52 protein-coding genes, 1 other RNA gene and 1 pseudogene (2 of these 54 only partly in view) are annotated in these 56,255 nt (G+C 69.5%); 23 read left to right on the top strand and 31 right to left on the bottom strand.

The genetic code is table 11. The annotated features are described in order from the left end of the window. The 3 genes from FZ025_RS16925 to efp form a co-directional block, all read right to left on the bottom strand. On the bottom strand, positions 1-875 hold the 5' portion of the coding sequence (locus FZ025_RS16925) for a TRZ/ATZ family hydrolase (protein WP_046981318.1). Its footprint begins 463 nt before the window's first position; only the first 875 of its 1,338 coding nucleotides appear in the window; its start codon is at positions 873-875; the stop codon falls past the left edge of the window. Beyond that, positions 856-1,152 carry a hypothetical protein gene (locus tag FZ025_RS16920; RefSeq protein WP_053057373.1) on the bottom strand — a complete coding sequence of 99 codons (297 nt, stop codon included), beginning with the start codon at positions 1,150-1,152 and terminating at the stop codon, positions 856-858. Before FZ025_RS16920 ends, FZ025_RS16925 begins: the two co-directional genes overlap by 20 nt. A 219-nt stretch (positions 1,153-1,371) precedes the next feature. After that, entirely contained in the window at positions 1,372-1,938 is a 567-nt protein-coding gene (gene efp / locus FZ025_RS16915) for an elongation factor P (protein ID WP_046981319.1), read from the bottom strand. 98 nt (positions 1,939-2,036) lie between these two features. Here efp and epmB point away from each other — a divergent pair, with 98 nt between their 5' ends. Further along, a complete protein-coding gene (gene epmB / locus FZ025_RS16910) occupies positions 2,037-3,068 on the top strand; it encodes an EF-P beta-lysylation protein EpmB (RefSeq protein ID WP_046981320.1) in 1,032 nt (343 codons plus the stop codon). A 160-nt stretch (positions 3,069-3,228) separates the two neighbouring features. Here epmB and FZ025_RS16905 read toward each other — a convergent pair whose 3' ends face one another. The 3 genes from FZ025_RS16905 to FZ025_RS16895 form a co-directional block, all read right to left on the bottom strand. Next, on the bottom strand, positions 3,229-5,373 hold the full coding sequence (locus FZ025_RS16905; protein ID WP_046981321.1) for a putative bifunctional diguanylate cyclase/phosphodiesterase: 2,145 nt from the start codon (positions 5,371-5,373) through the stop codon (positions 3,229-3,231). Further along, positions 5,370-6,260, bottom strand: coding sequence for a phosphate/phosphite/phosphonate ABC transporter substrate-binding protein (locus tag FZ025_RS16900; RefSeq protein ID WP_046981322.1), 891 nt, complete (start codon positions 6,258-6,260; stop codon positions 5,370-5,372). The genes FZ025_RS16905 and FZ025_RS16900 overlap by 4 nt, the downstream gene beginning before the upstream one ends. Positions 6,261-6,493: 233 nt before the next feature. Continuing rightward, a complete protein-coding gene (locus tag FZ025_RS16895; protein ID WP_046981323.1) occupies positions 6,494-7,255 on the bottom strand; it encodes an RNA methyltransferase in 762 nt (253 codons plus the stop codon). A 116-nt stretch (positions 7,256-7,371) separates the two neighbouring features. On the opposite strand from FZ025_RS16895, the gene FZ025_RS16890 reads away from it, so the two are divergent. From FZ025_RS16890 to secF, 6 genes are all read left to right on the top strand, one after another. Next, the gene (locus FZ025_RS16890; RefSeq protein WP_046981324.1) at positions 7,372-8,199 is read left to right on the top strand and encodes an inositol monophosphatase family protein; all 828 of its coding nucleotides are present in this window, start codon (positions 7,372-7,374) and stop codon (positions 8,197-8,199) included. Between the two features lie 158 nt (positions 8,200-8,357). Continuing rightward, entirely contained in the window at positions 8,358-9,410 is a 1,053-nt protein-coding gene (gene queA, locus FZ025_RS16885) for a tRNA preQ1(34) S-adenosylmethionine ribosyltransferase-isomerase QueA (protein WP_046981325.1), read from the top strand. Between the two features lie 72 nt (positions 9,411-9,482). Continuing rightward, the gene (tgt, locus tag FZ025_RS16880) at positions 9,483-10,628 is read left to right on the top strand and encodes a tRNA guanosine(34) transglycosylase Tgt (RefSeq protein WP_104557926.1); all 1,146 of its coding nucleotides are present in this window, start codon (positions 9,483-9,485) and stop codon (positions 10,626-10,628) included. A gap of 260 nt (positions 10,629-10,888) precedes the next feature. After that, the gene (gene yajC, locus FZ025_RS16875) at positions 10,889-11,233 is read left to right on the top strand and encodes a preprotein translocase subunit YajC (protein WP_046978628.1); all 345 of its coding nucleotides are present in this window, start codon (positions 10,889-10,891) and stop codon (positions 11,231-11,233) included. A 55-nt stretch (positions 11,234-11,288) separates the two neighbouring features. Then, positions 11,289-13,133 carry a protein translocase subunit SecD gene (gene secD / locus FZ025_RS16870; protein WP_046978627.1) on the top strand — a complete coding sequence of 615 codons (1,845 nt, stop codon included), beginning with the start codon at positions 11,289-11,291 and terminating at the stop codon, positions 13,131-13,133. 114 nt (positions 13,134-13,247) lie between these two features. Then, complete coding sequence (secF, locus tag FZ025_RS16865) at positions 13,248-14,213, top strand: protein translocase subunit SecF (protein ID WP_046978626.1); 966 nt, start codon at positions 13,248-13,250, stop codon at positions 14,211-14,213. A gap of 123 nt (positions 14,214-14,336) precedes the next feature. Here the strand turns inward: secF and FZ025_RS16860 are convergent, their stop codons facing one another. Then, positions 14,337-16,577, bottom strand: coding sequence for a S8 family serine peptidase (locus FZ025_RS16860; RefSeq protein ID WP_046978629.1), 2,241 nt, complete (start codon positions 16,575-16,577; stop codon positions 14,337-14,339). 82 nt (positions 16,578-16,659) lie between these two features. On the opposite strand from FZ025_RS16860, the gene FZ025_RS16855 reads away from it, so the two are divergent. The 5 genes from FZ025_RS16855 (at position 16,660) to FZ025_RS16840 (ending at position 19,917) form a co-directional block, all read left to right on the top strand. Continuing rightward, on the top strand, positions 16,660-17,154 hold the full coding sequence (locus FZ025_RS16855) for a hypothetical protein (protein ID WP_208803680.1): 495 nt from the start codon (positions 16,660-16,662) through the stop codon (positions 17,152-17,154). Positions 17,155-17,241: 87 nt separating this feature from the next. After that, positions 17,242-17,593: a transfer-messenger RNA gene (ssrA, locus tag FZ025_RS16850) on the top strand. A 500-nt stretch (positions 17,594-18,093) separates the two neighbouring features. After that, positions 18,094-18,267 carry a hypothetical protein gene (locus FZ025_RS21895; protein WP_167523888.1) on the top strand — a complete coding sequence of 58 codons (174 nt, stop codon included), beginning with the start codon at positions 18,094-18,096 and terminating at the stop codon, positions 18,265-18,267. 480 nt (positions 18,268-18,747) lie between these two features. Beyond that, the gene (locus FZ025_RS16845; RefSeq protein ID WP_046978624.1) at positions 18,748-19,734 is read left to right on the top strand and encodes a GGDEF domain-containing protein; all 987 of its coding nucleotides are present in this window, start codon (positions 18,748-18,750) and stop codon (positions 19,732-19,734) included. 6 nt (positions 19,735-19,740) lie between these two features. After that, complete coding sequence (locus tag FZ025_RS16840; protein WP_158185586.1) at positions 19,741-19,917, top strand: hypothetical protein; 177 nt, start codon at positions 19,741-19,743, stop codon at positions 19,915-19,917. A gap of 107 nt (positions 19,918-20,024) precedes the next feature. Here the strand turns inward: FZ025_RS16840 and FZ025_RS16835 are convergent, their stop codons facing one another. From FZ025_RS16835 to FZ025_RS16810, 6 genes are all read right to left on the bottom strand, one after another. Continuing rightward, on the bottom strand, positions 20,025-21,476 hold the full coding sequence (locus FZ025_RS16835; protein ID WP_046978623.1) for an efflux transporter outer membrane subunit: 1,452 nt from the start codon (positions 21,474-21,476) through the stop codon (positions 20,025-20,027). Then, entirely contained in the window at positions 21,470-22,204 is a 735-nt protein-coding gene (locus FZ025_RS16830; protein WP_046978622.1) for an SDR family oxidoreductase, read from the bottom strand. The genes FZ025_RS16835 and FZ025_RS16830 overlap by 7 nt, the downstream gene beginning before the upstream one ends. 31 nt (positions 22,205-22,235) lie before the next feature. After that, positions 22,236-25,409 (bottom strand): efflux RND transporter permease subunit, encoded by a 3,174-nt coding sequence (locus FZ025_RS16825; RefSeq protein WP_046978621.1) that lies wholly within the window; start codon positions 25,407-25,409, stop codon positions 22,236-22,238. A 171-nt stretch (positions 25,410-25,580) separates the two neighbouring features. Further along, positions 25,581-26,771, bottom strand: a complete 1,191-nt coding sequence (locus FZ025_RS16820) for an efflux RND transporter periplasmic adaptor subunit (protein ID WP_104558102.1) — start codon at positions 26,769-26,771, stop codon at positions 25,581-25,583. A gap of 11 nt (positions 26,772-26,782) precedes the next feature. Continuing rightward, entirely contained in the window at positions 26,783-27,556 is a 774-nt protein-coding gene (locus FZ025_RS16815) for an SDR family NAD(P)-dependent oxidoreductase (RefSeq protein ID WP_046978619.1), read from the bottom strand. Beyond that, entirely contained in the window at positions 27,553-27,777 is a 225-nt protein-coding gene (locus tag FZ025_RS16810) for a hypothetical protein (RefSeq protein WP_046978618.1), read from the bottom strand. Before FZ025_RS16810 ends, FZ025_RS16815 begins: the two co-directional genes overlap by 4 nt. Positions 27,778-27,906: 129 nt before the next feature. On the opposite strand from FZ025_RS16810, the gene FZ025_RS16805 reads away from it, so the two are divergent. Continuing rightward, a complete protein-coding gene (locus FZ025_RS16805; RefSeq protein WP_046978617.1) occupies positions 27,907-28,992 on the top strand; it encodes a LysR family transcriptional regulator in 1,086 nt (361 codons plus the stop codon). A 156-nt stretch (positions 28,993-29,148) separates the two neighbouring features. On the opposite strand, the gene FZ025_RS16800 is transcribed toward FZ025_RS16805, so the two are convergent. The 12 genes from FZ025_RS16800 to FZ025_RS16745 all read right to left on the bottom strand — a co-directional run bounded on the left by FZ025_RS16800 (position 29,149) and on the right by FZ025_RS16745 (position 42,704). Further along, complete coding sequence (locus FZ025_RS16800; protein WP_046978616.1) at positions 29,149-29,844, bottom strand: YiaD family glycine zipper/OmpA-like lipoprotein; 696 nt, start codon at positions 29,842-29,844, stop codon at positions 29,149-29,151. Between the two features lie 106 nt (positions 29,845-29,950). Further along, positions 29,951-31,405, bottom strand: a complete 1,455-nt coding sequence (locus FZ025_RS16795) for a WS/DGAT/MGAT family O-acyltransferase (RefSeq protein ID WP_104557920.1) — start codon at positions 31,403-31,405, stop codon at positions 29,951-29,953. A 116-nt stretch (positions 31,406-31,521) separates the two neighbouring features. Beyond that, on the bottom strand, positions 31,522-32,946 hold the full coding sequence (locus tag FZ025_RS16790; protein ID WP_104557911.1) for a cryptochrome/photolyase family protein: 1,425 nt from the start codon (positions 32,944-32,946) through the stop codon (positions 31,522-31,524). 76 nt (positions 32,947-33,022) lie between these two features. Beyond that, entirely contained in the window at positions 33,023-34,180 is a 1,158-nt protein-coding gene (locus FZ025_RS16785; RefSeq protein ID WP_046979448.1) for an HD domain-containing phosphohydrolase, read from the bottom strand. After that, positions 34,177-35,283 carry an HDOD domain-containing protein gene (locus FZ025_RS16780; RefSeq protein ID WP_046979449.1) on the bottom strand — a complete coding sequence of 369 codons (1,107 nt, stop codon included), beginning with the start codon at positions 35,281-35,283 and terminating at the stop codon, positions 34,177-34,179. The genes FZ025_RS16785 and FZ025_RS16780 overlap by 4 nt, the downstream gene beginning before the upstream one ends. Before the next feature lie 3 nt (positions 35,284-35,286). Then, positions 35,287-36,420 (bottom strand): sensor histidine kinase, encoded by a 1,134-nt coding sequence (locus FZ025_RS16775; protein ID WP_208803678.1) that lies wholly within the window; start codon positions 36,418-36,420, stop codon positions 35,287-35,289. A gap of 2 nt (positions 36,421-36,422) precedes the next feature. Next, positions 36,423-37,532 carry an FIST N-terminal domain-containing protein gene (locus FZ025_RS16770; protein ID WP_046979451.1) on the bottom strand — a complete coding sequence of 370 codons (1,110 nt, stop codon included), beginning with the start codon at positions 37,530-37,532 and terminating at the stop codon, positions 36,423-36,425. 173 nt (positions 37,533-37,705) lie between these two features. After that, positions 37,706-39,124, bottom strand: a complete 1,419-nt coding sequence (locus FZ025_RS16765; RefSeq protein WP_046979452.1) for a replicative DNA helicase — start codon at positions 39,122-39,124, stop codon at positions 37,706-37,708. Positions 39,125-39,371: 247 nt separating this feature from the next. After that, positions 39,372-39,926, bottom strand: coding sequence for an NADPH-dependent FMN reductase (locus FZ025_RS16760; RefSeq protein WP_046979453.1), 555 nt, complete (start codon positions 39,924-39,926; stop codon positions 39,372-39,374). A gap of 91 nt (positions 39,927-40,017) precedes the next feature. Next, positions 40,018-40,557, bottom strand: coding sequence for a GNAT family N-acetyltransferase (locus tag FZ025_RS16755; protein WP_104557909.1), 540 nt, complete (start codon positions 40,555-40,557; stop codon positions 40,018-40,020). A 60-nt stretch (positions 40,558-40,617) separates the two neighbouring features. After that, positions 40,618-41,781 (bottom strand): acyl-CoA dehydrogenase family protein, encoded by a 1,164-nt coding sequence (locus FZ025_RS16750; RefSeq protein WP_046979455.1) that lies wholly within the window; start codon positions 41,779-41,781, stop codon positions 40,618-40,620. A 107-nt stretch (positions 41,782-41,888) separates the two neighbouring features. Beyond that, positions 41,889-42,704, bottom strand: coding sequence for a glycine zipper 2TM domain-containing protein (locus FZ025_RS16745; protein WP_104557907.1), 816 nt, complete (start codon positions 42,702-42,704; stop codon positions 41,889-41,891). 174 nt (positions 42,705-42,878) lie between these two features. On the opposite strand from FZ025_RS16745, the gene FZ025_RS16740 reads away from it, so the two are divergent. Continuing rightward, complete coding sequence (locus FZ025_RS16740; protein ID WP_046979457.1) at positions 42,879-43,118, top strand: DUF6116 family protein; 240 nt, start codon at positions 42,879-42,881, stop codon at positions 43,116-43,118. Between the two features lie 6 nt (positions 43,119-43,124). Further along, positions 43,125-43,910 (top strand): TatD family hydrolase, encoded by a 786-nt coding sequence (locus FZ025_RS16735; protein ID WP_046979458.1) that lies wholly within the window; start codon positions 43,125-43,127, stop codon positions 43,908-43,910. Between the two features lie 177 nt (positions 43,911-44,087). Here the strand turns inward: FZ025_RS16735 and FZ025_RS16730 are convergent, their stop codons facing one another. Beyond that, on the bottom strand, positions 44,088-44,948 hold the full coding sequence (locus FZ025_RS16730; protein ID WP_046979459.1) for a tRNA threonylcarbamoyladenosine dehydratase: 861 nt from the start codon (positions 44,946-44,948) through the stop codon (positions 44,088-44,090). A gap of 102 nt (positions 44,949-45,050) precedes the next feature. On the opposite strand from FZ025_RS16730, the gene FZ025_RS16725 reads away from it, so the two are divergent. Beyond that, positions 45,051-45,482, top strand: a complete 432-nt coding sequence (locus FZ025_RS16725) for a hypothetical protein (RefSeq protein ID WP_046979460.1) — start codon at positions 45,051-45,053, stop codon at positions 45,480-45,482. A 153-nt stretch (positions 45,483-45,635) separates the two neighbouring features. Further along, complete coding sequence (locus FZ025_RS16720) at positions 45,636-46,109, top strand: glycine zipper 2TM domain-containing protein (RefSeq protein ID WP_046979461.1); 474 nt, start codon at positions 45,636-45,638, stop codon at positions 46,107-46,109. Positions 46,110-46,210: 101 nt separating this feature from the next. Here FZ025_RS16720 and FZ025_RS16715 read toward each other — a convergent pair whose 3' ends face one another. Next, complete coding sequence (locus FZ025_RS16715) at positions 46,211-46,426, bottom strand: cold-shock protein (RefSeq protein ID WP_046979462.1); 216 nt, start codon at positions 46,424-46,426, stop codon at positions 46,211-46,213. 259 nt (positions 46,427-46,685) lie between these two features. Between FZ025_RS16715 and FZ025_RS16710 the strand changes: the two genes are divergently transcribed. After that, positions 46,686-47,147 (top strand): DUF456 domain-containing protein, encoded by a 462-nt coding sequence (locus FZ025_RS16710; RefSeq protein ID WP_386269871.1) that lies wholly within the window; start codon positions 46,686-46,688, stop codon positions 47,145-47,147. A gap of 129 nt (positions 47,148-47,276) precedes the next feature. Then, positions 47,277-48,428, top strand: a complete 1,152-nt coding sequence (locus tag FZ025_RS16705) for a phospholipase A (protein WP_046979464.1) — start codon at positions 47,277-47,279, stop codon at positions 48,426-48,428. A gap of 72 nt (positions 48,429-48,500) precedes the next feature. Here FZ025_RS16705 and FZ025_RS16700 read toward each other — a convergent pair whose 3' ends face one another. Both FZ025_RS16700 and FZ025_RS16695 read right to left on the bottom strand, forming a co-directional pair. Beyond that, positions 48,501-49,136, bottom strand: coding sequence for a glutathione S-transferase family protein (locus tag FZ025_RS16700; RefSeq protein WP_046979465.1), 636 nt, complete (start codon positions 49,134-49,136; stop codon positions 48,501-48,503). Between the two features lie 81 nt (positions 49,137-49,217). Continuing rightward, positions 49,218-50,741, bottom strand: a complete 1,524-nt coding sequence (locus tag FZ025_RS16695; RefSeq protein ID WP_104557905.1) for a fumarate hydratase — start codon at positions 50,739-50,741, stop codon at positions 49,218-49,220. A 129-nt stretch (positions 50,742-50,870) separates the two neighbouring features. Between FZ025_RS16695 and FZ025_RS22500 the strand changes: the two are divergent. The 4 genes and pseudogenes from FZ025_RS22500 to FZ025_RS16680 form a co-directional block, all read left to right on the top strand. Further along, positions 50,871-51,104: pseudogene (locus tag FZ025_RS22500) on the top strand (carboxymuconolactone decarboxylase family protein); the annotation flags it as partial. Between the two features lie 165 nt (positions 51,105-51,269). After that, entirely contained in the window at positions 51,270-52,175 is a 906-nt protein-coding gene (locus tag FZ025_RS16690; RefSeq protein WP_046979474.1) for a dimethylarginine dimethylaminohydrolase family protein, read from the top strand. A gap of 341 nt (positions 52,176-52,516) precedes the next feature. Then, a complete protein-coding gene (locus tag FZ025_RS16685; RefSeq protein ID WP_046979467.1) occupies positions 52,517-54,400 on the top strand; it encodes an ABC transporter ATP-binding protein in 1,884 nt (627 codons plus the stop codon). 209 nt (positions 54,401-54,609) lie between these two features. Further along, positions 54,610-55,389: a ferredoxin--NADP reductase gene (locus tag FZ025_RS16680; protein WP_046979468.1), complete on the top strand. Its 780-nt coding sequence runs from the start codon at positions 54,610-54,612 to the stop codon at positions 55,387-55,389. Positions 55,390-55,505: 116 nt separating this feature from the next. Here the strand turns inward: FZ025_RS16680 and FZ025_RS16675 are convergent, their stop codons facing one another. Continuing rightward, complete coding sequence (locus FZ025_RS16675) at positions 55,506-55,997, bottom strand: glutathione peroxidase (RefSeq protein ID WP_046979469.1); 492 nt, start codon at positions 55,995-55,997, stop codon at positions 55,506-55,508. A 4-nt stretch (positions 55,998-56,001) separates the two neighbouring features. Then, positions 56,002-56,255: the end of an amidohydrolase family protein gene (locus FZ025_RS16670; RefSeq protein WP_046979470.1), read on the bottom strand. 1,789 nt of this gene lie beyond the right edge of the window; the window shows 254 of its 2,043 coding nt (coding positions 1,790-2,043); the start codon falls outside the window, past its right edge; it ends in the stop codon at positions 56,002-56,004.

Raw genomic sequence — 56,255 nt, 5'->3', positions numbered from 1 at the left:
CCGGAGGCGAGCTTGAGGTTGGATTCGGGGCAATGCACCACGCTGACCCCGCGCTCGGCGCACAGGTGGATCTCCGCGTCGGTGAGCTGGGTCATGTGCACCGCGATCAGGCGGTCGTTGACCAGGCCGAGCCGGTCCAGCCGCGCCAGCGGGCGCTGGCCGTACTGCTTGAGCGAGTCGGCGATCTCCTGCGCGGTCTCGTGGGTGTGCAGGTGCACCGGCACGTCGAGCTGGTCGGACAGCATGCGCACGCGCGCGAAGTTGGCGTCGTTGACCGTGTACGGCGCATGCGGGGCGAAGGCGATGCCGATCAGCGGATCGTCGCGCCACTGGTCGTGCACCTCGCAGGCGCGTTCGAAGTATTCGTCGGAGGTCTTGGCCCAGGCGGTCGGGAAATCGATGATCACCGTGCCCACCCGCGCGCGGAAACCGTGCTGCTTGTACACCGCGGCCTGCACGTCGGCGAAGAAGTAGTTCTCGTTGGCGCAGGTGGTGCCGCCGCGCAGCATCTCGGCGATCGCCAGCGCGGTGCCGTCGGCGACGAACTCCGGGCCGATCACCGCGGTTTCCACCGGCCAGATGTGCTGCTGCAGCCACACCATCAGCGGCAGGTCGTCGGCGATGCCGCGCAACAGCGTCATCGGGTTGTGGGTGTGCGCATTGACCAAACCCGGCAGCAGCGCCGCGTCCGGGCGCGACACGCGGCGCGCGGCGGCGAAACGCGCGTGCGCCTCGACGCGCGGCAGCACCGCGACGATCTCGCTGCCGCGCACCGCCACCGCGTGGTCCTCCAGCACCACGGCATGCGGCTCGATCGGGACCACGTAGCCGGCTTCGATCAGCAGGTCGCAGGATTCAACGGGGGCAGACGTCATGGCAGGCCTTGGGAAGGACGTTAGGGTTGGAACGCCCAGAACGGCGCTTGGGTGCCGGCCGGGGGTCGGTAGCGCTGGCCGTCGTAGCGCCGCGGCTGGCGCGCGCGCGCGGTGCCAGGTCGTAGCGCGCCGTGTCCAGGCGCAGCGCATCCTGGTCCGGCTCCAGCCCGGCGTCCTCGCCGAGCGCGCGCGAATACGTGGCCAGGACGCGCGCATCGGCGCTGGACAGCAGCGCCAGGTGCAGTTCGATCGCGCGCTCGCCAGGGGGCCGCGGCATCGGTAGCGTATGCGACCGCGGCCAGGGTCGCGCCGGGATCGTAGGGCCAGGGCTTGCACGCCTGCGCCACGACCGCCGCCTGCCACGGCGCGGCGACGCCGCGCAGCAAGCGCGCGGCGCAGGCCTGCGCCGCGCACGCGGCCGTGGCCAGGCCGATGCAGCACAGCGCGGCGGCCCAGCCGGATCCCGCGCACCGCCGGCAGCGTGCTGCGGACACGCTTACTTGACGCGCGAGAAGTACTCGCCCGAGCGGGTATCGACCTTGATCACTTCGTCCTGGCCGACGAACAGCGGCACCCGCACCACCGCGCCGGTTTCCAGCGTGGCCGGCTTGCCGCCGCCGCCGGAGGTGTCGCCGCGCACGCCCGGGTCGGTCTCGACGATCTTCAGTTCGACGAAGTTCGGCGGGGTGACCTGGATCGGGGTGCCGTTCCACAGCGTCACCACGCAATCCTCCTCGCCCTTGATCCACTTGGCCGCGTCGCCGACGCCGACCTTGTCGGCCTGCACCTGCTCGAAGGTTTCCTGCTGCATGAAGTGCCAGTATTCGCCGTCGGTATACAGGTACTGCATGTTGGTATCGACCACGTCGGCCGCTTCCAGGCTGTCGGTCGCCTTCATGGTCAGTTCGACCACGCGCCCGGACTTGATGAAGCGGTACTTGATGCGGGTGAAGGCCTGGCCCTTGCCCGGCTTGACGTATTCGGTATCGGTGATGATCGCGGGCTCGCTGTTGACCAGGATCTTCATCCCGTTCTTGACGTCGTTCATGCCGTAGCTGGCCATCTGAAACTCCTCGGGTAAGGCAAACCCGCCGCGTGCGGCGGCCGGCCGGATAGAATGGAAAGCCCCGCCGTCGGCGGGCACTCGTTTTATGACCGCATATGATAACCGCAGCCCCCCGCCCGATGCAGCCGTCCCCGTCTCCCGCCACGCTGGCGCCGCCGCGCTGGCAGCAGCTGTGGCGCGATGCCGTGCGCGACCCGCGCGAGCTGCTGGCGCTGCTCGGGCTGGACCCGCAGGCGCTCGGCGTCTCCGAACAGGCTGCGACGCAATTCGCACTGCGCGTGCCGCGCGGCTTCGTGGCGCGCATGCACCATGGCGACCCGCACGACCCGCTGCTGCGCCAGGTGCTGCCGATCGACGCCGAACTGCGCCGGGTGCCGGGCTTCGCGCTGGACGCGGTCGGCGACGCCGCGGCCAAGAAGGCCGACGGGGTGATCCAGAAATACCGCGGCCGCGCGCTGCTGGTCGCCACCGGCAGCTGCGCGGTGCACTGCCGCTACTGCTTCCGCCGCCACTTCCCGTATGCCGAGGAAACCGCCGCGCGCGATGGCTGGCGCGAGGCGGTGGCGGCGATCGCCGCCGACCCGGACATCGACGAGGTGATCCTGTCCGGCGGCGACCCGCTGTCGCTGGCCACCTCCAAGCTGGTCGAGTTGACCGAGGCGCTGGCGGCCCTGCCGCAGCTCAAGCGCCTGCGCATCCACAGCCGGCTGCCGGTGGTGCTGCCCGAACGCGTCGATGCGCCGCTGCTGGCCTGGCTGCGCGCGCTGCCGTGGCCATTGGCGTTCGTGATCCATGCCAACCACGCCAACGAATTCGATGCGAGCGTGGATGCCGCGCTGGCGCAGTTGCGCGGCACCGGCGCGCAACTGTTGAACCAGGCGGTGCTGCTGCGCGGGGTCAACGACAGCGTCCAGGCGCTGGCCGCCTTGAGCGAGCGCAGCTTCGCCGCCGGGGTGCTGCCCTACTACCTGCATCAATTGGACAAGGTCGAAGGCGTGGCCCATTTCGAAGTGGACGATGCAACCGCGCGCGCGCTGCACCAGGCCCTGGCCGCGCGGCTGTCCGGGTATCTGGTGCCGAAGCTGGTGCGCGAGATTCCCGGCGACACCGGCAAGCACGCGCTGTAGCCGGACTCGGCTGCGGCAGGCACGGCGGCGCATTGTCGCCATCTTGCCGGACCACCTGCCCGGGTGGGCTTGGGGCGGGCTGAAGCCCCTCCTACAGGAAGCGCCCAAGGCCGGCGCGCTCGGGACGGCCTGCGCGCCGCCGGGCACCCTGGCCTGCCAGCTACGCCTCGCTGCGCGGCGCGCCCTCGTTGGCCAGCAGCTGGCGGAATTCGCAGGCGCTGAGCGGGTGGCTGAGCCAGAAGCCCTGCCCCAGTTCGCAGCCGCGCTCGCGCAGCAGTTCGAACTGCACTTCCTGTTCGATGCCCTCGGCGACCACGGTGATGCCCAGCGAATGCGCCATCGCGATGATCGCGGTGGTCAGCGCCAGGTCGTCGGGATCGCGCTGCAGGTCGGCGACGAAGCTCTTGTCGATCTTGACCCCGTCCACCGGCACCTGGCGCAGGTGGCTCAGCCCGGAGAAGCCGGTGCCGAAGTCGTCCAGCCAGACCTTGACCCCGGTGCGGTGCAGCCGCGCCAGCATGCTCGCGGCCTGCAGCTCGTCGCCGATCACCGCAGTCTCGGTCAGTTCCAGGTGCAGCTGCGCCGCCGGCAGCCCGGATTCGCGCAGGCAGTCGGCGACGATTTCCGGCAGGTCGCCGCTGCGCAGCTGCCGCGGCGACACGTTGACCGACACGAACAGGTCGCGGCTGCCGTCGAAGCGCTGCCACTGCGTGGCCTCGTGGCAGGCCGCGCGCAGCACCCTGGGGCCGATGCCCTCGATCAGCCCGCTCTGCTCGGCCACGTCGATGAATACCGTCGGCGAGATCGTGCCCAGCGCCGGGTGCTGCCAGCGCAGCAGCACCTCCACCCCGACCATGCGCCGGTCCAGGGTGCGGAAGATCGGCTGGTACACCAGCTTCAGTTCGCCGCGCTCCCAGGCCCCGCGCAACTCATGCTCCATGTGCACGCGCCGCTCCACCGCGTAGTCCAGCGCGCGGCTGTAGAAACGGTGGCAGTTCTTGCCGGCCAGCTTGGCCTGGTACATCGCGATGTCGCCGTTCTTCAGCAGCGCCGAGGCGTCTTCGGCATCGCCGGGATACACGGTGATGCCGATCGAGGTGCCCATGAACACCTCGCGGTCCTGGATCCGCAGCGGCTCGCGCAGTTCCTGCACCAGGCGCTCGGCCAGGCCAGTGGCGACCTGCAGCGCGTGCTCGTCCTCGACCAGGATCACGAATTCGTCGCCGCCGAAGCGCGCCAGCAGCGCGTCGTGCCCGCCCAGCTGATCCACTGCCAGCTGGATGCGCCGCGCGAACTGCAGCAGCGCCTCGTCGCCGGCCTCGTGGCCGAGGGTGTCGTTGATCCGCTTGAAGTCGTCGATGTCGGCGAACAGCAGCGCCAGGCGCCGCTGCGAGGCGCGTGCGGACAGCATGCGGTGGTCCAGCGCTTCGCGGAACGCGAGCCGGTTGGTCAGCCCGGTCAAGGCATCGGTATAGGCCATGTGGCGCACGTCGCGGTCGTGGCGCGCGATCGCCTCGCTCATGCGCCCGAACGCGCGCAGCAGCTCGCTGACCTCGTCGTGGCGGCCGCTGTCGCGGCGCTCCACCACGTAGTCGCCGGCCTCGATCTGGCGCGCGGCCGCGGCCAGCCAGCGCACCGGCGCCACCAGCGTGCGCTGCACGTAGATCGCCACCATCACCGCGGTCAGCCCCAGCGCGGCCAGCAGCAGCGCCAACCAGCCCAGGTGGCGCTTGCCCAGCGCGTCCAGGCGTTCGTCCAGGTTCTCGCCGGCCTTGCGCTCGTAGACCAGCGCCCGCGTCCAGGACATGCCCACGCGCACCCCGCCCACGCGCTGGTCGCCGATCATGATCGGCATCGACACGTCCAGGATCTCGTCGGACTCCTGCGCCAGCAGGCCGTTGGCCTTGATCGCCGCATCGGCCATCGGGCCGCGCATGCGCTGGCCGTAGCCGGGCAACTCGTCGCTGCCGTCGTGGATCAGGCGCCCGTCGGCGTCGTACACCAGCACGTAGGCCACCGCCACGTAGCCCAGCGCCGCGCGCACCTGGCTGCCGATCGCGTCCAGGTCCGAGTAGTACACCGGATTGGCCAGCGAATCGGACAGCTGCCGTGCCAGGGTTTCGCCGCGGGTGCGCATGCTGCGGTCGAACAGGCCATGGATCACGTTGCCGCTGAGCGTGCGCACCTCGTTCTGCATCGCCGCCTGGCGCTCCAGCAGCAGCGCCAGGATCGCCATGATCAGCAACGCGGCAACGCCCATCGCCAGCAGGAACCTGGCCTGCAATCCGAAGCGCAGCGTCTTCATTCCACTTCCAGCTTGACCCGCGCCACCCCGGCACGCAGCTGGTCCAGCCGCTTCTGCGAGGCCGGGTCCACCGGATAGAAGCCGGAGGTGCCGAAGAACCTGCGCAGCGCTGCGCGGCCCTGCGGGTCGCCGGCGGCCTCCAGCAACACCTCGCGCAGGCGCGCCTGCACCGGCGGCGCCAGGTCGCTGCGCACCATCTCCACCGCGCGCGGGAACGGCTCGGCGCGGTAGATCACCCGGAAATCGCGGCGGAACGCCGGCGGCACGCGGCGGTCGTCGTCCCAGTCCAGATTGCTCAACGCGCCGCAGTCCACCAGGCGCTTGTGCACGAAGGAGGCGATGTTGAGTTCCGAGCGCGCGAACACGTAGCCGACCGTGTTCGCCGACGCCTGGTCCTTCGGCGAGAGCAGGATCTCCGGGTGCAGGTCGTGCTCGAACAAGGCCATCATCGGCACCAGATAGGCGCTGGTGGACAAGGTGCTCTGCAGCGCCAGGGTGCGGCCCTGCAGGTCGCGCAGGGTGTGCAGCGGCCCGTCGCGGCGCACGAAGAACACGCTGTGGTACTCGCGCACCCCGCCACGCTCGGTCAGCAGCAGCGGCCGCACCCCGCCGCGCTGCTGCAGCGCCATCGCGGTGGCCGCGGTCTCGGTGACCCAGTCGACGCGGCCGCGGCGCAGGTAGCTGCTCATCTGCTGGCTGTCGCGGGCCATCAGGATCTGCCCGGAGGTGATGCCGACGCTGCGCATGCGCGGCACCACGTAGTCCAGCAACGGTTTCAGTTGCTCGTAGTGGGCCTTGGGATTGTCGCTGATGCGGCCCAGCACCAGCACCGACGGACGCGCGTGCACAGCCGCAGGCCAGCAGATCGCCAGCGCCAGCCACACCATGACGACACGCCACCACGAACGTTGCAAACCGCATTCCCCACGTAGAAGCCATCAAGCCTAGCCGAAAGCGTCAACCGGCGACAGCCGGTGAAGCCGGGACTGGGGACTGGGGACTCGGAGCGATCCCGGCGCGGCAAGGCAAGGGAACGTCCTGTGCGCCACGACACGCGACCAGTCGCCAATGACCAGAAATCCCCGGCGCTTTGCCGAGTCCCGAGTCCCGAGCCCCGAAACTAACTACGCGCCTGCCCGGCCAGCCGCGCCATGCGCTGCGCATCGGACAGGATGCCGCGCAGCAGCCGCACTTCCTGCTCGGACAGCGCGTTGCGCAGGAACAACCGGCGCAGCTTGCGCATCGCCGAATCCGGCGCGCGGCCCTTGTGGAAGTCGATGTCGTCCAGGGTGTCGGCCAACTGCCCGAACAGCCCTTCCAGCTGCGCATGGCTGGCCACCGCCTCGCGGAAACCGGGTTCCGGCACGGCCGGCGCCGCGCCCTCGCCGCGCAGCTGCGCCAGGCGCAGTTCGTAGGCCAGTACCTGCACCGCCGCGGCCAGGTTGAGCGAACTGAACGCAGGATCGGAGGGAATATGCACCGCCGCGTGGCACAGCTGCAGCTCTTCGTTGGTCAAGCCGGTGCGCTCGCGGCCGAACACCAGCGCCACCTCGGCCTGCTCGGCGGCGGCGGTCGCCAGGCGCTGCGCGCCGTCCGCCGGCAGCAGTTCTTCCAGCGACACCCGCCGGCTGCGCGCGGTGCAGCCGAGCACCAGCTGGCAGTCGGCCACCGCCTCGGCCAGGCTGGCCAGCACCGGCGCCTGCCGCAGCACGTCCTCGGCGCCGGCCGAGCGCCGGTAGGCGTCCTCGTCGAGCGCGCGTTCCGGCGCCACCAGCACCAGCCGCGCCTGGCCCATGGTCTTCATCGCCCGCGCCGCCGCACCGATGTTGCCGGGGTGCTGGGTACCGACCAGGACGAAGCGGATGCGGGCAGAAACGGTCATGGCAGTGAAGATGCGGAGCGAACGGGGCGTAGATGGTAAACTGCGCGGCCGGCCTTCGCGCCGGACTGTTCTTTTCCTCCGCCAGATCCTTCTCCGCCCTCTCGGGAGCCGTTGCCATGCAAAAACCCGCCGTCACCGTCATGGTCAAGGCCGCCCGCCTCGCCGGCAATGTGCTGCTGCGCCATATCAACCGGCTGGAAGCGCTGAACGTGGTGCAGAAGGACCGCATGGACTACGCCAGCGAAGTCGATGCCGACGCGGAGAAGGTGATCGTCAAGGAACTGCGCCGCGCCTATCCCGACTACGGGGTGATGGGCGAGGAAGGCGGCGTGCAGGGCGGCGGCCGCTACATGTGGGTGATCGACCCGCTCGACGGCACCAGCAACTACCTGCGCGGCTTCCCGCACTACTGCGTGTCGATCGCCCTGGTCGAGAACGGCGAGCCGATCGACGCGGTGATCTTCGATCCGCTGCGCAACGAGCTGTTCACCGCCAGCCGCGGCAACGGCGCGGTGCTCAACGACCGCCGCATCCGCGTCAGCGAGCGCAAGGACCTGAACGGCGCGATGGTCAACACCGGCTTCGCCCCGCGCGAGCGCAAGCGCACCAGCGCCCAGCTCAAGTGCGTGGACGCGCTGATGGTGCAGGCCGAGGACATCCGCCGCACCGGCTCGGCCGCGCTGGACCTGGCCTACGTGGCCTGCGCCCGCACCGACGCCTACTTCGAGGCCGGGGTGAAGGCCTGGGACATCGCCGCCGGCGTGCTGCTGGTGCGCGAGGCCGGCGGCCGCATCACCGACTTCAAGGGCGCCACCCCGGGCCGCATCGACGACCGCGGCACCCCGCAGTACCAGATCGTGGCCGGCAACATCAAGGTCAGCGACGTGCTGCAGAAGCTGATCGTCAACACCGGCTATGCGGCGGAGTTCGACGCGAAGTTTTGAGGGTGAAGCCGGGACCGGGGACTCGGGACCCGGAGAACGGCAAAAGCCGGCACCAGGCGCCAGGAATTCGCCATTGCGCGCGGCCCAGCCGCTACCGAGTCCCGAGTCCCAGCCCCCCAGCTACAATGTCCGGCCATCTAGTCTGCGACCCGCCGGCCTTGAAGAAGTCCGATTTCCGCTATGAGCTGCCCGAAGAACTGATCGCGCAGGCGCCGCTGGCCGAACGTTCCGCCAGCCGCCTGCTGCTGGTGCCGCCGGCGCCGGCGCCGTTCGCCGACCGCCAGGTGCGCGATCTGCCGCAGTTGCTGCAGCCGGGCGATCTGCTGGTATTCAACGATACCCGGGTGATTCCGGCGCGCCTGTTCGGGCACAAGAGCAGCGGTGGTCGGGTCGAGATCCTGATCGAACGTCTGCTCGGCGGCCAGCGCGCACGCGCACAGCTGGGCGTGAGCAAGTCGCCCAGGGCCGGTGTGCGCATCGCCCTGGATGCCGGCGGCGAGGCCGAGGTGCTGGGCCGCGATGGCGAGTTCTACCATTTGCAGTTCCACGTCGCCGACACCCTGGAGGCGTGGCTGCAGCAGGCCGGGCGATTGCCGTTGCCGCCGTACATCCGCCGCGAGCCCGGGCTGGACGATCGCGAGCGCTACCAGACCGTGTTCGCGCGGCAGGCCGGTGCGGTGGCGGCGCCGACCGCCGGGCTGCACTTCGATGCGCCGTTGCTGGAGGCACTGCAGGCGCGCGGCGTGAGCGTTGGCCACGTCACCTTGCACGTGGGCGCAGGGACCTTCCAGCCGGTGCGGGTGGAGGCGCTCGCGCAGCACGTGATGCACCGCGAATGGCTCAACGTCGGCGCCAGCCTGGTCGAGCAGGTACGGCGCACGCGCGCCGCCGGCGGCCGCGTGATCGCGGTCGGGACCACCGTGGTGCGCGCGCTGGAGAGCGCGTCGAAGGACGGCGCACTGCATCCGTTCGCCGGCGAGACGCAGATCTTCATCCTGCCCGGCTACCGCATCCGCAGCGTCGATGCGATGGTCACCAATTTCCATCTGCCGGAGAGCACGCTGCTGATGATGGTGTCGGCCTTCGCCGGCCGCGAACGCATGTTCGCCGCGTATCGGCATGCGATCGCGCAGCGCTACCGCTTCTTCAGCTACGGCGATGCGATGTTGCTGTGGGGCGGGGAAACGGGAATGGGGAATGGGGAATCGTAAAAGCCAGAAGCCGTTGCTCCGTCCGTTGCCGTTTCCACTCCCGATTCCCGATTCTCCATTCCCGGCCTCTCAATGTCCCGATTGCAGTTCCAGCTCGACACCAGCGACGGCGCCGCGCGCCGCGGCCGCCTGACCTTTCCGCGCGGGACGGTGGAAACCCCTGCGTTCATGCCGGTCGGCACCTACGGCTCGGTCAAGGGCGTGCTGCCCGAGCAGATCCGCGCGCTGGGCGCGCAGATCATCCTCGGCAACACCTTCCACCTGTACCTGCGGCCGGGCCTGGACGTGATCGGCGACCACGGCGGGCTGCACGGCTTCGCCCGCTGGGATGGACCGATCCTGACCGACTCGGGCGGTTTCCAGGTGTTCTCGCTGGCGCACCGGCGCAAGATCAGCGAGCAGGGCGTGACCTTCGCCTCGCCGACCGACGGCGCCAAGGTGTTCCTGGGTCCGGAGGAGAGCATGCGCATCCAGAAGGTGCTGGACTCGGACATCGTGATGATCTTCGACGAGTGCACGCCGTACCCGGCCACCGAAGACGTCGCGCGCCGCTCGATGGAACTGAGCCTGCGCTGGGCGCAGCGCTCGCGCGATGCGCACGAGGCCTTAAGCAACGACGCGGCGCTGTTCGGCATCGTCCAGGGCGGCGTGCATGCGGACCTGCGCACGCGCTCGATCGAGGGCCTGCAGGCGATCGGCTTCGACGGCTACGCGATCGGCGGGCTGGCGGTGGGCGAGCCGGAGCACGAGCGCAACGCGATGCTCGAGCACCTGCATCCGCGCCTGCCGGCCGACCGCCCGCGCTACCTGATGGGGGTCGGGCGGCCGGAGGACCTGGTCGAGGGCGTGGCCCGCGGCGTGGACATGTTCGACTGCGTGATGCCGACCCGCAACGCGCGCAACGGCCACTATTTCACCGCGTTCGGCACCGTGCGCATCCGCAACGCCCGCTACGAGCGCGACCTGGCCCCGATCGAGCCCGGCTGCGGCTGCCATGCCTGCAGCGGCGGCTATACCCGCTCCTACCTGCGCCATCTGGACCGCTGCAACGAGATGCTGGCGCCGATGCTGGGCACCCTGCACAACCTCTGGTACTACCAGAAACTGATGGCCGACATGCGCGCGGCGATCGCCGCGGGAACCTTTGCCCGGTTCCGGCGGTCCTTCTATGCGGCGCGCGGGGCGGAAGCGACCGCGTTCCCATCGGAGCAGGGATAAAGCCCCTCTCCCGTCGGGAGAGGGGTTGGGGTGAGGGTACGGCCGAAGCCTGGTGTCGTTTCGACCGCAGGAGGCTGCGCCCCGTACCCTCATCCGCCGCTGCGCGGCACCTTCTCCCAGGGGGAGAAGGGGGGCGCCGAGGTCGTTCCGGGGGTAAGGAGAGATCGTGGCATAATCGGCGGCTGCTTGCCGCCCCCGGCGACAAACCAGCGGTCCGCGCCCTCACCGGCGACGGGCTGCCCAAACCATAGGACACACCGATGAACCCGCTCGATTTCCTGATTCCCGTGGCCCAGGCGCAGACCGCCAGCGCCGCTTCTGCCGCCGGTGGCGGCATGCAGATGTTCCTGCTGCCGATCATCCTGATCGCGGTGATGTACTTCGTGATGATCCGCCCGCAGATGAAGCGGCAGAAGGAGCACAAGTCGATGCTGGACAAGCTCGGCCGCGGCGACGAGGTCATCACCTCCGGCGGCGTGGCCGGCGTGGTCACCGACATCGGCGACAACTTCATCACCGTGGAAATCGCCGACAACGTGCGCATCCGCGTGCAGAAGGGCGCCATCGGCAATGTGCTGCCCAAGGGCACGCTGAAGTCCGCCTGATCCATTTTCTTACTGCTAGGCGCGGCGCCGGCGTGGCGTCGCGCGGGGTCCTGCAATGCTCGAGTTTCCGCGCTGGAAGTATTTCCTCATCCTGATCGTGCTGGCGTTCAGTGCGTTGTACGCGCTGCCCAACGTCTACCAGAAGGACCCTTCGGTACAGATCACCGCCAGCCGCAGCGGCCAGCTCGACGCGGCCCTGCGCGAGCGGGTCAGCGCCGAGCTGAAGGCGGCCGGGATCACCCCCAAGTCGGTGGCCAAGGAGGGCGATAGCCTGATGGTGCGCCTGCCGAGCCTGCAGGCGCAGACCCGTGCCAACGACATCCTGCGCCAGCAGGTGGGCGAGAACTACACGGTGGCGCTGAACCTGGCCTCGACCGTGCCGAGCTGGCTGTCGGCGATCGGCGGCAAGCCGATGGTGCTGGGCCTGGATCTGGTCGGCGGCGTGCACTTCGCGCTGCAGGTGGACCAGAAGGCGGCGCTGGACAAGCGCCTGGACGCCTTCGCCGAGGACATCCGCACCACGCTGCGCGACAACCGCATTGCCTATCGCTCGGTCGAGCGCCGTGCCGACAACAGCATCCAGGTCGGCCTGGGCGAGGGCGCCGACGCCGACGCCGCGCGTGCCGCGCTGGCCAAGGCGCAGCCGACGCTGAGCTATGCCGTGTCCGCGCGCACCATCGCGGTCAGCGTGCCCGACGCCGAACTCAAGCAGATCGCCGCCGGCGCGATCGAGCAGAACCTGACCACGCTGCGCAACCGCGTCAACCAGCTCGGCGTGGCCGAGCCGATCATCCAGCGCCAGGGCGAGGACCGCATCGTGGTCGAGCTGCCGGGCGTGCAGGACACCGCCGCGGCCAAGCGCATGATCGGCGCCACCGCCACCCTGGAGTTCCGCGGCGTGGTCGAGGGCAATGCCGAGGACGCGGTGCGCACCGGCAACATCCCGCCGGAGGCCAAGGTGTACCGCCTGCGCGACAGCGGCGCCCCGGTACTGCTGAACAAGCGCGTGCTGGTGTCCGGCGACCAGATGGTCGGTGCCGTGGTCAGCAACGACCAGAACGGCCTGCCGGCGGTGGCGGTCACCCTCAACAACGTCGCCGGCCAGCGCATGTTCGACTACACCAGCGCCAACACCGGCAAGCTGATGTCGGTGGTCTACATCGAGCGCATCCCGACCGTGAGCATGGTCGACGGCAAGGAAGTGCGCAGCGTGCGGGTCAAGGAAGAGGCGCTGGCGCCGACCCGCATCGCCGGCGTGTTCGGCAAGAACTTCCAGACCACCGGCCTGGAGAAGGTCGAGGCCGAGAACCTGGCCAAGCTGCTGCGCGCCGGTTCGCTGGCCGCGCCGATGGACTTCGTCGAGGAATACGTGATCGGCCCGAGCCTGGGTGCGGAGAACGTCGAGCGCGGCGTCACCGCAGTGGTCTACGCGTTCCTGTTCACCCTGGTGTTCTTCGGCGTGTACTACCGCATGTTCGGCGCGATCACCTCGGTGGCGCTGCTGATGAACCTGCTGATCGTGGTCTCGGTGATGTCGCTGTTCGGCGCCACCATGACCTTGCCCGGCTTCGCCGGCCTGGCCCTGTCGGTCGGCCTGTCGGTGGACGCCAACGTGCTGATCAACGAGCGTATCCGCGAGGAACTGCGGCAGGGCATGCCGCCGAAGTCGGCGATCGTCGCCGGCTACGAGAAGGCAGGCGGCACCATCCTCGACGCCAACCTCACCGGCCTGATCGTCGGCGTGGCCCTGTACGCGTTCGGGACCGGCCCGCTGAAGGGCTTCGCGCTGACCATGATCATCGGCATCTTCGCCTCGATGTTCACCGCGATCACCGTGTCGCGCGCGCTGGCCACGCTGATCTACAGCCGCCGCAAGAAGCTCAAGTCCGTCGCGATCTGATGCGAGTCCCTCGCAAGAGCCCGCACATCCGTGTGCGGGGGATCAAAAATGCGAGTCCCTCGCCAAAGCCCGCACCTCCATGTGCGGGGTCCAAATTATGAAGAGCAGGTCTCCATGAAAATCTTCCCGCTCCATCTGATTCCGAACGACACCAAGATCGACTTCATGCGCTGGCGGCGTCCGACCCTGATGCTGATGCTGGTGCTGGCGCTGGCCTCGCTCGGGGTGATCTTCGCCAAGGGCTTCAACTACGCGCTGGAGTTCACCGGCGGCGCGCTGGTGCAGACCAGCTTCCAGAAGCCGGTGGACATCGACCATGTGCGCGAGCAGCTGGCCACGGCCGGCTTCGAGAACGCGCAGGTGCAGAACGTCGGCAGCGGCAACGAGATCGTGATCCGCCTGCAGCCGCAGGGCGAGCACAACAACGAGGATCTGACCAAGAACCTCGCCGAGCAGGTGCGCAAGGCGGTGACCACGGCGGAAAATCCGGCGACGGTGCAGCCGGGCGAGTTCGTCGGCCCGCAGGTCGGCAAGGACCTGGCGCTGAACGGCGTCTACGCGACGCTGTTCATGCTGGTCGGTTTCCTGATCTACATCGCGTTCCGCTTCGAGTGGAAGTTCGCGGTGGTGGCCAGCCTGACCGCGCTGTTCGACCTGCTGGTGACGGTGGCCTACATCTCGCTCACCGGCCGCGAGTTCGACCTGACCGTGCTGGCCGGCATGCTGTCGGTGATGGGCTTTGCGATCAACGACATCATCGTGGTGTTCGACCGCGTGCGCGAGAACTTCCGCAGCCTGCGCGTGGAGCCGCTGGAAGTGCTGAACCGCTCGATCAACCAGACCCTGTCGCGCACCGTGATCACCGCGGTGATGTTCTTCCTGTCGGCGCTGGCACTGTACCTGTACGGCGGCACCTCGATGGAAGGCCTGGCCCTGACCCACATGGTCGGCGCGGTGATCGTGGTGGTGTCCTCGGTGATCGTGGCGGTGCCGCTGCTGTCGATCGGCCCGTTCCAGGTCACCAAGCAGGACCTGCTGCCCAAGTCCAAGGACGTCGAGGCGTTGGCGCGCAGGCCCTGAGGGGCGGGACTCGGGACTCGGATAGAAAACCGCTTTTTCTACAAAAAGGCGCTTTTCCCATCAAATCGCTTGACCGCGATTTACCCCGGGACCGCATCCCGCCGGCTCCAGTCCCGGCCGCACTCACGTCGCCCCCAGCATCCGCATCAGACTGGGCAGGCCACGGCCCTGCATGTAGGGATCGCGCTGCAGGTCCAGGCACTGCTCCAGCAGCAGCTGCTTGACCCGGTCCGGGAAGCCGATGAACTCGCGGCGCACCGACAGGAACGCGGCGATCAGCCCGGACACGTGCGCCGCCGCCATGCTGGTGCCGCTCATCTCCACCATCCAGGTGCTTGGGTCGTCCACGTCGTAGCGGTGGTGGGCGGAGACGATCTTCTCGCCCGGCGCCACCAGGTCCGGCTTGTGCCGGCCGTCGGCGGTCGGCCCGCGCGAGGAGAAGTACGACACGCCGTAGCTGTGCGGACTGCTCTTGTGCACCGACCCCACCGCCAGCGCTTCCTCCAGGTTGGCCGGATCGCCGATGCTCAGGTCCAGGTTCAACGGATAGGCCTGCCCATCGTTCTGCACCAGCCAGGCCAGGCCCTCGTTGCCGGCCGCGATCACCACCACCACGCCCTGCCGCCATAGCCGGCGCAGTTCGTTACACAGCGGGGTGAAGCCGCAGCCGTAGCTCTCCGCATCGAAGTAGCCGCCCAGGCTCAGATTGACCCCGTGGACGACCAGCTCGCCGGCGCGCTCGTTGATCTCGGCGGCCTGCTGCACGCCCTTGATGATCCACGAATCGCGGCCATTGCCATCGTCGTCCAGCACCTTCAGCCCGTACAGCCGTGCCTGCGGCGCCATGCCGGCAAAGCGCAGCGGCGTGGCCGGCGCCACGCCGGGCAGCGGCGCATCGCACTGCCCGGCGATGATCCCGGCCACGTGGGTACCGTGGCCGTTGCCGTCCAGCGCGGCGAAGCCGGCGCCGGCGCCGCGGCGCAGTTCGCGCGCGCGGCCGCGCTGGGTGCAATCCCATTGCGCCAGCACCGTCTCGGCCAGGCCCGGCTGCTGGAAATGCGGGTGCGCCGCGGCGATGCCGCTGTCCAGCACCGCCCAGCCGATGCCGCTGCCGAGCGCGCGGTACGCCACCTGCGCCGCGTCGGCCTGCACGGTGCTGCGCGACTGGTAGATCAGGGCACGCTTGCCGGCGTCGCGCCACAGCCGTTTCAGGCTCAGGCCGCGATAGCGATCGCGCAGGCTTTCGATCTCGAAACGGGTCAGGCGCGCCGACACGTAGCGCTGCAGCGTGTCTTCCAGTTCGATCGCCGCGTCCAGCACGTCGCCCTTCAATCCAGTGGAAGCCTGGGTCAGCTCGCGCAGCGCCGCGACCAGATCGCACTTCACTTGCGCCGGCTCGCGCTCGCCCGGCAGGCGCTGCAGCTCGATCAGCACTTCATGGCGATAGTTGGGCGCGTGCGCCTCCAACTGGTCGGACAGGTCCTTGATCAGCACCGGATGCGCGATCGGCTGGTCGAAGCCGACCCCCACCGCGCGCCGCACCTCGGCGCGGACCTCGGGGATGGACAGGTAGCCGGAGCCGGAATGCGGATTGCGCTGCCAATCCGGATTGATCCGCGACCCGGCGATGTTGTGGAAGCGCCCCTGCGCGTCGGCGATGTCATCGCTCAGATCGTCGTCCAGCGCCACCGGATCGCGGCGCTCGGCGACGTTGACCCAGCGCTTCACGCAGGCCGGGAACGGCAGCTTCGGCGTGCCGGTCCACTGCTTGAACATGCTGCGCACCACCGGCAGGCCCAGTGGCGCGCCCAGGGTCAGCAACAGCGACACGGCGCAGCCTTCGGCCTCGAATTCGCGCAGCACGTCGTAGGCGATCAGCGCGCCCTGGCTGTGCGCCACAACCACGAACGGACCGCCGCCGGCACGCATGCGCTGGCGCAGGCTCTCGCGCAACTGCTCGCGCCGCGCCGGCACGAAGAAGAAATCGTGCACGTCCTGCAGCAGCGCGGCGGAGATCAGCTTCAGCAGCACCCGGTTGAGCGCGTCGATCGGACCTTGCGCATGCATGCCGGCGGCCTCCGGCGCGGCCGCCTGCACTTCGTCCAGCAACCGCTGCAGGTACGCGCGCTCCGCGTCGCTGCCGGCCAGCGTATCGGCCAACTGGCCCAGGTCGGCCAGTTGCGGCACCACGCCCAGCGCGCCGAGCACGCGCTGCTCGGCCTGGTTCGGCGCCGGGCCACGGTCCTGATCCTGGCAGCTGCCCGGTTCCGGCGACGGATAGCGTTCGCGGCTGACCCAATACGCCATGCGCGTGCGCTCGCCCATCTCGCGACCGAACAGGGCGCGATCCCACTGGCAGCGCAGCACCTCGGCCGGCGGCTTGTTGCCGATGCCATGGACATAGACGACCGTGCGCGCCTGCCCTTGCGCCAACGACCCCTCGCCGGTGGCCTTGGGCCGGGCCGTGCGCGCGGGCGCCGGACCGCTTGCCGCAGCGGCGGCGCGCGTTTTGCCTTTGCGCGGAGCGGACGGCGTGCGCCTGGCGGCGGCTTCCGGCCTGGCCGTACCGGGCTTGGCCGTACTGGGCTTGGTCGTCTTGGACTCGCCTGCCCTGGACGTGTTGCTCGCCGCGGTCTTCGCCGCAGTGCGCCGCACCGGCCCGCTCGGCCGAGCGACGGCCTTTTCCGCGGTCTGCGCCTGGTCAGGCTTCGCGACAGCCTGCTTCGGCCTGGCTTTCTTCGCTGCGGGGTTTTGCTGCGCGGGCGGCGCCTGGCCGGCCTGCGCGGCCGCTTTGGCTGGTTTCGCCGTGGCCGCCGATACCGTGGCCGCTCGCTTCCGCGCCCGCCCGCCGTCGCGCGCACGCTGTTGCCTGGTTGCCATCGCGGTGCTCCCGTGCCTGGGGGAAATCCTTCGGCCTGCCCGGTGCCGGCAAGCCGAGTGAAGCCAGCTTAAGCCGCCTGTGGCGCAAGACTTGTGACTGCGCTCCCCGAGCCCTACACTGTGCGCGTCAGCGTTTTACGTTTTCCCCGGGGGTGCACTGGTTTCGACGGGGGTTGCAAAATCGCTTGGCGCATGCCGAGGGGGCCGCTTTCCTCGTAAATCCAGCAGCAAACTTATAGTTGCCAACGACGACAACTACGCACTGGCCGCTTAAGGCCTAGCCCCGAAATCGCTTGTGTCCGTGCTCGCGACGTAGGGTCATTATCACGGAATCGCCGGTGGTGGCTGCCTGTCAGCCATTGGCTAAATGAAGCAGGCTGGTCCCGGGATGCGCTTCGCACATCGTGCTGTTCCGGGATGAGATCCAACGATGAGCTAAGCATGTAGTGCCGGGGATGGAGTGCCTTCGGACGGCGGTTCGATTCCGCCCACCTCCACCATCTGAACGTTCGCAGCGGTGCGCGGACGTACACCAAGGGTCGGATTCTTCTGGACATCCAGTCTTCTGGACATCCAGGAAGATCCGGCCCTTTTTGTTTGCCCGCCCCTGCAGGCACGCCATCGGGGCCGGATCGGCCGCGAGCGCGCCAGGCGGCGAAGAGCGGATGAAAAAATTTCATGGCAGCGCCGCCGCAAGCCAAGGGCTGCGGCGGCGCATGCGGAAGAAAAGATGGTCCAGCCGCGGATGCCTGCACCCTTGAAGCAGCCCTGAGATTTACCTACGGCCGCACAGCTGGTGGCGCAAGGATGGGGGAGCCACTGTTAGGAACATGTCTTCGCGGCGTGTCCGAACGACGACGCGCCCCGCCCCGGCCCCCACTTTTCCGGCGTATCGCCAGGGCGACCCGAAGGCCGCCGCGCCGCCCTGGCCACTACTGGCGACATGCCCATCACGCATGACATGTACGCTGCTGCCATCGATTGCCGACCACGGCGTGCCATGCAACCGACCCGCGAACAACTGCGCATCCTGCAGGACATCCACGACACCAAGCCCGTCGGCGAGGAAGAGGCGAACTGGGCAGTCCGCGCGAACTACGCCGCACAGGGCGAGGACGGCGACATCGCACTCACCAGGCAGGGCCTGCAGCTGGTCGACGCCCAAGCCCCGTAGGCGCCAAGGCCGCCTGTCCCTCGACCCGCGCCCGGCGCTGGACGGCCCACGCCCGAGCGATGACGTCGCCGGGGGCGCACAAGAGCAGCGCGATCTGCCTGGGGATCGACACGCCCTGGCCCACATGCCGATGCCATAGAGCGTGTTGCGCTCGGCCGCAGCGTCTCGCGTACGCCCTGCCCAATCGGGAAACAGCCGGTAGCGGCCAGCTGCGACGCCTCCGCCCCTGAATCCTGACCTGCTGCGCGCGTCCCGCCGGCACGCGGCGCAGCGGATGGCGCGGGCCAGCGCCGTCGGGTCGGCCGCCCGCCCGACAGGCGTCGGCGGCAACCGACAATCGCGCCGCAGATCATGCAAGCGGCACAGAATTTGCTTGTCCATTGCGACCCTACCGCAGCGCGACGTCCGCATGTACGCCGTTCCTCCCCAGCTTGCCGTTGCCAGGCCGATCGCGTGCGCCGCGCTGAGCGCGATACGACCATGAGCGATTCGATGCGCCGGCATTTCCGGCTCGGCATCATCAAGATCCTCGGGCCGACCACCGCCGCGGTGCTGCTGCTGTTCGGGACCTATCGGTGGCTCCAAGGCCATGCATGGAGCGCCGTCGCCGGCGCGGCACTGGCCGGCCTGGCGGCGCTGGCCACGTCGCTGGCGCTGCGCCGCGGCGACGGCCGCATGGACCCGCTGCTGCCCCTGAGCTGGCTGCTGGGCGGCGCGTTGGCCGGCCAGGCCCTGCACCAGGCGGCGGTGCCGTGGCTGTACCTGATGATGATGAGCAGCTTCTTCGTGGTCGCGCGCAGCGTCGGGCTGGCCTGCAACGCCACCTTGATCGTGATCATGCTGGTCACCCCGGGCACCTTGCGCGGTGCCGAGCACACCTTCTCGCTGATCGCCGTGTCGCTGCTGATCACCGGCCTGGGCTATGTGCTGGCGCTGCGCCTGGAAGGCGATCGCGTACAGTTGGAACAGTTGGCTTCGCACGATGCGCTGACCGGGCTGCCGAACCGGCGCATGCTGGAGCGCAGCCTGTCGCAGCGCGTGGCCGATCCGCGCCGCAAGACGCGCCGGCACGCGCTGATCGTGCTCGACATCGATCACTTCAAGGAGGTCAACGACCTCTACGGGCACGCGGCCGGCGACCGCACGCTGGCCGAGCTGGCCGCGTTGCTGCGCTTCCAGGTGCGCGCGCCGGACGAGGTGTTCCGCTTCGGCGGCGAGGAATTCGTGGTGGTGACGTGGCTGCAATCGCGCAGCGAACTGGCGGCGTTCAGCAAGCGCTTGCACCAGGCCACGCGCGAGGCATTGCGCGGCCCCAACGGCCGCATCACCGTCTCGCTCGGCGCGGCCATGCTGTGCGACGAGCTGCATTGGCAGGATTGGTTCTCGCGCGCCGACGCGGCGCTGTACCAGGCAAAGAACGGCGGCCGCGACACCTACATGATCGCCGACGACCTGGCCCAGGAATGATCGGTCGTGCTGCGCCTGCGCCAGCCCTGCGCCAACGGGCAGCGCCGCCGCCGATGCCCGGTTGACGGCAACAGGATCGGCATCGACCTGTTTGTCGATGTCGCCGCCATCCGCTGTCGCGCAGGCGCCGCGGCATTGCTGCCGCAGCGCCCTCGCCTGCCGCGAGCTGTTCAGTCGCGATGAACGGCCTTGTCGGTGCAGCCCGTCGCGACTGATGGCCCGAGGCCACCCGGAGTCCCCACAGATTGATCCCCAAGGCTGTCAACAGCCGAAAGAAAACACCCAGGCCGTCAGTGCAGGACCGGCGCCGGCGCCGGCGGCGCGGCCAGCGCCATATCCTGCGGCAGCACCGCGTCCTGGCCCCAGCCGCCCAGCGCCTTGTATACCCGCACCACGCCGACGTTCACCGCCGCCTCGGCATCGGCCAGGGCATCGTCGGCGGTCAGTTTGGTGCGCTGGGCATCGAGCAGGGTCAGGAAATCCTCAGAACCGGCGCGGTAGCGGATCTGCGCCAGCGCTTCGGCGCGGCCTGCCGCTTCGGCCTGCTCGGCGACGATGGCCAGCCGCGCCTGCTGTTTGGCGTAGGCGGTCAAGGCGTTCTCGGTGTCCTCCAGCGCGCCGAGCACCGCCTTCTCGTAATCGGCGGCGGCGCCGTCGGCCTGCGCCTCGCTGGCGCGCAGCCGCGCGCGCACGCTGCCGAAGTCGAACGCCGCCCAGCTGATCGACGGGGTCAGCGACCAGGCCTTGCTGCTGCCCTGCAGCAGCGAGCCGGCATCGCCGGACAGGAAGCCGACGAAGCCGCTGAGGCTGATCCGCGGGAACAGATCGGCGGTGGCCACGCCGACCCGCGCCGTTGCCGCCGCCAGCCTGCGCTCGGCGATGCGCACGTCGGGCCGCCGGCGCAGCAGCTGGGTGGTGTCGCCCAGCGGCAGCGCACGCGCATAGGCCGGCGTCGCGCGCGGCGCCAGCAGTGCGTCGAGCGCGCCGGGCGTGCGCCCCAGCAGCACCGCCAGGCGATGCCGGGCCTGCGCTTCGCTGACTTCCAGCAACGGGATGTCGGCCTCGATCGCCTTCAGCCGCGCACGGCTGCTCTGCACGTCCAGTTCGCTGCCGGCGCCCAGTTGCGAGCGGGTCTCGGTCAGGCGCTGGGTGTCGCGCAGATTGTCCAGCGTGGTGCGCGCCACCGCGATGCGCTGCTGCGCGCCGCGCAACTCGAAGTAGTTGCGCGCCACTTCCGCAGCCACGGTCACCTGCGCATCGGCCATGCCGGCCTGCTCGGCTTCCAGGTCGGCGCGCGCCGCCTCGCTGGCGCGGCGCTGGCGTCCGAACAGGTCCAGTTCCCAGCCGGCATCGAAGCCGAGGCTGTAGCTCTCGGTCAGCACGCGCGCGCCGCCGGCGTCGGCATCCGGCGCCTTGCCGCGGCTGTAGTCGCCGTTGGCGGTGACGTGCGGCGCCTGGTCCAGGCGCTGTTCGGCGAACACCGCGCGCGCCTCGTGCACCCGCGACAGGGCGATGCGCAGGTCGAGGTTGGCGACCAGGCTCTGGTGCACCAGTTGCTCCAGCACCGGGTCGTCGAACTGCGTCCACCACGACGCCACCGGCGAGGTCGTCACGAACACGGGGGCCGCCGCGCCCTGCAGCGTCACCGGCGCCGGTTCGGGCGCGCGGTAGTTGGGGCCGACGCTGGCGCAGGCGCTGAGCAGCGCCAGCGCCAGCGCGCCGATCGCCGGACGGATCACCATGGCAGCACCTGGCCCACATGGGTGTAGCTGCCGGTCGGGCCATCGGCGTCGAGCAGCGCCATCATCACGCTGCTGCGCGCGCCGTCGGCCACCTCCAGCTCGCCTTCGCCGGCATTCATGTCGGTCTTCACGTAGCCGGGGTGGATGCTGTTGACCTTGATCGGGGTGTCGCGCAGTTCGTAGGCCAGTTGCACGGTCCACGCATTCACCGCGCTCTTGGACACGTTGTAGGCCGGCACCTTGAAGTCGTAGATCGACGAACCCGGCTGGCTGTGCAGCGCGACCGAGCCGAGCAGGCTGGACACGTTGACGATGCGCGCGGCCGGCGCGGCGCGCAGCAGCGGCAGGAACGCCTGGGTCACCGCGATCAGGCCGAACACGTTGGTGTCGAAGGTGTTGCGCCAGGTCTCCAGGCTCTGCTGCGAGACCGCCAGCTTGAAGTCGTCGACGATGATGCCGGCGTTGTTGACCAGGATGTCGAGCCGGCCGTGGCGCGCCTGCACCGCCGCCACCGCGGCGGCGATGCTGGCGGCGTCGGTGACGTCCAGGGTCAGCGCCTCCACCGGCAGTCCTTCGCCCTGGAGTTGCAGCGCGGCGGCGCTGGCGCGGGTGGAATCGCGTCCGGCCAGCAGCGTGTGCACGCCGGCCTCGGCCAGCTGGCGCACGCTATGCAGGCCGATGCCGCGGGTGGCACCGGTGACGAGGGCGATTTTCTGGGTCGTGGTCATGCGAATGTCCTTGAATGAGGGAGTGAACGGATCAGGCGTGGGTCGGCGCATCGGCGGCGTGCGCCGGCGCATGCGACACCAGCGGGCGCCCGGCCAGCTTGCGCAGGGCGACGTAGAACACCGGGGTGAGGAACAGGCCGAACAAGGTCACCCCGAGCATGCCGGCGAACACGGTGATGCCGGTGGCCGAGCGCACTTCCGCGCCGGCACCGTGCGAGAACACCAGCGGCACGGTGCCGGCGATGAACGCGATCGAGGTCATCACGATCGGACGCAGGCGCAGGCGGCAGGCCTGCAGCGCCGATTCCACGATGCCCTTGCCCTGCAGCTCCAGTTCGCGGGCGAACTCGACGATCAGGATCGCGTTCTTGCACGCCAGGCCCATCAGCACCACCAGGCCGACCTGCACGAACACGTTGTTGTCGCCGCCGCTCAGCCACACCCCGAACAGCGCCGACAGCAACGTCATCGGCACGATCAGGATCACCGCCAGCGGCAGCGTCCAGCTTTCGTACAGCGCGGCCAGCACCAGGAACGCCAGCAGCACCGCCAGCGGGAACACCACCAGCGCGGCATTGCCCTGGGTCGCCTGCTGGTAGCTCAGGTCGGTCCATTCGATCTGCATGCCGTTGGGCAGCACCTGCTTGGCGATCTGGGTCAGCTTGGCCATCGCTTCGGCCGAGGACAGCACGCGCGCATCCGCCTCGCCGGCCAGGTCGGCGGCCGGATAGCCGTTGTAGCGCAGCACCGGGTCCGGGCCGTAGCTCTGCTTGATCGTCACCATCGAGCCGATCGGCACCATCTCGCCGCTGGCGTTGCGGGTGCGCAGCCGCGCGATGTCCTCGACGCCTTCGCGGAACGGCGCATCGGCCTGGGCGATCACCTGCCAGGTGCGGCCGAACTGGTTGAAGTCGTTGACGTAGGTCGAACCCAGATAGGTCTGCAGCGTATCGAACAGATCGGTCAGGGCCACGCCCTGCGCCTTGGCCTTGACCCGATCGACCTCCGCGTCCAGCTGCGGCACGTTGGCCTGGTAGGTGCCGATCGGGTAGCTCATGCCCGGGGTCTGCGCCACCGCGCCCTGCATCGCGTTGACCGCGTTCTGCAGCGCGCCGTAGCCCAGATTGGCGCGGTCCTCGATGAACAGCTGGTAGCCGTTGCCGTTGCCCAGGCCCAGGATCGGCGGCGGCATGAACGCGAACGCCATGCCTTCGCCCAGCTGCGAGATGCGCTGGTTGATCTCGGCATTGATCTCCAGCGCGCTGCGGTGGCGCTTGGCGAACGGCTTCAGGGTCAGGAACACGACACCGGTGTTGGGCGTGTTGGTGAACTGCAGCGCGTTGAGGCCGGGGAAGGAGATCGAATGCTCCACGCCATCGGTCTGCATCGCGATGGTGGCGACCTTGCGCAGCATCGCGTCGGTGCGCTCGAGCGAGGCGCCCTCGGGCAGCTTCACGCCGGCGATCAGGTACATCTTGTCCTGGGTCGGGATGAAGCCGGCCGGCACCGCCTTGAACATCGCCCCGGTGACCAGCAGCAGCACCAGGTACACCGCGAACACCACGCCGCGCCGGCCGAGGATGCGCGAGACCGCGCCCTGGTAGCGGTGCGAACTGCGGTTGAAGAAACGGTTGAACGGGCGGAACAGCCAGCCGCCGAACAGCCGCTCCATCAGCCGCGACGCAGCGTCCTTGGGCGCGTCGTGCGCCCGCAGCAGGCGCGCGGCCAGCGCCGGCGACAGGGTCAGCGAATTGATCGCCGAGATCACCGTGGAAATGGCGATGGTCACCGCGAACTGCTTGTAGAACTGCCCGGTCACCCCGGACAGGAACGCCATCGGCACGAACACCGCGCACAGCACCAGCGCGATCGCCACGATCGGGCCGGACACCTCGCGCATCGCCTGGTGCGCCGCGGCCAGCGGGGTCAGCCCTTCCTCGATGTTGCGCTCCACGTTCTCCACCACCACGATCGCATCGTCCACGACGATGCCGATCGCCAGCACCAGCCCGAACAGGGTCAGCGTGTTGATCGAGAAGCCCAGCAGATGCAGGGCGGCGAAGGTGCCCACCACCGACACCGGCACCGCGATCAGCGGAATGATCGAGGCGCGCCAGGTCTGCAGGAACAGGATCACCACCAGCACCACCAGCAGCACTGCCTCCAGCAGGGTATGCACCACCGCGCTGACCGAATCGCGCACGAAGATCGTGGTGTCGTACACCGCCTCGTACTTCACGTCATCCGGGAACTGCCTGGTGAGTTCATCCATCTTGGCGATCACCTGATCGCGGATCTGCAGCGCGTTGGCGCCCGGCGCCTGGAAGATGCCGATGCCGACCGCGTTCTTGCCGTCCAGCTGCGAGCGCAGGGTGTAGTCGCCGGCGCCCAGCTGCAGGCGTGCGACGTCGGCCAGGCGCACGGTTTCGCCATCGGCGCCGACCTTGAGCACGATGTCGCCGAACTCCTGCTCGCTGCGCAGGCGGCCCTGCGCGTTGATCAGGGTCAGGAACTTGCTGTCGGGCATCGGTTCGGCGCCGAGCTGGCCGGCCGAGACCTGCACGTTCTGCTCGCGCATCGCCGCGACCACGTCGCCGGCGGTGAGTCCGCGCGCGGCGACGCGCTCCGGATCCAGCCAGGCGCGCATCGCGTAGTCGCCGCCGCCGAACACCTGCGCATCGCCCACGCCCTGGATCCGCGCCAGTGCGTCCTTGACGTGCAGGCGCACGTAGTTGCGCAGGTACAGCGTGTCGTACTTGCCCTTCGGCGAGGTCAGGTGCACCACCATCAGGAAGGTCGGCGACTGCTTCTGCGTGGTCACGCCCTGCCGGCGCACGTCTTCGGGCAGGCGCGCCTGCGCCTGCGCGACGCGGTTCTGCACCTTGACCGCGGCGTCGTCCGGATCGGTCCCCGCGCGGAAGGTGACGGTCATCTGCAGCACGCCGTCGGAGCCGGCCACCGACTTGATGTACATCATGTTCTCGACGCCGTTGATCGCCTCCTCCAATGGCGTGGCGACGGTCTCGGCGATGACCTTGGGATTGGCGCCCGGATACACCGTGCGCACCACCACCGAGGGCGGTACCACGTCCGGGTATTCGCCGATGGGCAGCAGCGGGATCGCGATCAGGCCCGCGGCGAAGATGACGATCGACAGCACGGCCGCGAAGATCGGCCGGTCGATGAAGAATCTGGAAAAGTCCATGGGTGGTGGTCCTGGAAACGGGGTGGAACGGATGGCCGAACAGGAACGCGGGCAAGGCGGCGGCGGGCCACCGCAGTGGCCCGGCCGGCAACGACCGGCCGCCAGCGCGACCGGCCTGCGACGCTGCGCGCGCGCCCGGCTTCAATCGGTGCGGCTTCCGTCGGGGACGGCTCAGTCGAGGGCGACGGCCTTGCGTGCGGCCGCCGGCGTCGCCGTGACCAGGGCCACACTCTTGGCCTGCACCGGCATGCTGGGCATGAACACTTTCTGCACCCCGTCGACGATGACCCGGTCGCCGGGATCGAGTCCGCCGAGCACGATGCGCAGGCCTTCGGCGCTGCGCCCCAGCTGCACGTCGCGGCGCTGCGCCCTGCTGTCCTTGTCGACCACGTAGACGTACTTGCGGTCCTGGTCGGTCAGCACCGACTTGTCGTCGATCAGCAGCGCGCTGAAGCGGCCGCTGCCAAGCAGCCGCACGCGCGCGAACAGGCCCGGGGTGAAGTTGCGCTCGGCGTTGTCCAGCAAGGCGCGCACGCGGATGGTGCCGGTGCTGCGGGTGATCTGGTTGTCGAGGAAATCGACCTTGCCGGCGTGCGGGAAGCCGTCCTCGCCGACCAGGCCGACCTGCACCGGCAGCTGCCCGTCGCGCTCGCTGGGCCGCTCGCCCTTGCGCGCCATCTGCGCATAGCGCAGGAAGGTGCCTTCATCGGCATCGAAGTACACATGCACCTTGTCCAGCGACACCAGCGTGGTCAGCACATTGGCGCTGTCGCCGGCGCTGACCAGGTTGCCGGCGGTGACCAGGGCGCGGCCGGCGCGGCCGTCGATCGGCGCGCGCACCTGGGTCCATTCCAGGTTCAGGCGCGCGGTGTCCACCGCGGCCTGTGCAGCGAGCACGTCGGCATCGGCCTGGTCGGCGGCGGCATGGCGCTGCTCCCAGGTCTCGGTGGAGATCGCCTGCTGGTCGGACAGTTTCTTGGCGCGCGCCGCCTCGCTGCCGCTGAGCTTGGACTGGATCCGCGCCCGCGCCAGTTCGGCGTTGGCGCGCGCCAGTTCGGCACGGTAGCTGCGCGCGTCGATGGTGAACAGCACCTCGCCCTTCTTCACTTCCTGGCCTTCGACATAGTCGACCTTGTCGATGTAGCCGGACACGCGCGGGCGCAGGTCGACGTGCTCGACCGCCTCGACGCGGCCGCTGAACTCGTCCCACTGGCTGATTTCCTTCTGCAGTGCGGGCGCGACGCCGACCGACGGCGGCGCTGGACCCTGCTCGCCGGCCTTGCTGCCGCAGGCGGCCAGGGCGGCAGCCAGCAGCGCGATCGCCAGCGGGCGCAAGGCGCGCGATGGGGAATGGAACGACATCGGAATCGGGTTCATGGAGAGACCTCGTGCGTGGAGGGAGAAAAATGCGATGCGGTCATCAACGAGGTGCGTGGATGCGCGTAGCGATGCTTGTCGATGTCGACCACGGCCTGGCCGGGCACACCGTCGTCGGCGAGCAGCGACACCGCGGCGCGGCCGACGCTGAGCGCGGTGAACCATTCCGGGCAGTCGCCCGCGCCGGCTTCGCTGCGGCACACCGGATGGGCCAGCGCCAGCAGTTGCACGCGCACGCCCAGCGGCTTGGCCTCTTCGTGCAGGACCTGGGCGAGCATGCGGATCGCCGCTGCGGCCACCGAGCTTTCGCCATGCCCGGCCCAGGCGCGCAGCGCGCACGGACTGCCGAGCAGGAGGTAGCGGCCGCCGCGCTCTGCCTGCGCCAGCAGCGGCAGCAGCTGCCGGGCCGCGGCCAGGTGCGGCAGCAGGTCGGCCTCGATGCGCCGGCGCAGCGCGCTCAGCGGCTGCTCCAGCAGGCGCCCGCAACGCAGCGCGCTGCCGAGGCTGGCGACCACCCCGGCCAGCGGCCGCGGCCGCTGCGCCACGGCCGCGGCCAGGGTGGCGGCAACGGCATCGTTGGCGACCGAGCCCTGCAGCACGTCCAGCGCCGGTTCGTCGCTGTAGCGATCGCGCAGCGCGCGCAGCCGGCCGCGCTCGCGCGCCACCGCCAGCACCGGGCTGCCGGCCTCGAGCAACGCGCGGACCACGCCCAGGCCGATGGTGCCGGTGCCGCCGAGCACCAGCACCTCCGGGTCCAGCGTCCCGCTCACGGGACTTTTACTCCCGCGAACGGGACAATCGCGATGCGGTCCAGCCGATCGCCGGCGCGCCGGCCCAGGCGCATCATGCTGCCGCTCTGGCTGCGCGGCGGCGGGGTGAATTCGCGAAATGCCTTGAGGTAACCGGTTTCCGACACGTCGATGGGCGTACCATCGAGCCGATCCGGGCGCCGGACGCCAACGAGAAACTGGAACAGAGTGCGCAGCAGCATGAGCAAATGGCCTGGGTGGCGGCGAATGCGTACAAATTAGGCGTCAAAGCCGCACTTGATTAGTCCGAATTAAGGGGAATAATCGTCCCACCATCGGTCCAATCGTTCTCCCTCCTCAGGAACCCCGCCATGACTCACGATCTGAACGACACCCTGATCTTCGTCAAGGTGGTCGAGCAAGGCAGCTTCATCGCCGCGGCCAACGCGCTCGGCCTGCCCAAGACCACCGTCAGCCGCAAGGTCCAGGATCTGGAGGCGCGCCTGGGCGCGCGCCTGCTGCACCGGACCACGCGCCGCCTCGGCCTGACCGAAGCCGGCGCGGTCTATCACGAGCATTGCCAGCGCATCGCCCGCGAGCTGGAAGAAGCCGAGAGCGCGGTTGGGCAGCTGCAGGCCGGCCCGCGCGGCTGGCTGCGTTTCAGCGTGCCCTACTCGGCCGGCATTTCCTGGGTCGCGCCGATCCTGGGCGAATTCCACAAGCAGCACCCGGAAGTGCGCCTGGAAATGATCATGACCAGCGACAAGGTCGATCCGATCGCCGAAGGCGTGGACGTGGCCCTGCACATGGGCGCGCTGCTGGATTCGACCATGGTGGCGCGCAAGCTGGCCACCTTCCGCACCCAGGTGTTCGCCAGTCCCTACTACATCGAACGCCACGGCGAGCCGCTGCACCCGGACGACCTGCAGCACCACCGCACGCTGGCGCTGAGCAATGGCCGCAACGGCAGCAACCGGCTCAGCTGGCCGCTGCGCAACGGCAAGCAGAGCGGCGAGTTCGCGATCCAGCCGATCCTGGTCGCCAACGACTCGGCCGCGCTGATCGGCGGACTGGTCTGCGGCGAAGGCCTGGTGCTGGCCAGCGACGCGACGATCAAGCCGCTGATCGAGGCCGGCAAGGCGCGCCGCGTGCTCGGCGGCTGGGTCGGCCCGGACCTGGATTTCAACGCGGTGTTCCCGGGCGGGCGCATGCTGTCGCCGAAAGTGCGTGCCTTCGTCGATTTCCTGGTCGACAAGCTCAACTTCGACGTCAGCTACATGCTGGCGCAATGCCCGGCCAAGCTGACCACGCAACAGGCCGACAGCGGCGCCGAGTTCACCCTGTGCAGCGGCGTGGCGATGAATACCCAGACGCTGGCGCTGCCGCAGCTGGCCGAGCGGCCGTTGCTGGAGGAGGCAGAGCCGGCGCCGGAGCTGGAGGAAGAAGCGCTGGTCTGAGCAGGCAGGCGCACCGCGACCGCGGCAGCTGGCGGCGGCAGAGCTGGCGGCGGCACGACGCGCGGCGACCTCGCCGCACTTCCGCGCGGCCGGCGCCGCAACGCGAAACGGGCCGCATCAGCGGCCCGTTCGCATTTGCGGCCTGGTGGACGCGGCTCAGGAACGCAGCGGCACCACCCGGATCTCGACCCGGCGGTTCTGCGCGCGGCCGGCCTCGGTGCCGTTGTCGGCGATCGGGTACTTCTTGCCCGCACCCAGCGTCTCGATCCGCTCGCGCTGCACGCCCTGCGCGGTCAGGTAGGCGGCCACCGAGGCGGCACGCTGCTCGGACAGGCGCTGGTTGACCGCATCGCTGCCGATGCTGTCGGTATGCCCGACCACTTCGATCATGGTCTGGTTGTACTCGCCCAGGGTGGACGCCACACCGTTGAGCGCCGAATAGAACTGCGGCTTCAGCGTGGACTGGTTGAAGTCGAAGGTGATGCCGTCGGGCAGGTTCAAGGTGATGTTGTCGCCGTCGCGGCGCACGTCGATGCCGGTGTTGGCGGTGCGCTCGCGCAGCGCGCGCTCCTGGCGGTCCTGGTAGTTGCCGATCGCCGCGCCGCTGAGCGCGCCGATGCCGGCGCCGATCATCGCGTGCTGGCGGCGCTCGGTGGCGCTGCTGCCGCTGAGCAGGCCGGCGGCCACGCCGACCGCGGTGCCGATCAGCGCGCCGCGACCGGTGCGGTTCTGCTGCTCGGTCTGGTTGCCGTACTGGTCGCGCTGCACGTAGGAACCGCCGGTGGCGCAGGCGGACAACACCAGCGCGCTGGCCAGCGCCACGGACATGCCTTGGATGACGGTGCGTTTCATCGCGCTCTCTCCCGAACCTGAATTGAAGTGGAGACAAGCATAAACAGTGGGCTGCGAGACGGGGATGAACGCAGCGCGCGCCGCGACACGCCTGAATGCGCCCCGTTCAGGAAACCGGCAGCAACGCGTCCGCATCCGCCGCGCGCAGCGGATGCTCCCAATCGCCCATCAGCGCCAGGTACAGCAGCTTCTCGAATTCGGCGCCGATCCGGCGCATCACCGCATCCGGATCCGGGATCAGCCGCGCATCGCCGATCAGGCCGAAGTGCACGCGGTGGTTGTAGCTCATGATCGACACGCCGACCCCGATCGAGCCGGTCTGCGGCACCCAGAACATCATCTCGCGCACGCCGCTGCCGGCCAGGTACAGCGGCTGCTGCGGCCCCGGCACGTTGGTCGCCACGGTGCTCGCCTTGCGGCTGAACAGGTCCAGCGCCAGCGACTGCAGCGCCGCCGGCGCCATGCCCACCGCGGCCAGCAGCCCGAACACCACCATCGCCTGGCGCGACTGCTTGAGCTGCTGCATCGATTCGGCCACGCGCTGCAGGCGCCGCACCGGATTGGCCTCGCCGACCGGCAGGTCCAGGAACACCAGCCCGAAATGGTTGCCGAGCTTGCGCGCGTGCTCCAGCGGGCGCAGGTTGACCGGCACCGTGGCGCGCAGGGTCACCCCGTCCAGCTGTTCGCCGCGCTCGCGCATGTAGTCGCGCAGGGCGCCGGCCATCGTTGCCATCAGCACGTCGTTGACCGTGCAGTCGCAGGCGCGGCCGACCGCCTTCACTTCGTCCAGGCCCAGCGGCGCGGCCCAGGCCACCCGCTTGCTGACCCCCAGGCGTCCGCGCAGCAGCGTCGGCGGATCGTCGGACAGCAGCAGCGCATTGGCCAGTTCGCGGCCGATCAGGCCGCCTTCCCTGGCCAGCATCTGCGCCAGGTTCGGGTCCTGGTACATCTCGCGGCCCTTGTCGAGCATGCGTCCGCCCAGTTTCAGGTAGCGGTCGATGGCGCCGACCCGGCGCACCACGTCCTTGCCGTCGTCCTTCAGCCAGGCGCGGCCCAATCGCGCTGACGGCTCCGGCGTGCGCTGCGTATCGGTCAGCGACAGCAGCACCTGCACCAGCGCGATGCCGTCGGCGTAGCTGTGGTGGATGCGCGCCACCAGCGCCGAGCCGCCTTCGTAGCGCTCGATCAGATGGAACTGCCACAGCGGCTTGGTCTTGTCCAGGGGCGTGGACGCCATCTGCCCGGCGAAGCGCTCCAGCGCCTTCTTGCCGCCGCGCCCGGGCAAGGCCGACAGGCGCACGTGCCAGTCCAGGTCGAAGTCGTCGTCATGCTGCCAGTAGGCGCCGGTCGCGGTGTCCACCGGCTTTTGCTGGAAGCGCGGAAACGCCAGAAAGCGTTTGCGCACCAGCTGCTTGAACTGCGGCAGCGACAGCGTCTCGTCGAGCATCAGCACGCCGGTGATCATCATCGGATTGGTCGGCCGCTCCATCCGCAACCAGGCGGTATCCACGCGCGACATCGGTTCGCGCCGCGGCTTGCGGCGGGCTGTACTGGCGGCCATGCATGCTCCTGTGCCTGGCCCGGAGTGAATCATGGCGCGGCGAAGGGCGTCAATCGCGATGCCCTGCGCTGCGCTGACGCGGTTCACGCCGCAGCGCAGCAATGCGCATCCGCGCCTCAGCCGCTGCCGCCGGTCTCGCGGTATGCGGCCAGTGCGGCGTCGCGCCCGGCCGCCAGATCCACGATCGGCTGCCGCGGATAGTGCGGCGCGCTGGCGGCCAGGCGCTGCGGCGACAGCCACGGCGCGAAGCGCGCGGCCACCGGTAGCGCCGCCAGTTCCGGCACCCAGCGCGCGATGTAGCGGCCCTGCGGATCGAACTTCTGCGCCTGCGTCACCGGGTTGAACACGCGGAAATACGGCGCGGCGTCGGCGCCGGTGCCGGCCACCCACTGCCAGCCGAGCGTATTGTTGGCCAGATCGGCATCGACCAGCGTGTCCCAGAACCAGCGTGCGCCCTCCGACCAGTGCACGCGCAGGTGCTTGCACAGGTAGCTGGCGACGATCATCCGCACCCGGTTGTGCATCCAGCCGGTGTGCCACAGCTCGCGCAGCCCGGCATCGACGATCGGCACGCCGCTGCGGCCGCGCTGCCAGGCCCGCAGCTGCGCCGGATCCGGCGTGGCCCAGCGGAAACGGGCGAAGCGCGGATTGAGGTTCTGCTCGGGCGTGGCCGGGAAATGGTGCAGCAGGTGATGGGCGAAATCGCGCCAGCCGAGCTGGCGGATGTAGCCGTCGATCACCGCGCCGGTGGCCGCGCTGCGCTGCGATTCCAGTGCGGCGACGATCCGCCACGGCGCGATCTCGCCGAAATGCAGGTGCGGCGACAGCCGCGAGGTGCCGACCTGGTCGGGACGGTCGCGGCCTTCGACATAGCTGCGCAGGGCGCCGTCGACGAACACCTCCAGCGCCGCGTGCGCGCCCGCTTCGCCCGGTTGCCATACCTCCCAGAAACCGCGGTCCCACCCCAGCGCCGGCGCAAGGTCGAGTCGCTCCAGCGGCAGGCTGCGCAAGGCCGCGGGCGGTGGCGGCAACGCGTTCGGCGCGGGCAGCAGCGCCGGCACCTGCCAATGGCGCAGGGCGCTGCGCCAGAACGGGGTGAACACCTTGTACGGCCCGCCCTGCTGGGTGGCCAGCTGCCACGGTTCGAACAGCAGCGCGCCGTTGTAGCTGTGCACCTCCAGGCCCTGCTCGCGCAGTTCGCGCTTGAGCCGGGCGTCGCGCGGCTGCGTGGCCGGTTCGTAGCGGCGGTTCCAGTACACCGCGACCGCGCCGCACTCGGCGATCAGCTCGCGCAGCACGGTCTCGGCCGGGCCCTGGCGCAGGATCAGCCGCGAACCGCGCTCGCGCAGCTGCGCGTCGAGCGCGGCCAGCGAGCGCTGCAGCCAGCTCAGCGAGGCCGCGCCGGCGGCCCAGGCGCCTTCGTCGCCAGGGCTATGCAGGTAAACGGGTACCGGCGTGTGCCCGGCGGCCAATGCCGCATGCAGCGCGGGTTGGTCGTGCAGGCGCAGGTCGCGCCGGAACCAGACGATGGCGTAGCTCATGCGCAGGATGGGGCTGGAACAGGACGCGCAAGGATACGCGTGGCCGGCGCGCAGCCGGCGTGAGTGCGCGGGCCGGCTAAGCGGCGACCGGCGCGCCGGCCTGTTCCTCGCTGCCGTAGCTGATCAGCAGCGGCTCGACGATGGCGCCGGCCGCCTGCAGATTGCGCAAGGCCAGGATCGAGGTGAGGCTCAGCTCGCTGCCATGCGCCAACAGCATCATGCCGCGCCTGGACACCACGTCCTGTTCCAGGCGCCAGCCCGGCACCAGATCGCAGACCTTGGCCTTGCGGATGCCGCTGCGGGTATTGAGTTGCAGGTCGGCGAGCGCGTCGATCAAGCCGCGCGGCAGCGGCGGCTCGACCTTGCGCAGTTCCTGCACCGCGTGCGCCAGCGGCAGCTTGCGCGCCAGCCCGCGCACCAGCAGCAGCGACGCGCGCAGTAGCTGCGCGCCGCGGACCACGTCCGGCGCTGCGTCGGCCGGCGGCGGCAGCGCCTGGTAGCGCACGATCTCGGCCACCGCCTGCATCCGCGGGATCGCCGTCAGCAGCCGATGCGCGACCAGCGGATGGCCGTCGATCAGCTTCTGCTCTTCCTCGGACAGTGCGTCGCCGGCGATCTCGCGCTGCACGATGTCGCCCGGCACGCTGACGCAGCCGATGTGGCTCAGCGCCGCGGCCACTTCCACCACCCAGCGGTTCGGCCACGGCAGCTTGTCAGTGACGTGGCGCACGCAGGCCTGCAGCTGCGCCGAGCGCTGGAACGCCCAGGGCGCGACCATCGACAGCACCTCGGTGAGCATGCGCGTGGTGCCGGCCAGCGTGGTTTCCAGCAGCTCGCGCTCCAGCAGCGTGGCGCGGTGCAGCGCCACCGCCTGCTCCAGCGCGGCGACCAGTTCCTCGGTGGGGCACGGCTTGCACAGGAAGCGGAAGATCGCGCCGTGGTTGATCGCCGCGATCGCCGAAGGCGCATCGGTCTGCCCGGTCAGCAGCAGGCGCACGCTGTCCGGCGCGCGCGCGCGCGCCGCAGCCAGGAACGCGGCGCCGTCCATGCCCGGCATGCGCATGTCCGACACGATCGCCGCGAACGGCGGGCCTTCGGCGATCGCGGCCAGCCCGGCCTCGCCGCCGTTGGCGGTGACCACGTCGAACTGGCCGAACAGGTTGCGCTCCAGCGCGGCCAGCAGATTGGGTTCATCGTCCACGCACAGGATGCGCGGCAGCTCGGGTTCGCTCATGCCAGGTGCTCCGCTTGGCGAATCTGTGCGCATGCCGCCTGCCACTGCGGCAGCTGCGCGGCCACGCCCATCGACTGCAGATACTCCAGGTCCGGCGCCAGGCCATGGGCCAGCGCCACCGCCACGTGCACCACGCCGACCGCGTCGTACTGGCGATGCGCGACCCGGCGCGGAGCGCGGTGATGGGCGACTGCCTCGACGATCGCCCCGGGCAGGCCCCACACGCCGAGCAGGTAGGCGCCAATCTCCGCATGCGACGGGAACCCGCGCCCCTGCGGGTCGGCGTCGCGGCACAGGCGCGCGATGTCAGGCAGCAGCGCGCCGACGTTGGCCAGCAGCGCCGCGGTCGTCACCACATCCTCGGCGGCATGGCCCTTGCCGACCACCGCCGCCAGCTGCGAAGCGCGCACCGCGTCGGCGCAGATCGCGTCGGCCGAGTCGCTGGCGTCGCTATGGAACACCTCGCTGGCCAGCACCAGCGTGCGCAGCAGGCCGATGCCGATGCGGTTGACCGCTTCCTTGACCTCGGCCACGCGTTGGCCGTTGCCGAAGAATGCGCAATTGGCCAGCTGCAGCACCTTGGCCGCCAGCGCCGGGTCGCCTTCCACCACCGCGGCCACCTGCGCGACGCCGGCAGCGGGGTCGCCGAGCAGGCGGTTGAGCTGCGCGAACATGCGCGGCGCCGACGGCAGCCCGCCGATGCGTCCGGCCACCGCCTGCACCGCCGGATCGTCCAGCAGCACCTGCAGCGCCACGGCGCGGTCGATCGCCTCGATCAGCGCATCGCCCTCGCAAGGCTTGGCCAGGAACTGATGGGCCACGTCCAGCGAACGCAGCGCCGCTTCCTGTTCGGTATGCCCGGACAGGATGATGCGAATGGTGCGCGGGCAACTGTCGCGCACCTGGCGCAGCAGTTCGGCGCCGTCCATCATCGGCATGCGCATGTCCGAGACCACCACGTCGGCCGGCTGCGCCTGCAGCGTGGCCAGCGCCTCGGCGCCGCTGCCGGCGAAGGCCACGTCCCAGTCGCGGTCGGCCATGAACATGGTGCGTTCCAATCCGGCCAGCACCTGCTTCTCGTCGTCGACGAACAGCACGCGCACCGCTCAGCCCGCCACAACGTTCAACGGCAGCCGCACCACGAAGGTGGTGCCGCGCTGGTCCGCCGATGGTTCGAAGAAGATCCGCCCCTGGTGCTTTTCCACCACGGTCGAGTAGGCGATCGCCAGGCCCTGGCCGGTGCCTTTGCCGACCGGCTTGGTGGTGAAGAATGGATCGAACACCTTGGTCCGGATCGCCTCGGGAATGCCCGGGCCGTCGTCGCTGACGCACAGGTCCACGTGGCTGTCGCCGGCACGGCGCAGCAGGATGCGGATCCGGCCCTGCTCGCGCTGCCCGGGGACCAGCGTGTCGCCGATCGCATGCGCCGCGTTGACCACCAGATTCAGCAGCACCTGGCCGATCTCGTCGCGCAGGCACGGTACCAGCGGCACGTCGGCGGCGAAATCGGTCTCGACCTCGGCCACGTATTTCCACTCGTTGCGGGCGACGGTGACGGTGGTGGCGATCAGCTCGCGCAGGTCCACCGGTTCCTTTTCGCCGGCGGAAGGGTGCGAGAACGTCTTCATCGCGCTGACGATCTTGGTGATGCGGTCAAGCCCTTCCAGCGACTGCTGCAAGGCCTCGGGCGTCTGCTTGCGCAGGTACTGGAACTTGGACGAGGTCACCTGCGCGTCGAGCGCGGCGACCAGCTCCGGCGCCACGCCCTGCGCCCGCGCCACATCGACGATGCCGAAGGTCATGTCGAACACGTGATCGAGGATCTGCTTGGCCTTGCACACGAACGCCACGTTGTCGCGCACGTACTGCGCCGGCGTGTTGATCTCGTGGGCGATGCCGGCGGCGAGCTGGCCGATCGATTCCATCTTCTGCGCCTGCAGCAGCGCCGTCTGCGCCTTGCCCAGGTCGGCCAGCGCCTGCTCCAGCTCCTGCCGCTCGCGGCTCAGTTCCTGGGTCTTCAGCGCCACGACCTTGCCCAACGCGATGTTCTGCTGCAGCGTGGCCAGCGGCGAGGCCACCGCATCGTCGCGCGCGGTGACCCGCTTCTTCAGCACCGCGATCACCTTGTCGCGCGCGGCCAGTTGCCGGCGCAGCTCGGTGACCAGCGCCGCATCGCCGCTCTCGAAGGAAGCGGCCGTGGCAGGTGCCAGGGTCGGTAGCGTCGCTGCATCTGCGGACATGCTCATCTCCCGATCGCCACGCCGGTAAAGGTCTGGTTGACGTGCAGGCCGTTGAACTGCTCGCCGTAGGTGGAAAAGCCGAACACGCGCTGCTGCGCCATGAACGCACCGACCTGCTGCTGCATCTGCGACTGGCCGAACTCCAGGCGCCGCAGGATGCAGTCGCAGCCGATCACCAGCGCCGGATCGGACACCGCCTCGTGCACCTCGGCAAAGGCCTGCTGCAGCGTTTCCATCACGTCGACCGCCTTGCCGACCGACACCACCATGCCCTCCTCCACCGCGCAGTAGCAGGTCAGCGACAAGTCCGCGTTGACGCGCAGGATCGAGCGCACGTAGGGTTCGCCGCTCAGCATCAGCAGCAGCGGATAGGTGGAGAACACGTGCGGGTCCAGCGCCTGCAGCGGCACGCCGATCGCCGCGGCGTAGGCCAGCGCCGCAGGCTCGCCGTTGATCTCGCGGATCAGGCGCCGCTCCGGGTCGGCATCGGTGACCACCAGTTCGATCTCGCTGGCGATGAAGTGCTGCAGCTTGAACACCACGAACGGATGCTGCGAATGGAACACGGTCAGCACCGCGGCATCGGCCAGGAAGCGGCCGTCGTAGTAGACCTGGGTGCGCTCGAAGCGCAGGTTGTCGCCGGCCGAACCGCCGAGCAGCGGCACGTCGCCGATCATCCGGTACAGCGCCGCGGCCAGGTATTCCTCGCAGGTGGACAGCCCATCGACCAGCAGCAGCGCGAAGCACCGCCCAGTCTTGTCGACGGTGGCGGCCTGCACCGCCTCGGCGGCCACCGCGACCTGCGCCTGCAGGTCGCGCAACGGCGCAATCAGCAGCGGCTGCGCCTGCAGCACGCCGCCACGCAGGCCGGCGACCAGGATGCCGCTGCTCTGGAAGCCGCCTGCGCCGATCTGGCCGGCGGCAGTGCAGCCGATCACCGGGCAGTCGAAGCCGGCTTTGAGCGCCGGGCCCAGCGCCTCCAGGTCGTACTCGGCATCGCAAAACAGCAGCAACGCGTCCAGCGGTGCGGCGCCCAACTGCGCACGCAACGCGGCGACGGCGGCGACGGCATCGCGGTTGGCGGTTTCCGCATGGGTGACGGTCAGCGGCATGGCAGGATCCGGAATGGGTTCCCACCCGGTATCGACCGCCGCGCATCTGGCTTGAGCGCCAGCGCGGCGCTCTGTGACAGAGGTATCGCTGCGCTCGGATGCATCAGCGCGCCGGCGAAAAATCCACTGCGGCGCAACACGCGCACGAGCGCCAGCGCAGTCGCCCGGGCGCCTTACTCGAACGCGCCCACCGAATCGTGCGCGAGGTTGTCGAAGCGGGTGTATTCGCCGAAGAACTTGAGCTTGCACGAGCCGGTCGGGCCGCCGCGATGCTTGCCGATGATGATCTCGGCCAGGCCCTTGTCCGGCGAATTTTCCTTGTTGTAGTAGTCGTCGCGGTAGATGAACACGATCATGTCCGCGTCCTGCTCGATCGCCCCGGATTCGCGCAGGTCGGCCATCACCGGGCGCTTGTCGGTGCGCGTTTCCAGCGAGCGGTTGAGCTGCGACAGCGCGATCACCGGCACCCCCAGTTCCTTGGCCAGGCCCTTGAGCGAGCGCGAGATCTCGGAGATCTCGGTGGCGCGGTTCTCGCTGTTGCCCGGCACCGACATCAGCTGCAGGTAGTCGATGACGATCAGCCCCAGGTCGTGCTCGCGCTTGAGCCGGCGCGCCTTGGAACGCAGGACCTCCGGCGACACGCCCGGCGTGTCGTCGATGAAGATCTTGGTCTCCTTCAGCATCTTGATCGCGCCGGTGACCCGCGCCCAATCCTCGTCCTCGAGCTGGCCGGTGCGCAGGCGCTGCGCATTGATGCGGCCGTTGGAGGAGATCAGGCGCATCGCCAGCTGCGAGGCCGACATTTCCATCGAGAACACCGCCACCGCCTTCTTCGACTTGATCGCCGCGTACTCGGCGATGTTCAGCGCCAGCGTGGTCTTGCCCATCGCCGGACGCGCGGCGAGGATGATCAGGTCGGTCGGCTGCAGGCCGGCGGTCATCGCGTCGAAGTCGCTGTAGCCGGTGGCCAGGCCGGTGATGTTGCCGCCGTTCTCGAAGCGGCTGCGCAATTCCTCGAACGCGTCCTTCAACGCGCCGGGCATCGCCACGAAATCGCTGCGCCCGCGCGCGCCGGCCTCGGCGATCTTGAACACCGCCTTCTCGGCGCTGGCCAGCAGCTCCGCGCTCTCGCGCCCTTCCGGCTGGAAGCCGTCGTTGACGATGCTGGTGCCGACCTCGATCAGCTGCCGCAGCACCGCCTTGTCGCGCACGATCTCGGCATAGGCGGCGATGTTGGCCGCCGACGGCGTGGTGCTGGCCAGTTCGATCAGGTAGGCGCCGTCGCCGACCATCTCCAGCTTGCCCTGCGATTCGAACCACTCGCCCAGCGTCACCGCATCGAACGGGCGGCCCTTCTCGGCCAGCTCGCGGATCGCGCGGTAGATCAGCTGGTGGTCGCGGCGGTAGAAATCGTTGTCGGTGAGCTGGTCGTTGACCCGGTCGTAGGCGTCGGGCGCCAGCATCAGGCCGCCGAGCACGGCCTGCTCGGCCTCGATCGAATGCGGCGGCACGCGCAGCTGATCGATACGCGGCTCGCTGCGTTCGCCACGCTCGCTTTTGCGGTCGCCGCGATAGCCGGGACGGGCGGACATGGGCTGGGTCTTCTCTCTGCGGGACTGCGGGACTGCGGGACTGCGGGCGGCGGACTGCGGGCGGCGGGCGGCGCCGACGGCGCGACCCGGTCGGGCATCTTAGTCAGCGGTGCGCGGCGCGGCTAGGGACAAGTCTGTGGACAAGCCGTTGAGAACTGCGCACAGGCCCCGCCACGCAACCCGATCGCCGCAGCGCCAGCGTCGCCGCTGCGCGTCGCATCGGCTGCGATGGCGCGTTCGCGCCGACTCAGGCCTGCAGTTCGTCGACCCAGGCGATGAACTTGTCGACGAAGCCCTGCAGGAACTTGCGCGTGTCCGCGTTGCCGATGCTGCCGTCGGCCGCGATCAAGCCTTCCTTGAACTGCACGAACACCTCCGGCTGGCCCAGCACCGGCATGTCCAGGTAGGCCAGCACGTTGCGCAGGTGCTGCTGCGCCAGCGCGGTGCCGAGCGTGCCGGGCGAGACCCCGCACAGCGCCGCCGGCTTGCCGGCGAAGGCGTTGTCGCCGTAGGGCCGCGAACCCAGGTCGATCGCGTTCTTGAGCACGCCGGGGATCGAGCGGTTGTACTCGGGGGTCACGAACAGCACCGCGTCGGCGTCGCTGACCTGCGCCTTCAGCCGCTTGCCCTGCTCCGGGTAGTCGTGGTCGTGGTCCTGGTCGTACAGCGGCAGATCGCCGATCTCCACGTACGCGAAGCGGGCGCGGTCGCCGGCAAGTTTCTCCAGCGCCAGCGCCAGGCGCCGGTTGCACGACTCCTTGCGCAGACTGCCGACGAAAACCGCGATGCGGTACTGGCTCATGGCGTACTCCTGACCGATTTGGGGCTTGCAGCCTAGCCGCCGGCGCAGGGCGGCCAGGTGAATACGGCCAAGGCGACCGCCGCCAGGCCGCTCAGCGCCGCGCCTGCCAGTCCGCGCGCGACTGCCCCCACACGGCCACCTCGTGCGCCTGCAGCGGCTCGGGCAGGCGCGCCTGGCGCAGGTAGCGCGAACCCAGCTTGGCCGCCACCGCCTTGGAATTGGCGTTGTCGGCGGCGATGGTATGGATCACCTCGGTCCAGCCCAGCTGCGCGAACGCCCAGTCGATCGCCGCGCGCGCCGCTTCCGGCGCATAGCCCTGGCCCCAGTACGGGCGCGCGATCGCCCAGCCCACCTCGGTCCCCGGCCAGGCATGCGGCTGCCACGGCCCGACCCGGCCGATCCACTGCCCGCTGCGCTTCTCGATCACCGAGAACATCGAAAATCCCTGCAGCTGCCAGCTGCCGACCAGCGCCGCCAGGCTGCGCCAGGCCACCGGCGGCGATTGCACGCCGCCCAGGTGGCGCATCGCCTCGGCATCGGCGGTGAAACGGGTGAACGCCTCGAAATCCGCCGCGCTCGGCGGGCGCAGCAGCAGGCGTTCGGTGTCCAGTTGCAGATCGAAAATGCTCATGCCCTCGCCTCCTCGTGCATGGCGGTCGCACCGGGCATCGCGGCACCGGCGCGAACCGGTTCAGAACGCGTTGATGCCGGTCAGTTCACGGCCGACCACCAGCTGGTGCACGGTCTCGGTGCCTTCGTAGGTGATCACCGATTCCAGGTTCAAGGCGTGGCGGATGGCGCCGTACTCGGTGGTGATGCCGGCGCCGCCGAGCAGGTCGCGGCATTCGCGGGCGATGTCCAGCGCCATGCGCACGTTGTTCCACTTCGCCAGCGACACCTGCGCCGGCTGCAGCGCACCGGCATCCTTGAGCCGGCCCAGCTGCAATGCCAGCAGCTGCGCGGCGGCGATGCGCCGGGCCATGTCGGCCAGCTTGATCTGCGCGCTCTGCGTGGCCGCCAGCGGGCGCCCGAACAGGATGCGCTCGCCGGCATAGGCCAGCGCCTCGCGCAGGCAGGCGATCGCCGCGCCGATCGCGCCCCAGCTGATGCCGTAGCGGGCCTGGGTCAGGCAGCCCAGCGGGCCCTTCAGGCCGCGCACGCCCGGCAGCCGCTGCGTGTCGGGCAGGCGCACGGCGTCCAGGAACAGCGCCGAGGTCACCGAGGCGCGCAGGCTCATCTTGTGCGCGATGTCCTGCACGCCGAAGCCGGGCGTGCCGGCCTCGACCAGGAACCCCTGCACGCCGTCCTCGGTCTGCGCCCACACGATCGCCACATCGGCCAGGCTGCCGTTGGTGATCCACATCTTGCTGCCGCTCAGGCGCCAGCCGTCGCCATCGCGCAGCGCGCGGGTCTGCATCGCGGCCGGATCGGAACCGCCCTGCGCCTCGGTCAGGCCGAAGCAGCCGATCGCGCTGCCGGCGGCCATCGCCGGCAGCCAGCGCTGCCGCTGCGCCTGGCTGCCATAGGCGTGGATCGGATACATGCACAGCGAGGACTGCACGCTGACGAAACTGCGCAGGCCGCTGTCGCCGCGTTCCAGTTCCTGGCAGATCAGGCCGTAGCAGACCGCGTTGAGTCCGGCGCCGCCGTCGGCGGGCGGCAGCGTGGCGCCGAGCAGGCCCAGCTGCGCCAGCTCCGGCACCAGTTCGGCGGGAAACCGCGCCTGGTCGAACGCCGCGCCGATGATCGGCAGCACCCTGGCATCGACGAAGCGCGCCACCGCCTGCTGGATCGCGCGCTCCTCCTCGCTGAGCAGCGCGGCCACGTTGAACAGATCGTCGCAAGGCAACGGCATGGCGGGACTCGCGCAGGTGGAGCCGGCATTGTATCGGCGTCCCCGCCGCCCGAAAAAGCAAAGGCCGGCGCAGGGCCGGCCTTTGCTCGATGCCGCTGTGCGCTGCTTCAGCGCTGGCCGATCACGTCGCTGGCCGCGGCGGTCTGCGTGACCAGGCGCCCGTCGAGCACCGGCAGGCGGTCGCTGCTGGGCTTGTCGTCCATGCGCACGGTCTTCTCCTGGCCGTCGTAGCGGTAGGTGACCTCGTAGCCCTTGACCACGTCGTCCTTGCCCAGCGCGATGCGGCTGCCCGGCTTGCTGTCGGTGCGCATGGTGCCGGTGCTGCCGTCGTCGTTGCGGTAGGTCACGGTGTAGCCGGTGATGCGCGAGGACTCGGCGGTGCTGTTCTCGGTGTGGCACTGGCGCTCGGTGCGGTCGACCACGCGGCCGCCGACATGGTTGCGGTCGACCTGGTTGCCGATGAAGCCGCCCGCCACCGCGCCGGCCGCGGTCGCCGCCTTGCGGCCGTTGCCGCCGCCGACCTGGTTGCCGAGCAGGCCGCCGACCACCGCACCGACCACGGTGCCGCCGACGTTGCCATCGCGCTCGGGCAGGCGCTCCTGCACCACCACGTCGTTGCAGACCTGACGCGGGGTGGTGGTGGTGGCGGTCTCGCGCAGCGGCTCGGTGCCGATCACCTCGGCGTAGCGCTGCTCCTTCTGGGTGATCGGATCGACCCGGACCACGTCGGCGTATTCCAGCTTGCCGCCGACGCCGTTGCCGGCGACGGCGTCGCCGCCCGGGGTAGTGTCCGGGGCCGGACGCACATCGCCGTTGCCGGTGAATTCCTGCTTGTCGCGGTTGTTCATGAAGGCCGCGGTGGCCACACCGCCGGCCAGCAATGCGCCAGCCGCGACCAGAATGGTTGTCGTATTGCTTTTCATGGTTGCTCTCCTGCGGTCTGCACCGCGTTGTCTACGCTATTGTGATTACCACGCCGAAGCTGAACCGATCCGCTCCCTATTCAGCAAAAATCCGCGGCGGGCGCTGGTGCCGCGCCCGTAAAGCCGCCATATCAAGCGTGTTAGCGTTTTCATCACTGCGCCGGAGGATCATCCATGCCCAACCCGATCATGCTGCCTTTGCTGCGCTGGGCCGGCAAATTGCGCTACCCGACGCTGTTCAAACTCACCGCCGGCCTGTTCGTGCTGAGCGTGCTGCTGCCCGACCCGCTGACCTTCATCGACGAGATCGTGTTCGGCCTGGGCAGCTTGCTGCTGGCCACCTGGAAGACCCGCACGCCAGCGCCCGCCGCACCGGAGCCGAGCGCGTCCAGCGCGCGGCGCGTGCGCCGCTGACGGCCGATGCGCCTGATCGACAGCCACTGCCACCTCGACGCCGACGCATTCGCCCCCGATCGCGCCGACGTGATCGCCCGCGCGCAGGCCGCCGGCGTCGCCGTGCAGATCGTGCCGGCAGTGACCGCGGCGTCGTGGCCGAAGCTGCGCGACGTCTGCGCGGCCGCCGCTGGCCTGTATCCGGCCTATGGCCTGCACCCGCTGTTCCTGCAGCAGCATCGGCCCGAGCACCTGAACGCGCTGGGCGACTGGATCGCGCGCGAGCGCCCCTGCGCGATCGGCGAATGCGGGCTGGATTTCTTCGTCGAGGGGCTGGACGCAGCCGAACAGCAGCGCTACTTCCTCGGCCAGCTGCAGCTGGCGCGCGAGTTCGACCTGCCGCTGATCGTGCACGCACGGCGCGCGGTGGACGCGGTGATCCTGGCGATCCGCAAGGTCGGGCGCCTGCGCGGCGTGGTGCACAGCTTCGCCGGCAGCGCAGAACAGGCGCAGCAGTTGCACAAGCTGGATTTCCTGATCGGCCTCGGCGGCCCGGTGACCTACGCGCGCGCGCAGCGCCTGCGCCGGCTGGCCGCCGAACTGCCGCTGCAGCAGCTGCTGCTGGAAACCGACGCACCGGACCAGCCCGACGCGTCCATCCGCGGCCAGCGCAACGAACCGGCGCGGCTGCGCACGGTGCTGGACGCCATCGCCGCGCTGCGCGGCCAGCCCGCCGCGCAGATCGCCGCACAGACCACGCGCAACGCGCAGCAACTGTTCGGACTGCAGGCGCCGGCTACGCAGCCCGCCTGACCCAAACTTGGCGGTCCGCGGCAGGTGCTGGCGCGTCCGGCCAGGGTTGCCGTCTGTGGGAACGACTCGGGGTGGCCTCGGGCCATCGGTCGCGACTGCACTATCGGTAACGCCCGTCGCGACTGAAGTCGCTCCCACACAAACTCAAAAGCGTCGATTTCGCCGGCGCAGTGCGCCTCAGCCCGCGTCGATCGCCGCCGCGTCGTCCGTCTGCGCCGCTGCGGCCGTCGCCACGCTCGCCTGCGGCGTCCGCTTCGGCTTCAACAGCATCTCCAGGGCCTTGCCCACGGCGGCGAAGGCGAACGCGCCGGTGATGTGGGTGGCCGCGCCCAGCCCGGCGCCGCAGTCCAGGTTCAGCGCCGCATCCGGCCCCAGCTGCGGGCGCAGCCCGCAGACGCTGCCGTCGGCCTGCGGGTAGCGCACGTTCTCCAGCGAATACACCGCCGGCACGCCGAAGTAGCGCTGCGGGTTCTTGGGGAAATTGAACTCGCTGCGCAGCTTCTTGCGGATCAGCGCCAGCATCGCGTCGTGCTCGGTGCGCGAGACGTCGCGGATGCGCACCAGGGTCGGGTCGGTACGCCCGCCGGCCGAGCCCACGGTCAGCAGCGGCAGCTTGCGCCGGCGGCACCAGGCGATGGCCTCGACCTTGACCCGGAAGCTGTCGCAGGCGTCGATGACCAGGTCGAAGCCGCTGCCGAGCAGCTCGGCGATGTTGGACGGGGTCAGGAAGGCCTCGACCGCGGCCGCTTCGATCGCCGGATTGATCGCCACGCAGCGCTCGGCCATCGCCCGCGCCTTGTTGCGCCCGTACTGGCCCTGCAGCGCCGGCAACTGGCGGTTGGTGTTGGACACGCAGATCTCGTCGGCATCGATCAGGGTCAGATGGCCGAGCGCCGAGCGCGCCAGGGCCTCCACCACCCACGAGCCGACCCCGCCCATGCCCACCACCGCCACGCGGCATTGCGCCAGGCGCTCGATGGTCCCGCGCCCGTACAGCCGGTCGATGCCGGCGAAGCGCTCACGCAGTTGTTCGTTCATGCGCGCAGTTTATTTCATCGGCAACGACGCGGCGGCCGCGGCGCCGCCACGCAATGGCGGCGGCCGGCGTACTATCGCGCTTTCCTCCTGCACGCCCGCCGCATGGCCAGCCCGCACGCCCCCGCTTCCAGCGCCTCCCGCTACCTGTTGGTGCTGCTCGCCGGGGTGCTGATCGGCCTGGTCGCCACGGTGATGTCGATGCGTGCGCTGCAGGCGCGGCAGGATCCGTTCCCGCGCGCGCTGATGCAGGTGATGGACAAGCAACTGGCCTTGCTGCAACGCAGCCATGCACAGAACCGCTGCAGCGCCGCCGAGCTGCAAGCGCGCGTGCGCACGCTGCGCCTGCTCGGCAGCGACCTGGAAACCGCGTTCCCCGCACTCAGCGACGACCGCCGCTTCCAGCAGCACGCCGGCGCGCTGCGGGCCACGCTGGACGCGGCGCAGGACACGGCCCCCGGCACCTGCGCCGCGCTCGCGCGGCTCACCCATCGCATCGACGACGGCTGCGACGCCTGCCACCGCGATTTCCGCTGACCCGCCATCGAGCTTCTCGATGAATTGCCACTGCCGCTGCAGCGCGTCGGCAACGCACGCGCATGGCGATTGGCGTTGCATTCACCTACTGGCGGACAGGATGCGTGTAAATCCGGGTCCGCCGCCGTCCACCGCCTGTCGAGGAGAACACACATGAAGATTCACCTATTGGCCACTGGCGCCGTCGCCGTGCTGGCATTGGCCGGCTGCGCCACGTCCCCGGGCTATGGCGGTGGCGGCGGCTACAGCCAGCCGTCGCGCGGCTATGCGGACACCCGCTGCGCGGACTGCGGCATCGTCACCCGCATCGACACGGTGGCCTCCGGCCGCACCGCGCCCACCGGCACCGGCGCAGTCCTGGGCGGCATCGTCGGCGCGATCGCCGGCCATGAGATCTCCGACCATACCGGCGGCAGCAAGGGCAACCAGAACGTGTCGGCCGTGGCCGGCGCCGCTGCCGGCGCCCTGGCCGGCAACCAGATCCAGAACAACGTCACCGGCGACAGCTACGACCTGCACGTGCAGATGGACGATGGCCGGGTGATCGTGGTCAACCAGCGCGACCTGGCCGGGATCCGCGAAAACACCTATGTGCGCGTGGTCAACGGCCGCGTGGTGCCGCGCTAAGCGCTCTGGCGCCGCCTGCGGTAACGCAAAAAGGCCCGCAACTGCGGGCCTTTTTGCTGCGCGCGGCGGTTGCGCGCGATCGGCTTGCAAGCGCGCCGGGATCAGACCGGCTGCACCGCGTCGGCCTGCAGGCCTTTCTGGCCCTGCACCACGGTGAAGCTGACCTTCTGCCCTTCCTTCAGGCTCTTGAAGCCTTGGGTCTGGATGGCGCGGAAGTGCACGAACACGTCCTCGCCGTTCTCGCGGCTGATGAAGCCGAAGCCCTTGGCATCGTTGAACCACTTCACGGTGCCGTTTTCGCGATTGCCGTCAGTCATGGACTTACTCCTTGGAACACGTCTCAGGGGTGGGTACGCCGGGGGTTCGGCGGCTGGTTGCAAGGAGGAAGCGAGGTATAACGCTGTAGCGGATCGTTGGATCTACCGCATCGGGCCACGATTCACGGTGACCTTTGCAAACGCAGCGTCTGAAAACTTACCGCGGCCAAAATGAAAATGCAATCAGCAAAAACACCCCGTCTGTCAACCCCAAAATCGCCCCGGAGTACGCCGCGTGGATCCTACGTTCATCTACTACATGGTCGCCGCGCTGCTGGTGGCGCTGGGGCTGGCAGGCGTGGTGCTGCCGGCCCTGCCGGGAATGCCGCTGCTGTTCGCCGGGCTGTTGCTGGCGGCCTGGGCCGACGGCTTCCAGCGCGTGGGCTGGGTGATGCTGACGGTGCTCGGCGTGCTCACCCTGCTGTCGTTCCTGGTCGACTTCCTGGCCACCGTGTTCGGCGCCAAGCGCGTCGGCGCCAGCCGCAAGGCGCTATGGGGCTCGGTCGTGGGCAGCGTGGCGGGGCTGTTGTTCATGCCGATCGGCCTGTTCGTCGGCCCCTTCGTCGGTGCGCTGGCCGGCGAGTACTGGCATGGCCGGCAACTGCAGCAGGCGGCCAAGGTCGGCCTCGGCACCTGGCTGGGCATCGTCCTGGGCACCGCCGCCAAGCTGGCCCTGGCGCTGGCGATGGTCGGCCTGTTCGCGGCGGCCTGGCTGTTCTGAGCGGCGGCGTGGGCGCCGCGAGATGAACGTGTGATGACCCCGTTGCGCTGGCTGCTGTATTTTCGCAGCCGGCCATTCACATCGGCAGCGCACCATCCGCCCGCGTCGCCTGATTCCGAGAGAACCTGCATGTCCCATCGCCCGGCCCGTCCGTTGTTGCTGCTGTCTTTCGCGGCGATGCCGCTGGCCCATGCCCAGGAAATGATGCCCACTCCCGCCTCGCCCGAAGCCTGCGTCGCCATTTCCGGCGACGCCGCGCGCCTGTCCTGCTACGACCAGGCATTGTCGCGCCGGGTCGCCGATCCGCAGGCCGCCGATGCGGCGGCGAAGATGGCCAGCGAGAACCAGAAGCAGCAGCTGGATGCGTCGATCCCGCAGGACGCCGGCCCGGCCGCGCGCACCCGCCAGCGCGCCGCCTCGCTGTTCAAGGACGACCGCTACGACGCCACCATCGCCAACGCCGGCAAGGGTTCGCTGCTGGACAGCCGTTGGGAGCTGGCCAAGGATTCCAAGCTCGGCAACTTCCAGCTGCGCGCCTACAAGCCGGTGTACCTGCTACCGGCGTTCTGGACCAGCAAGAAGAACCAGACCCCGTCCTCGCCGAACCCGAACAACACGGTGACCAGCGCCGAGCCGCTGGACAGCAGCGAAGCCAAGTTCCAGCTCAGCTTCAAGACCAAGATCGTGGAGAACATCTTCGGCGACAACGGCGACCTGTGGGGCGCCTATACCCAGAGTTCGCGCTGGCAGGTCTACAACAGCGAGCAGTCGCGGCCGTTCCGCGAGACCAACTACGAGCCGGAACTGGCGCTGGTGTTCCGCAACAACTACAGCCTGTTCGGCTGGAAGGGGCGGATGACCGGGATCCAGCTCAACCACCAGTCCAACGGCCGCAGCGACCCGTTCTCGCGCAGCTGGAACCGGGCGATCCTCAACATCGGCCTGGACCGCGAGAACTGGGCGCTGGTGCTGCGCCCGTGGTACCGGATTCCGGAGAGCGACCGCCAGGACAACAACCCGGACATCGAGGACTACATGGGCCGCGGCGACGCGACCCTGACCTACAACCGCGGCGGCCACGAGATCTCGCTGATGGCGCGGCATTCGCTGCGCAGCGGCGACCGCTCGCACGGCGCGCTGCAGCTGGATTGGGGCTTCCCGATCAGCAACCTGCTGCGCGGCCATGTGCAGGTGTTCGACGGCTACGGCGAGAGCCTGATCGACTACAACCACCGCGCCACCTACGTGGGCCTGGGCGTGTCGCTGCTGGAGTGGTACTGAGGCCCGACCGGCCCAGGTCCGACGCGCGCGGCGGCCGTCAGCGGCCGCCGCACAAGCGTGGCGCCGCGGCGCTCAGGTCCAGTCGGTCAGGCCTTCGCGGCGGTAGGTTTCCTGGAACGCGGCACGCGCCTTCATCCGCTGCGCGTGCGCCTGCAGCGCCGGCCAGGTATCGCTGGGCCGCGGCATGTTGCGCGACCAGCGCATCATCATCGTCAGCATGAAATCGGCCGCCGACAGCTGTGCGCCGAGCAGGTACGGACCGCTCGCCTGCAGATGCTGCGCGACCTGCTCCCAGGCGGCCTCCAGCTTCTGCCGCGCCTGCGCCTTGCTCGCCTCGGCGTTGTCGGCACCGGCCGGCTCGTCCGGATAGAACCAGGCGCGGTACGCCGGCTGCAGCGTGTTGGCGCAAAAGAACATCCAGCGGTAGTACGCGGCGCGCGCCGGGCTGCCGGGCGGCGGGGCCAGCCCGGCCTGCGGATGCAGGTCGGCCAGGTGCAGCGCGATCGCCGCCGCCTCGGTCAGCACCTGTCCATCCAACAGCAGCGTCGGCACCACGCCGGCCGGATTGAGCTGCAGGTACTCCGGCGATTTGTGCTCGCGCCGTTCGAAATCCAGGGCGTGCAGCGTATGCGGCACCTCCAGCTCGATCAGCAGCCAGTGCACCACCAGGGCGGCGGTGCTGGGCGAGTAGTACAGGGTGGCGCTCATGCAGTCTCCTGGGGAAGTCGCCGGATCCGGGCGACGACGGCGGCGGCAGTCTCGCATGCCGCGCCGGCATGCGGCGGCGGCTCAGGCCGGCTCGACCACCACCGGAATCTTGCCGATGCGCGATTGCCATTCGCGCGGGCCGGTCTTGTGCACCGACTCGCCGCTGGCATCCACCGCCACGGTGACCGGCATGTCCTTGACCTCGAACTCGTAGATCGCCTCCATGCCCAGGTCTTCGAACGCCAGCACGCGCGCGGCCTTGATCGCCTTGGACACCAGGTAGGCCGAACCGCCGACCGCCATCAGGTACACCGCCTTGTTGTCGCGGATCGCATCGATGGCCGCGTCGCCGCGCTCGGACTTGCCGACCATGCCGAGCAGGCCGGTCTGTTCCAGCATCTGCCGGGTGAACTTGTCCATGCGCGTGGCGGTGGTGGGGCCGGCCGGGCCCACCACCTCGTCGCGCACCGGATCGACCGGGCCGACGTAGTAGATGAAGCGGTTGCTGAAATCCACCGGCAGCGTCTGGCCGCGGTTGAGCATGTCGATCATGCGCTTGTGCGCGGCGTCGCGGCCGGTCAGCAGCTTGCCGTTGAGCAGGATCACCTCGCCCGGCTTGAAGCTGGCGACTTCCTCGCGGGTGATGCTGTCCAGGTTCACCCGGCGCGCGTTGCTCGGGTTGTAGGTGAGCTTGGGCCAGTCCTCCAGCGACGGCGGCTCCAGCATCACCGGGCCGCTGCCGTCCAGGGTGAAATGCGCATGGCGGGTGGCCGCGCAGTTGGGGATCAGCGCCACCGGCAGGTTGGCGGCGTGGGTCGGGTAGTCCTTGACCTTGATGTCCAGCACCGTGGTCAGGCCGCCCAGGCCCTGCGCACCGATGCCCAGCGCGTTGACCTTCTCGTACAGCTCCAGGCGCAGTTCCTCGGCGCGGTTGGAGGCGCCGCGCGCCTGCAGGTCGACGATGTCGATCGGCTCCATCAGCGCTTCCTTGGCCAGCAGCATCGCCTTCTCGGCGGTGCCGCCGATGCCGATGCCGAGCATGCCCGGCGGGCACCAGCCGGCGCCCATGGTCGGCACGGTCTTGAGCACCCAGTCGACGATGGAATCGGACGGGTTGAGCATGGCGAACTTGCTCTTGGCTTCCGAACCGCCGCCCTTGGCCGCGACGATCACCTCGACGTGCTCGCCCGGCACGATCTTGGTGTTGACCACCGCCGGGGTGTTGTCCCTGGTGTTGGCGCGCTTGCCGGCCGGGTCGGCCAGCACGCTGGCGCGCAGCTTGTTGTCCGGATGGTTGTAGGCGCGGCGCACGCCCTCGTTGACCATGTCCTCCACGCCCATCGTGGCGTCGTCCCAGCGCACCTTCATGCCGATCTCGAGGAATACGGTGACGATGCCGGTGTCCTGGCAGATCGGGCGGTGGCCTTCGGCGCACATGCGCGAGTTGATCAGGATCTGCGCGATCGCGTCCTTGGCCGCGGGCGACTGTTCGCGCTCGTAGGCGGCGGCCAGGTTCTTGATGTAATCGACCGGGTGGTAGTAGCTGATGTACTGCAGCGCGTCGGCGACGGACTGGATGAGGTCTTCCTGCTTGATCGAGGTCACGGCTGGCTCTACGGCTGGCGGGGGGAAACCCGGCCATTTTAGGGCAAAGTGACCGCCCCGCCCGCTGTCACGCCGGCACGCGCTGTTCCGTCCTGGTCGCCATGAGCCCCGATTCCACCGTCGAATCCCAAGCTCGACACCCTCGCCGGCTGGCGCGAGAGCCGCTTGTTCGAGCCGCGCGAACGGCTGGCGCTGGCCTGGGCCGAGGCGCTCACCACGCTGCCGTCCGCCGCGCCGCCGCAGGACGCCTACGCCGCCCTGTCGGCGCACTTCGACGCGCACGGCATCAGCGCCCTGACCATGGTCATCGCCATCATCAATGCCTGGAACCGGCTCGGCGTGGGCCTGCAACCGGCAATGCCGTCAGCGCAGCGGCGTACCGGCGCAAGTCGGTACGCCTCTCAATCCCGAATCCCCAATCCCCGCTTTCAACAGCCGAATGGCTGGTCATCCCGGCTTTCAGCAGACATGTGTCCGCAACACGACACCGCTAGCGTTTGCGCATCACCAACGCAGAGCGAGGCGGGCATGATCGAGAAATTCCTGGCGGGGAGCGCGGCCGCGGACGACACGGACCTGGCGCTCGCCGAGCCGGAAACGCAGGCGTCCACCGCCGCGCCCGCTGGCCATCGCCTGCTGATGTGCGCGCCGCAGCACTTCGCGGTGGACTACGTGATCAACCCCTGGATGGAAGGCAATGTGCACGCCGCCAGCCGCGAGCGCGCGCAGGCGCAATGGAATGCGCTGGTGGCCGCGGCCGAAGCGGCCGGCGCGCAGGTCGAGCGGATCGCTCCGGCCGCCGGCCTGCCGGACATGGTGTTCAGCGCCAACGCCGGCCTGGTGCTCGGCGACCGCTTCGTGCCCAGCCGTTTTCGCCATGCCGAGCGCCGCGACGAGGAAGCGCTGTTCGCCGACTGGTGCCGCCGCGCCGGCTTGCGCATCCGCGCGCTGCCCGAGGATCTGCGTTTCGAAGGCGCCGGCGATGCGCTGCTGGACCGCGGCGCACGCCGGCTGTGGATGGGCCACGGCCATCGCAGCGACCTCGCCGCCGCGCACGAACTGGCCGACCTGCTGGACATCGAGGTGATGCCGCTGCGCCTGGTCGATCCGCGTTTCTATCACCTGGACACCTGCTTCTGTCCGCTGCGCGACGGCTACCTGCTGTACTACCCGGCCGCATTCGACGACTACGCCCAGCAAGCGATCGCCCGCCGCATCCCGCCGGCGCAGCGCATCGCGGTCGGCGAAGCCGATGCCCTCGCCTTCGCCTGCAATGCAGTGGACCTGGACCAGCGCCTGCTGCTCAACCGCGCCTCGCCCGAACTGTGCGCGGCCTTGGCCGGGATCGGCTACCGCGTGGTGCAGACCCCGCTGGACGAATTCCTCAAGGCCGGCGGCGCGGCCAAGTGCCTGACCTTGCGCCTGGACGAGTGAGGCTACGGTCCGCGCTTTTCATTGTGGGAGCGACTCGAGCACGGTCGGCAAGGCCCGTCGCGACTGAAGTCGCACACAAGGAGGACGCCAGGCCGTGCAGTGGACTACACCACTGGCTATCGCCGGAACGCTGCGGATTGCCTGAGCAGCAGTCGTTCGGCATGCCCTTGTAGGAACGACTCCAGGTGTCCTCAGGCCATCGGTGGCGACATGCCTTACCGGCCTAATGCATTGCAGGCAGGTGCAACCGCGAACTAGCCATCACGCCTGCACACCGACCTTGGCGCCTGCGCGCCGCCCAAACACTCCCCGCGCACGCCCGGCCCCGGCACAATGCACGGATGGCCTCTTCTCCTGCTTCCCATGGCGCCGCATCGCCCGCGCCTCGTACCGGCCCCAGCCTGCGCGAGCGCTTCGATGCGATGCGCAACCTGCCGCCGTTCCTGCGCCAGATCTGGCAGACCAGCCGCTGGCTGACGCTCACCAGCATCGGCCTGCGCGTGCTGCGCGCGCTGATCCCGGTGGCCTCGCTGTACATCGGCAAGCTGATCATCGACGAGGCGATCCACCTGGTCGGGCAGTCGCCCAGCGTTACCTCGTTCGGCCAGGCGCTGGCCAGTGGGCGGCTGCAGCGGCTGCTGGAATTGCTGGCGTTGGAACTGGCGCTGGCGATCGGCTCGGACCTGCTCGGGCGGCTGGTCAGTTATGCCGACACGCTGCTGTCGGAGCTGTTCAACAACGTCACCAGCGTGCAGCTGATGGAGCATGCCGCGCAGCTGGACCTGGAGGATTTCGAAGACCCCGAGCAGCAGGACAAACTCGACCGCGCGCGGCGCCAGACCATGGGCCGGATGAACCTGATGAGCCAGTTGTTCGGCCAGGTGCAGGACGCGATCACCGTGGTCGGCTTCGCGATCGGCCTGCTGGTCTATGCGCCCTGGCTGATCCTGCTGCTGGCGCTGGCGCTGGTGCCGGCCTTCGTCGGCGAGGCGCATTTCAATGCGCTGGGCTATTCGCTCAACTTCCAGTGGACGTCGGAACGGCGCCAGCTCGACTACCTGCGCCAGGTCGGCGCCAGCGTCGAGACCGCCAAGGAAGTGAAGATCTTCAATCTGCACAGCTTCCTGATCGCGCGCTACCGGGCGCTGGCCGAGCGCTTCTTCCAGGCCAACCGCGCGCTGGCGCGCAAGCGCATGCTGTGGGGCACGCTGCTGGCGGCGTTGGGCACGCTGGGCTATTACGCGGCCTATGGCTACATCGCCTGGCGCACGGTGCGCGGCGATTTCAGCATCGGCGACCTGACCTTCCTGGCCGGCAGCTTCCTGCGCCTGCGGCAGTTGCTGGAAGGGCTGCTGATCGGCTTTTCGCAGGTGGCCGGACAGGCGCTGTACCTGGACGATCTGTATTCGTTCTTCCGCATCGTGCCGGAGATCCGCACCCGCCCCGGCGCGGTGCCGGTGCCGGTGCCGATCGTGCGCGGCTTCGTGTTCGAGAACGTCGGGTTCCGCTATCCGGACGCCGAGCAATGGGCGGTGCGGCACCTGGACTTCGCGCTGCGCGCCGGCGAGGTGCTGGCCCTGGTCGGCGAGAACGGCGCCGGCAAGACCACCCTGGTCAAGCTGCTGGCGCGGCTGTACGACCCGGACGAGGGCCGCATCCTGCTCGACGGCCGCGACCTGCGCGACTACGACCTGGACGAGTTGCGCGCCAACCTGGGGGTGATCTTCCAGGACTTCGTGCGCTACCACCTCAGCGCCGGCGAGAACATCGGCGTCGGCCGGGTCGATTCGATGCGCGATGCGACGCGGATCCGCGCCGCCGCGCAGCGGGCGATGGCCAGCGCGTTGATCGAGGGTCTGCCGCACGGCTACGAGCAGTTGATCGGACGCCGCTTCAAAAGCGGCGTGGACCTGTCCGGCGGGCAGTGGCAGAAGATCGCGATCGCGCGCGCCTACATGCGCGATGCGCAGGTGATGATCCTCGACGAACCGACCGCGGCGCTGGACGCACGCAGCGAGTTCGAGGTGTTCCAGCGCTTCAAGGAGCTGTCCGACAACCGCACCGCGGTGCTGATCTCGCACCGCTTCTCCAGCGTGCGCATGGCCGACCGCATCCTGGTCCTGGCCGGCGGCCAGATCGAGGCCAGCGGCACCCATGCCGAACTGATGGCGCAGCGCGGGCGCTACGCGGAGCTGTTCGAACTGCAGGCGGCTGGGTATCGTTGAGCCTGACCAGCCCTTCGGATCCGCCATGCTGCGACGCCTCCTGCCTTGCTTGCGCCACGCTGGCGTTCCCCGCGGCCGCGGCCGACCACGAACTGGCGTTCGCTGAAGTGGCGCACGCCGGGGATGAACCTGCGCAAATGAGATTCCTTCTCATTTGCGCCAGCATGGGGTAGAATGGCCGCCGCTCCTTCCCCATCACGATCAACGGCATGTCCTCTGCTTTCGGCCCCGAAACGGTGCTCGACGTCCGTCACTGGACCGACGACTACTTCAGCTTCACCACCACCCGCAACGAAGGCTTCCGCTTCGACAACGGCCAGTTCGTGATGATCGGCCTGGAGACGCAGACGCGGCCGCTGCTGCGCGCCTACTCCATCGCCAGCGCCAACTGGGAAGAGCGGCTGGAGTTCTTCAGCATCAAGGTGCCGGACGGCCCGCTGACCTCGCGCCTGCAGCACATCCAGCCGGGCGACTCGGTCCTGGTCGGCAAGAAGCCCACCGGCACCCTGCTGATCAGCGACCTGCACCCGGGCCGGCACCTGTATCTGCTGGGCACCGGCACCGGCCTGGCGCCGTGGCTGTCGGTGATCAAGGACCCGGAAACCTACGAGCGCTTCGACAAGGTGATCCTGACCCACGGCGTGCGTTTCGAAAAAGACCTGGCCTACCGCGACTACCTCGAGCACGCGCTACCGCAGCACGAGTTCCTCGGCGAGACCATCCGCGACAAGCTGCTGTACTACCCGGCGGTGACCCGCGAGGACTTCCGCAACCGCGGCCGCCTCACCGAACTGCTGGAAAGCGGGCAGATGCAGCAGACCCTGGGCCTGCCGCCGCTGGACCCGGGATACGACCGGGCGATGATCTGCGGCAGCCCGCAGATGCTGGCCGACCTGCGCCAGACCCTGGACGCGCGCGGCTTCGTCGCCTCCTCGCGGATCGGCACGCCGGGCCACTACGTGTTCGAGCGCGCGTTCGTCGAGAAGTAGCGCGGCGGCGCGGAAACAGCGTACTCGCGCTGCAGGCAGATCCGCAGGCGATCCCTTGTGGGAGGGGTTGAAACCCCTCCCACAAAAAAGCCGATCGCAGCGCGCACCGCTTCCGCTCAGCCCAATGCACGCTCGATGTCCGCCGCCAGCGCTTCCGGCTTGTCGGTCGGCGCGTAGCGCGCCAGCACACGGCCGTCGCGGCCGACCAGGAACTTGCTGAAGTTCCACTTGATCGCGGCGATGCCGAGCAACCCGGATTTCTGCTGCTTGAGCCATTGCCACAGCGGATGCGCGGCCTCGCCGTTGACCTGCACCTTGGCGAACATCGGGAAATCGACCTCGTAGGTCAGCGCGCAGAACCGCTTGATCTCGTTCGCGTTGCCGGGTTCCTGGTGGCCGAACTGATCGCAGGGGAAGCCGAGCACCACCAGCCCGCGCTCGCGGTACTGCCGCCACAGCGCTTGCAACCCGGCGTACTGCGGGGTGAAGCCGCACTTGGACGCGACGTTGACGATCAGCAGTACCTTGCCCGCGTAGTCGGCCAGCGGCTGCGGGCGGCCGTCGAGGTCGTCGGCGCTGAAGGCGTAGGCGGTGGTCGGGGTGTCCATGCACTCAATCCTCGACGGTGGCGATGCGCGCGGGCGCGGCGAACGGTTCGATGCCCAGCGCCGCGTAGACTTCGCTGGGGTAGTACGCGGTGCCCTGCTTGACCACCAGCGCGACCTTGCGCAGGTCGGCGATGTCGCGGGTCGGGTCGCCGTCGACCAGGATCAGGTCGGCGCGCTTGCCCGGCGCGATCGAGCCGCGGCTGTCCAGCGTGCGCGAATACTTGGCGCCGTTCCAGGTCGCCACCTGCAACGCCTGCG

Origin of the sequence: Xanthomonas hyacinthi (genome assembly GCF_009769165.1) — a bacterium.
Taxonomy (GTDB): Bacteria; Pseudomonadota; Gammaproteobacteria; order Xanthomonadales; family Xanthomonadaceae; genus Xanthomonas_A; species Xanthomonas_A hyacinthi.
This window is presented reverse-complemented; position numbering and strand designations above follow the sequence as displayed.

Bases quoted from the DNA above. Each gene is read 5' to 3' on its own strand.
- FZ025_RS16745 (WP_104557907.1), bottom strand. From the start codon at position 42,704: ATGAAAAGCAATACGACAACCATTCTGGTCGCGGCTGGCGCATTGCTG.
- FZ025_RS16720 (WP_046979461.1), top strand. From the start codon at position 45,636: ATGAAGATTCACCTATTGGCCACTGGCGCCGTCGCCGTGCTGGCATTG.
- FZ025_RS16755 (WP_104557909.1), bottom strand. From the start codon at position 40,557: ATGAGCATTTTCGATCTGCAACTGGACACCGAACGCCTGCTGCTGCGC.
- FZ025_RS16770 (WP_046979451.1), bottom strand. From the start codon at position 37,532: ATGCCGCTGACCGTCACCCATGCGGAAACCGCCAACCGCGATGCCGTC.
- epmB (WP_046981320.1), top strand. From the start codon at position 2,037: ATGATAACCGCAGCCCCCCGCCCGATGCAGCCGTCCCCGTCTCCCGCC.
- FZ025_RS16715 (WP_046979462.1), bottom strand. From the start codon at position 46,426: ATGACTGACGGCAATCGCGAAAACGGCACCGTGAAGTGGTTCAACGAT.
- FZ025_RS16805 (WP_046978617.1), top strand. From the start codon at position 27,907: ATGACTCACGATCTGAACGACACCCTGATCTTCGTCAAGGTGGTCGAG.
- FZ025_RS16920 (WP_053057373.1), bottom strand. From the start codon at position 1,152: ATGCCGCGGCCCCCTGGCGAGCGCGCGATCGAACTGCACCTGGCGCTG.
- efp (WP_046981319.1), bottom strand. From the start codon at position 1,938: ATGGCCAGCTACGGCATGAACGACGTCAAGAACGGGATGAAGATCCTG.
- FZ025_RS16820 (WP_104558102.1), bottom strand. From the start codon at position 26,771: ATGTCGTTCCATTCCCCATCGCGCGCCTTGCGCCCGCTGGCGATCGCG.
- FZ025_RS16750 (WP_046979455.1), bottom strand. From the start codon at position 41,781: ATGCCGTTGCCTTGCGACGATCTGTTCAACGTGGCCGCGCTGCTCAGC.
- FZ025_RS16680 (WP_046979468.1), top strand. From the start codon at position 54,610: ATGTCCTCTGCTTTCGGCCCCGAAACGGTGCTCGACGTCCGTCACTGG.
- FZ025_RS16825 (WP_046978621.1), bottom strand. From the start codon at position 25,409: ATGGACTTTTCCAGATTCTTCATCGACCGGCCGATCTTCGCGGCCGTG.
- FZ025_RS16700 (WP_046979465.1), bottom strand. From the start codon at position 49,136: ATGAGCGCCACCCTGTACTACTCGCCCAGCACCGCCGCCCTGGTGGTG.
- yajC (WP_046978628.1), top strand. From the start codon at position 10,889: ATGAACCCGCTCGATTTCCTGATTCCCGTGGCCCAGGCGCAGACCGCC.
- FZ025_RS16775 (WP_208803678.1), bottom strand. From the start codon at position 36,420: ATGTCCGCAGATGCAGCGACGCTACCGACCCTGGCACCTGCCACGGCC.
- FZ025_RS16800 (WP_046978616.1), bottom strand. From the start codon at position 29,844: ATGAAACGCACCGTCATCCAAGGCATGTCCGTGGCGCTGGCCAGCGCG.
- FZ025_RS16810 (WP_046978618.1), bottom strand. From the start codon at position 27,777: ATGCTGCTGCGCACTCTGTTCCAGTTTCTCGTTGGCGTCCGGCGCCCG.
- FZ025_RS16675 (WP_046979469.1), bottom strand. From the start codon at position 55,997: ATGGACACCCCGACCACCGCCTACGCCTTCAGCGCCGACGACCTCGAC.
- FZ025_RS16730 (WP_046979459.1), bottom strand. From the start codon at position 44,948: ATGAACGAACAACTGCGTGAGCGCTTCGCCGGCATCGACCGGCTGTAC.
- tgt (WP_104557926.1), top strand. From the start codon at position 9,483: ATGTCCCGATTGCAGTTCCAGCTCGACACCAGCGACGGCGCCGCGCGC.
- FZ025_RS21895 (WP_167523888.1), top strand. From the start codon at position 18,094: ATGCAACCGACCCGCGAACAACTGCGCATCCTGCAGGACATCCACGAC.
- FZ025_RS16705 (WP_046979464.1), top strand. From the start codon at position 47,277: ATGTCCCATCGCCCGGCCCGTCCGTTGTTGCTGCTGTCTTTCGCGGCG.
- FZ025_RS16760 (WP_046979453.1), bottom strand. From the start codon at position 39,926: ATGAGCCAGTACCGCATCGCGGTTTTCGTCGGCAGTCTGCGCAAGGAG.
- FZ025_RS16710 (WP_386269871.1), top strand. From the start codon at position 46,686: ATGGTCGCCGCGCTGCTGGTGGCGCTGGGGCTGGCAGGCGTGGTGCTG.
- FZ025_RS16765 (WP_046979452.1), bottom strand. From the start codon at position 39,124: ATGTCCGCCCGTCCCGGCTATCGCGGCGACCGCAAAAGCGAGCGTGGC.
- FZ025_RS16740 (WP_046979457.1), top strand. From the start codon at position 42,879: ATGCCCAACCCGATCATGCTGCCTTTGCTGCGCTGGGCCGGCAAATTG.
- FZ025_RS16900 (WP_046981322.1), bottom strand. From the start codon at position 6,260: ATGGTGTGGCTGGCGCTGGCGATCTGCTGGCCTGCGGCTGTGCACGCG.
- FZ025_RS16690 (WP_046979474.1), top strand. From the start codon at position 51,270: ATGATCGAGAAATTCCTGGCGGGGAGCGCGGCCGCGGACGACACGGAC.
- FZ025_RS16830 (WP_046978622.1), bottom strand. From the start codon at position 22,204: ATGACCACGACCCAGAAAATCGCCCTCGTCACCGGTGCCACCCGCGGC.
- secF (WP_046978626.1), top strand. From the start codon at position 13,248: ATGAAAATCTTCCCGCTCCATCTGATTCCGAACGACACCAAGATCGAC.
- FZ025_RS16835 (WP_046978623.1), bottom strand. From the start codon at position 21,476: ATGGTGATCCGTCCGGCGATCGGCGCGCTGGCGCTGGCGCTGCTCAGC.
- FZ025_RS16735 (WP_046979458.1), top strand. From the start codon at position 43,125: ATGCGCCTGATCGACAGCCACTGCCACCTCGACGCCGACGCATTCGCC.
- FZ025_RS16785 (WP_046979448.1), bottom strand. From the start codon at position 34,180: ATGAGCGAACCCGAGCTGCCGCGCATCCTGTGCGTGGACGATGAACCC.
- FZ025_RS16895 (WP_046981323.1), bottom strand. From the start codon at position 7,255: ATGACCGTTTCTGCCCGCATCCGCTTCGTCCTGGTCGGTACCCAGCAC.
- FZ025_RS16795 (WP_104557920.1), bottom strand. From the start codon at position 31,405: ATGGCCGCCAGTACAGCCCGCCGCAAGCCGCGGCGCGAACCGATGTCG.
- FZ025_RS16685 (WP_046979467.1), top strand. From the start codon at position 52,517: ATGGCCTCTTCTCCTGCTTCCCATGGCGCCGCATCGCCCGCGCCTCGT.
- FZ025_RS16725 (WP_046979460.1), top strand. From the start codon at position 45,051: ATGGCCAGCCCGCACGCCCCCGCTTCCAGCGCCTCCCGCTACCTGTTG.
- FZ025_RS16845 (WP_046978624.1), top strand. From the start codon at position 18,748: ATGAGCGATTCGATGCGCCGGCATTTCCGGCTCGGCATCATCAAGATC.
- FZ025_RS16790 (WP_104557911.1), bottom strand. From the start codon at position 32,946: ATGAGCTACGCCATCGTCTGGTTCCGGCGCGACCTGCGCCTGCACGAC.
- secD (WP_046978627.1), top strand. From the start codon at position 11,289: ATGCTCGAGTTTCCGCGCTGGAAGTATTTCCTCATCCTGATCGTGCTG.
- FZ025_RS16890 (WP_046981324.1), top strand. From the start codon at position 7,372: ATGCAAAAACCCGCCGTCACCGTCATGGTCAAGGCCGCCCGCCTCGCC.
- FZ025_RS16905 (WP_046981321.1), bottom strand. From the start codon at position 5,373: ATGAAGACGCTGCGCTTCGGATTGCAGGCCAGGTTCCTGCTGGCGATG.